The organism is Arthrobacter sp. Cr_A7 (genome assembly GCF_029222765.1).
Classification (GTDB): domain Bacteria; phylum Actinomycetota; class Actinomycetes; order Actinomycetales; family Micrococcaceae; genus Arthrobacter.
The window spans coordinates 1-48,391 of record NZ_JARHXQ010000300.1; the positions used below are offsets into that span (position 1 = coordinate 1).

Annotated in this window: 45 protein-coding genes and 1 pseudogene; 29 read left to right on the plus strand and 17 right to left on the minus strand. The window is 67.6% G+C overall.

The genetic code is table 11. The features are described from left to right. Together P2Q66_RS17555 and P2Q66_RS17560 are read left to right on the plus strand one after the other, a co-directional pair. Positions 1-876 (plus strand): annotated as a pseudogene (locus tag P2Q66_RS17555) (amino acid permease); the annotation flags it as partial. A 44-nt stretch (positions 877-920) separates the two neighbouring features. Continuing rightward, the gene (locus P2Q66_RS17560; RefSeq protein ID WP_275730222.1) at positions 921-2,660 is read left to right on the plus strand and encodes a thiamine pyrophosphate-dependent enzyme; all 1,740 of its coding nucleotides are present in this window, start codon (positions 921-923) and stop codon (positions 2,658-2,660) included. A 122-nt stretch (positions 2,661-2,782) separates the two neighbouring features. Here P2Q66_RS17560 and P2Q66_RS17565 read toward each other — a convergent pair whose 3' ends face one another. After that, positions 2,783-3,130: a hypothetical protein gene (locus P2Q66_RS17565; RefSeq protein WP_115526207.1), complete on the minus strand. Its 348-nt coding sequence runs from the start codon at positions 3,128-3,130 to the stop codon at positions 2,783-2,785. 210 nt (positions 3,131-3,340) lie between these two features. Between P2Q66_RS17565 and P2Q66_RS17570 the strand changes: the two genes are divergently transcribed. From P2Q66_RS17570 to P2Q66_RS17590, 5 genes are all read left to right on the plus strand, one after another. Beyond that, positions 3,341-3,550: a hypothetical protein gene (locus tag P2Q66_RS17570; RefSeq protein WP_079598092.1), complete on the plus strand. Its 210-nt coding sequence runs from the start codon at positions 3,341-3,343 to the stop codon at positions 3,548-3,550. A gap of 177 nt (positions 3,551-3,727) precedes the next feature. Further along, positions 3,728-4,813, plus strand: a complete 1,086-nt coding sequence (locus P2Q66_RS17575; RefSeq protein ID WP_275730223.1) for a nitronate monooxygenase — start codon at positions 3,728-3,730, stop codon at positions 4,811-4,813. 116 nt (positions 4,814-4,929) lie between these two features. Continuing rightward, on the plus strand, positions 4,930-5,565 hold the full coding sequence (locus P2Q66_RS17580; RefSeq protein WP_275730225.1) for a hypothetical protein: 636 nt from the start codon (positions 4,930-4,932) through the stop codon (positions 5,563-5,565). A 139-nt stretch (positions 5,566-5,704) separates the two neighbouring features. Further along, complete coding sequence (locus P2Q66_RS17585; RefSeq protein ID WP_275730289.1) at positions 5,705-6,454, plus strand: YcnI family protein; 750 nt, start codon at positions 5,705-5,707, stop codon at positions 6,452-6,454. A gap of 134 nt (positions 6,455-6,588) precedes the next feature. After that, the gene (locus P2Q66_RS17590) at positions 6,589-7,239 is read left to right on the plus strand and encodes a DUF4232 domain-containing protein (RefSeq protein WP_275730228.1); all 651 of its coding nucleotides are present in this window, start codon (positions 6,589-6,591) and stop codon (positions 7,237-7,239) included. A gap of 152 nt (positions 7,240-7,391) precedes the next feature. Here P2Q66_RS17590 and P2Q66_RS17595 read toward each other — a convergent pair whose 3' ends face one another. Further along, on the minus strand, positions 7,392-7,853 hold the full coding sequence (locus tag P2Q66_RS17595) for a DUF4383 domain-containing protein (RefSeq protein WP_079598175.1): 462 nt from the start codon (positions 7,851-7,853) through the stop codon (positions 7,392-7,394). Positions 7,854-8,048: 195 nt separating this feature from the next. Here P2Q66_RS17595 and P2Q66_RS17600 point away from each other — a divergent pair, with 195 nt between their 5' ends. From P2Q66_RS17600 to P2Q66_RS17610, 3 genes are read left to right on the plus strand one after another with little or no spacing between them, the layout of a single operon-like run. After that, positions 8,049-9,599 carry an FAD-dependent oxidoreductase gene (locus P2Q66_RS17600; RefSeq protein WP_275730230.1) on the plus strand — a complete coding sequence of 517 codons (1,551 nt, stop codon included), beginning with the start codon at positions 8,049-8,051 and terminating at the stop codon, positions 9,597-9,599. Positions 9,600-9,655: 56 nt separating this feature from the next. Then, entirely contained in the window at positions 9,656-14,695 is a 5,040-nt protein-coding gene (locus tag P2Q66_RS17605; protein ID WP_275730233.1) for an ATP-dependent helicase, read from the plus strand. Continuing rightward, positions 14,688-15,518: a DNA-formamidopyrimidine glycosylase family protein gene (locus P2Q66_RS17610; RefSeq protein ID WP_275730235.1), complete on the plus strand. Its 831-nt coding sequence runs from the start codon at positions 14,688-14,690 to the stop codon at positions 15,516-15,518. The genes P2Q66_RS17605 and P2Q66_RS17610 overlap by 8 nt, the downstream gene beginning before the upstream one ends. A gap of 121 nt (positions 15,519-15,639) precedes the next feature. Here P2Q66_RS17610 and P2Q66_RS17615 read toward each other — a convergent pair whose 3' ends face one another. Further along, entirely contained in the window at positions 15,640-16,260 is a 621-nt protein-coding gene (locus P2Q66_RS17615) for a hypothetical protein (protein WP_275730237.1), read from the minus strand. Between the two features lie 60 nt (positions 16,261-16,320). On the opposite strand from P2Q66_RS17615, the gene P2Q66_RS17620 reads away from it, so the two are divergent. Continuing rightward, entirely contained in the window at positions 16,321-17,805 is a 1,485-nt protein-coding gene (locus P2Q66_RS17620) for a PLP-dependent aminotransferase family protein (protein ID WP_275730239.1), read from the plus strand. Between the two features lie 15 nt (positions 17,806-17,820). Here P2Q66_RS17620 and P2Q66_RS17625 read toward each other — a convergent pair whose 3' ends face one another. Further along, positions 17,821-18,348: a DUF4188 domain-containing protein gene (locus P2Q66_RS17625; RefSeq protein ID WP_275730241.1), complete on the minus strand. Its 528-nt coding sequence runs from the start codon at positions 18,346-18,348 to the stop codon at positions 17,821-17,823. A gap of 76 nt (positions 18,349-18,424) precedes the next feature. Between P2Q66_RS17625 and P2Q66_RS17630 the strand changes: the two genes are divergently transcribed. Both P2Q66_RS17630 and P2Q66_RS17635 read left to right on the plus strand, forming a co-directional pair. Next, entirely contained in the window at positions 18,425-19,000 is a 576-nt protein-coding gene (locus P2Q66_RS17630; RefSeq protein WP_275730243.1) for a TetR-like C-terminal domain-containing protein, read from the plus strand. Positions 19,001-19,195: 195 nt separating this feature from the next. Then, positions 19,196-20,164, plus strand: a complete 969-nt coding sequence (locus P2Q66_RS17635; RefSeq protein ID WP_275730290.1) for an RluA family pseudouridine synthase — start codon at positions 19,196-19,198, stop codon at positions 20,162-20,164. A gap of 12 nt (positions 20,165-20,176) precedes the next feature. Here P2Q66_RS17635 and P2Q66_RS17640 read toward each other — a convergent pair whose 3' ends face one another. The 3 genes from P2Q66_RS17640 to P2Q66_RS17650 all read right to left on the minus strand — a co-directional run bounded on the left by P2Q66_RS17640 (position 20,177) and on the right by P2Q66_RS17650 (position 23,083). Beyond that, complete coding sequence (locus P2Q66_RS17640; protein WP_275730245.1) at positions 20,177-22,531, minus strand: hypothetical protein; 2,355 nt, start codon at positions 22,529-22,531, stop codon at positions 20,177-20,179. 89 nt (positions 22,532-22,620) lie between these two features. Further along, positions 22,621-22,821: a hypothetical protein gene (locus tag P2Q66_RS17645; protein WP_115526195.1), complete on the minus strand. Its 201-nt coding sequence runs from the start codon at positions 22,819-22,821 to the stop codon at positions 22,621-22,623. Between the two features lie 58 nt (positions 22,822-22,879). Continuing rightward, a complete protein-coding gene (locus P2Q66_RS17650; RefSeq protein ID WP_115526194.1) occupies positions 22,880-23,083 on the minus strand; it encodes a hypothetical protein in 204 nt (67 codons plus the stop codon). A gap of 294 nt (positions 23,084-23,377) precedes the next feature. Here P2Q66_RS17650 and P2Q66_RS17655 point away from each other — a divergent pair, with 294 nt between their 5' ends. The 3 genes from P2Q66_RS17655 (at position 23,378) to P2Q66_RS17665 (ending at position 25,090) form a co-directional block, all read left to right on the plus strand. Further along, positions 23,378-23,503, plus strand: a complete 126-nt coding sequence (locus P2Q66_RS17655; protein WP_275730249.1) for a hypothetical protein — start codon at positions 23,378-23,380, stop codon at positions 23,501-23,503. Between the two features lie 172 nt (positions 23,504-23,675). Next, positions 23,676-24,389, plus strand: coding sequence for a BTAD domain-containing putative transcriptional regulator (locus P2Q66_RS17660; RefSeq protein WP_275730251.1), 714 nt, complete (start codon positions 23,676-23,678; stop codon positions 24,387-24,389). An 83-nt stretch (positions 24,390-24,472) separates the two neighbouring features. Next, positions 24,473-25,090: a VTT domain-containing protein gene (locus tag P2Q66_RS17665; protein WP_079598102.1), complete on the plus strand. Its 618-nt coding sequence runs from the start codon at positions 24,473-24,475 to the stop codon at positions 25,088-25,090. Between the two features lie 6 nt (positions 25,091-25,096). Here the strand turns inward: P2Q66_RS17665 and P2Q66_RS17670 are convergent, their stop codons facing one another. From P2Q66_RS17670 to P2Q66_RS17685, 4 genes are all read right to left on the minus strand, one after another. Continuing rightward, on the minus strand, positions 25,097-25,402 hold the full coding sequence (locus P2Q66_RS17670) for a hypothetical protein (protein WP_115526230.1): 306 nt from the start codon (positions 25,400-25,402) through the stop codon (positions 25,097-25,099). A gap of 117 nt (positions 25,403-25,519) precedes the next feature. Continuing rightward, positions 25,520-28,330 (minus strand): phosphoenolpyruvate carboxylase, encoded by a 2,811-nt coding sequence (gene ppc / locus P2Q66_RS17675; protein WP_275730253.1) that lies wholly within the window; start codon positions 28,328-28,330, stop codon positions 25,520-25,522. A 113-nt stretch (positions 28,331-28,443) separates the two neighbouring features. Further along, positions 28,444-28,989, minus strand: coding sequence for a hypothetical protein (locus P2Q66_RS17680; RefSeq protein ID WP_275730254.1), 546 nt, complete (start codon positions 28,987-28,989; stop codon positions 28,444-28,446). 5 nt (positions 28,990-28,994) lie between these two features. Further along, entirely contained in the window at positions 28,995-29,684 is a 690-nt protein-coding gene (locus P2Q66_RS17685) for an NAD(P)-binding domain-containing protein (protein ID WP_275730255.1), read from the minus strand. A gap of 159 nt (positions 29,685-29,843) precedes the next feature. Between P2Q66_RS17685 and P2Q66_RS17690 the strand changes: the two genes are divergently transcribed. Further along, entirely contained in the window at positions 29,844-30,680 is an 837-nt protein-coding gene (locus P2Q66_RS17690; protein WP_275730258.1) for a DUF1684 domain-containing protein, read from the plus strand. A 12-nt stretch (positions 30,681-30,692) separates the two neighbouring features. On the opposite strand, the gene P2Q66_RS17695 is transcribed toward P2Q66_RS17690, so the two are convergent. Both P2Q66_RS17695 and P2Q66_RS17700 read right to left on the minus strand, forming a co-directional pair. Further along, the gene (locus P2Q66_RS17695; RefSeq protein WP_275730260.1) at positions 30,693-31,904 is read right to left on the minus strand and encodes an acyl-CoA dehydrogenase family protein; all 1,212 of its coding nucleotides are present in this window, start codon (positions 31,902-31,904) and stop codon (positions 30,693-30,695) included. Further along, positions 31,901-32,692, minus strand: coding sequence for an SDR family NAD(P)-dependent oxidoreductase (locus P2Q66_RS17700; RefSeq protein WP_275730261.1), 792 nt, complete (start codon positions 32,690-32,692; stop codon positions 31,901-31,903). Before P2Q66_RS17700 ends, P2Q66_RS17695 begins: the two co-directional genes overlap by 4 nt. 133 nt (positions 32,693-32,825) lie before the next feature. On the opposite strand from P2Q66_RS17700, the gene P2Q66_RS17705 reads away from it, so the two are divergent. Beyond that, positions 32,826-34,052, plus strand: coding sequence for a glycoside hydrolase family 76 protein (locus P2Q66_RS17705; protein WP_275730263.1), 1,227 nt, complete (start codon positions 32,826-32,828; stop codon positions 34,050-34,052). Here the strand turns inward: P2Q66_RS17705 and P2Q66_RS17710 are convergent. Then, the gene (locus P2Q66_RS17710) at positions 34,005-35,999 is read right to left on the minus strand and encodes a glycoside hydrolase family 32 protein (RefSeq protein WP_275730265.1); all 1,995 of its coding nucleotides are present in this window, start codon (positions 35,997-35,999) and stop codon (positions 34,005-34,007) included. The two genes, P2Q66_RS17705 and P2Q66_RS17710, sit on opposite strands and share 48 nt — an antisense overlap. A gap of 123 nt (positions 36,000-36,122) precedes the next feature. Further along, entirely contained in the window at positions 36,123-36,740 is a 618-nt protein-coding gene (locus P2Q66_RS17715; protein ID WP_275730267.1) for a YdeI/OmpD-associated family protein, read from the minus strand. A gap of 104 nt (positions 36,741-36,844) precedes the next feature. Here P2Q66_RS17715 and P2Q66_RS17720 point away from each other — a divergent pair, with 104 nt between their 5' ends. The 6 genes from P2Q66_RS17720 (at position 36,845) to P2Q66_RS17745 (ending at position 42,620) form a co-directional block, all read left to right on the plus strand. Continuing rightward, positions 36,845-37,597 (plus strand): VOC family protein, encoded by a 753-nt coding sequence (locus tag P2Q66_RS17720; protein ID WP_275730268.1) that lies wholly within the window; start codon positions 36,845-36,847, stop codon positions 37,595-37,597. Positions 37,598-37,606: 9 nt separating this feature from the next. Next, on the plus strand, positions 37,607-38,146 hold the full coding sequence (locus P2Q66_RS17725) for an NUDIX hydrolase family protein (RefSeq protein ID WP_079598113.1): 540 nt from the start codon (positions 37,607-37,609) through the stop codon (positions 38,144-38,146). A gap of 88 nt (positions 38,147-38,234) precedes the next feature. Further along, on the plus strand, positions 38,235-39,296 hold the full coding sequence (locus P2Q66_RS17730; protein ID WP_275730271.1) for a DUF6707 family protein: 1,062 nt from the start codon (positions 38,235-38,237) through the stop codon (positions 39,294-39,296). Positions 39,297-39,343: 47 nt separating this feature from the next. Continuing rightward, a complete protein-coding gene (locus tag P2Q66_RS17735; protein WP_275730273.1) occupies positions 39,344-40,072 on the plus strand; it encodes an SRPBCC domain-containing protein in 729 nt (242 codons plus the stop codon). Between the two features lie 69 nt (positions 40,073-40,141). Continuing rightward, positions 40,142-41,446: a tRNA guanosine(34) transglycosylase Tgt gene (gene tgt, locus P2Q66_RS17740; RefSeq protein ID WP_275730274.1), complete on the plus strand. Its 1,305-nt coding sequence runs from the start codon at positions 40,142-40,144 to the stop codon at positions 41,444-41,446. 181 nt (positions 41,447-41,627) lie between these two features. Beyond that, positions 41,628-42,620, plus strand: a complete 993-nt coding sequence (locus P2Q66_RS17745; RefSeq protein ID WP_275730277.1) for a type IV toxin-antitoxin system AbiEi family antitoxin domain-containing protein — start codon at positions 41,628-41,630, stop codon at positions 42,618-42,620. A gap of 76 nt (positions 42,621-42,696) precedes the next feature. Here P2Q66_RS17745 and P2Q66_RS17750 read toward each other — a convergent pair whose 3' ends face one another. Further along, on the minus strand, positions 42,697-43,431 hold the full coding sequence (locus tag P2Q66_RS17750) for a queuosine precursor transporter (protein ID WP_079598117.1): 735 nt from the start codon (positions 43,429-43,431) through the stop codon (positions 42,697-42,699). A 187-nt stretch (positions 43,432-43,618) separates the two neighbouring features. Between P2Q66_RS17750 and P2Q66_RS17755 the strand changes: the two genes are divergently transcribed. The 4 genes from P2Q66_RS17755 (at position 43,619) to P2Q66_RS17770 (ending at position 46,816) form a co-directional block, all read left to right on the plus strand. Beyond that, positions 43,619-44,275: a TetR family transcriptional regulator gene (locus tag P2Q66_RS17755; RefSeq protein WP_275730279.1), complete on the plus strand. Its 657-nt coding sequence runs from the start codon at positions 43,619-43,621 to the stop codon at positions 44,273-44,275. A 34-nt stretch (positions 44,276-44,309) separates the two neighbouring features. Further along, a complete protein-coding gene (locus tag P2Q66_RS17760) occupies positions 44,310-45,278 on the plus strand; it encodes a TIGR01777 family oxidoreductase (protein WP_275730280.1) in 969 nt (322 codons plus the stop codon). Next, on the plus strand, positions 45,275-45,871 hold the full coding sequence (locus P2Q66_RS17765) for a hypothetical protein (protein ID WP_275730282.1): 597 nt from the start codon (positions 45,275-45,277) through the stop codon (positions 45,869-45,871). The genes P2Q66_RS17760 and P2Q66_RS17765 overlap by 4 nt, the downstream gene beginning before the upstream one ends. 87 nt (positions 45,872-45,958) lie before the next feature. Further along, positions 45,959-46,816 carry a hydroxymethylpyrimidine/phosphomethylpyrimidine kinase gene (locus P2Q66_RS17770; protein WP_275730284.1) on the plus strand — a complete coding sequence of 286 codons (858 nt, stop codon included), beginning with the start codon at positions 45,959-45,961 and terminating at the stop codon, positions 46,814-46,816. Positions 46,817-46,852: 36 nt separating this feature from the next. Here P2Q66_RS17770 and P2Q66_RS17775 read toward each other — a convergent pair whose 3' ends face one another. Further along, on the minus strand, positions 46,853-48,184 hold the full coding sequence (locus tag P2Q66_RS17775; protein WP_275730285.1) for a serpin family protein: 1,332 nt from the start codon (positions 48,182-48,184) through the stop codon (positions 46,853-46,855). Between P2Q66_RS17775 and P2Q66_RS17780 the strand changes: the two genes are divergently transcribed. Beyond that, on the plus strand, positions 48,183-48,391 hold a 209-nt coding region (locus tag P2Q66_RS17780), incomplete at its 3' end, for a hypothetical protein (RefSeq protein WP_275730288.1). The genes P2Q66_RS17775 and P2Q66_RS17780 overlap by 2 nt on opposite strands.

The window sequence follows — 48,391 nt, forward strand, 5'->3', positions numbered from 1 at the left end:
GTCGGCTTCAGCCTCATCTCCGACAACGGCGGAATCTTCCCCAACGGCCTGCTGCCCATGATCATCCTCATGCAGGGCGTCCTGTTCGCCTACGCCTCCATCGAACTCGTCGGCACCGCCGCCGGCGAAACCGAAAACCCCGAAAAAATCATGCCCAAGGCCATCAACTCCGTGGTCTTCCGCATCGCCGTGTTCTACGTCGGCTCCGTCATCCTCCTGGCCCTGCTGCTCCCATACACCTCCTACGAAAAAGGCGTCAGCCCCTTCGTGACCTTCTTCGGCTCCATCGGCATCCAGGGCGTGGACGTCATCATGAACCTCGTCGTCCTCACCGCCGCCCTCTCCTCCCTCAACGCCGGGCTCTACTCCACCGGCCGGATCCTGCGCTCCATGTCCGTCAACGGCTCCGCCCCGCGCTTCGCCTCCCGGATGAACAAAGCAGGCGTCCCCTACGGCGGCATCGCCATCACCGCCGGCGTCTCCCTCCTCGGCGTCCCGCTGAACTACCTCGTCCCCGCCGACGCCTTCGAAATCGTCCTCAACGTCGCCTCCGTCGGCATCATCATGACCTGGGCCACCATCGTCCTGTGCCAAATCCAACTCCACCGCTGGGCCGACAAAGGCTGGCTCAAACGCCCCACCTTCCGCATGTTCGGCGCCCCCTACACCGGCTACCTCTCCCTCCTCTTCCTCCTCGGGGTCCTGGTCATGGTCTTCATCGAATCCCCCCTGACCATGCTCGTCACCGCCATCGCCTCCATCCTCATGGTCTTCGGCTGGTACGCCTGCCGCAAACGCATCCGCGACATCGCCGAAACCCGCGAAGGCTACACCGGCGCCGCACCCGTCATCGCCAACCGCACGCCCATCTCCTGAATCAACAGCATCGTCTTCAGCCCGCCCTCAACAAAAGAAAGACAATGACACCTGAGCCCCAGTCCACCGTGACCACCTCCCCCACCCCGCCCGCCGCCGTCGTCCTCCATCAGGACGGCGCGCTGCAGGCGCGGCCCAACGTTCCCACGGCAATACTCAAATCCGCCGGCCACGTGATCGTCGATTCGCTCACGGCCCACGGCGTGGAGCGCACGTACGTGGTTCCGGGCGAGAGCTTCCTGGACGTCCTGGACGGCCTGCACCATTCGGATATCGAGACCGTCGTGTGCCGGCACGAGGGCGGTGCGGCCTACATGGCCGAGGCCGACGGCAAGATGAACCAGCGGCCCGGCGTGGCCATGGTGACCCGTGGACCGGGCGCAGCTAACGCCCATGTGGGGCTGCACACGGCCTGGCAGGACTCCACGCCCATGCTGCTCTTCGTAGGCCTCATCCCCTTCGCGCACCGCGACCGCGAGGCATTCCAGGAGTTCGACATCAAGGCCTGGTTCGATACCGGCGCCAAGCGCGTGATGGTCCTGGACCATGCCGAGCGGGCCTCCGAAATCGTGGCCGAAGCGATGTTCGCTGCCATGAGCGGCCGGCCCGGTCCGGTGGTGGTTGGCCTGCCCGAGGACATCATCCGGCAGCAGATCGATCCGGCCCTGCACCCCGCCATTCCGGTGGCGGCAGGCGGCATGAGCAGGACGGACGCCGCGGCCTTGGAAGCTGCGCTGGCGGAGGCGAGGAAACCGCTCTTCGTCACGGGCGGCAACGACTGGACGCAGGAAGCTGCCGACGAGCTCACTTCATGGCTGGAACGGCACCACATCCCCGCAGCGGCGGAATGGCGCACCCAGGGAACAGTGTCATTCGATTCCCCCTCCTATGTGGGCCCGATTGGCTATGGCCGCCCGCGCCCCACCTATGACCTGCTGGAGGAAACGGACCTGCTCGTGTTCGTGGGCACGGTGCCGGGCGACGTTATTACGGACGGTTTTGTCTGCCGGCAGGACTGGAACAAGAAAAACTTCCTGGTCACCGTCGACCCGTCCCTTCGTGGCCGGTCCGGTCCGGTGTCGCGGCAGATCCTGGCCAAGCCGGAAGCGTTTGTGCGTGAACTGGCGGACATCAGCCTCCCGGTGAAGGAGGAGTGGAAGGCCTGGACCGTCCGGATGCGCGCCGAGCAGGAGCAGTTCGCCGCGCTTCCCCCGGCGGCGCCTGCACCGGGCCAGGCACGGATGGACACGCTGATGGCGAACCTGGTGCCGCGGCTGCCCGGGGATGCGATGGTGACGTTCGGGGCAGGCGAGCACACCAACTGGGCCCACCGGTACTTCCCCACCCGCCGCTACGCGTCCATGATCAGCGCCCGCAACGGCTCCATGGGCTACTCCGTCCCGTCGGCCATCGCGGCATCCCTGGCTGAACCACGACGGCGGGTGGTTACCATCGCCGGGGACGGCGAGTTCCTGATGAACGGGCAGGAGCTGGCCACGGCGGCGCAGTACGGCGCCACTCCGCTGGTGATTGTGATGGACAACCAGGAATACGGCACCATCCGCACCCACCAGGAGCGGCACTACCCGGAACGAGTGTCCGGCACCCAGCTGAAGAACCCCGACTTTGGCCTCATGGCCCGGGCCTTCGGCGGTTTCGGCATCACGGTTACCGAGGACGAGGATGTTCCAGCAGCACTGGATGCGGCGCTGGCAGCCATCGACAGGGACGGCGTGTTCGCGCTCATCCACTTGGTGGTGGCGCAGCGGGTCAAGGCGTACTAGCCAGTCAAGGCGTACTGGCCAGTCAATGCGTACTAAGGAAACCGCACGCTGAACGCGTGCCACAGGGAAAGCGGACGGCGCCAGGAGGTCCCGGCGTCGTCCGCTGCCCTGCCAGCCGCCGGCTAAAGCCGGTCCGTCCTGTCGTCGCCGCCCTTGTGGCCTGCCCCGCGGAGGTTTTCCTGGACCTTGCCAAACAGGTCCTTGATGGTGGATTCGGCGTTTGTCATGACATCCACCTGCAGGTAGACGTCGTGCGTGAGGGGAAGATCGTACTCATCCTTCAGGTGCGTGCCGCCCGCCACCCCGTCCAGCGACAGGTAGACCATTGCCTCGGTCCGGGCGATCCCGGCGATCCTGCCGAAGACAACGGTGAACTCGTTCGGCTGAAAGCTGACGGTGTGGCCAATATGGGAACGGTCCAGCTCACCTGCGGGAACGGCCTTCTCTGACTGGCTTCCGGTGTAGTCCATGAACTTCTCCTTCAATCGCCTGGCACTTACGCAGGCAGTCTAGCGCCCCGCTCCTTTTGGCTGGCCCGGATGCGTGCTGGAGGGCTGCACAAACAGGCAGCGGAGGCCGTGGTCAGTCCTCCATTGAAGCAGCGGGCCCGGCACCTGTTTGATGGCAGGAAGCGGTGGTAAGGCCGCTGCCGTAAACCGAAGGAAAAAACCGTGACTTCAATGGCGAACCGCGTCACAAGCCCTGCCCGCTGGGACGATGTCGAAATTGGCGACAACGTCGAACTTCGACGGAATGATGCCCCCGTCTTCGCCGGGCTGGTGGATGCCCGCACGGAAGACGGCGACGTGGTGTGGGTTGTTGCCCTTGGCGGAGGACGCCGGCTGTTCCACATCGCCGACGGCTACCACCTGGCAGCGGCACCGGCGTGACGGAGAGCTGCCCGGAGGACTGCCACTACTGCCGGGGCCCGGAGACGGACTGAGGCTCTGGTTGGCGGGTCCTGGCTGACTTGGGTGCCGAATGACGCGGGTCCTGGCTGACTTGGGTGGCGCGGCCGGTCCTGCAAGACTGGCACCAGCCCAGCAGCCAACCGTCAGGAGACCCCCATGGCCCCGCACAGCAGCCCCGTCGGCACCAACCGGTTCACCGATCTCCTGGGAATTGACGTTCCAGTGGTCCTGGGCCCCTTTGGCGGTGCTTCCTCCGTCCAGCTCACCGCAGCAGTGAGCGACGGCGGGGGGCTGGGTTCCTACGGCCTGTACGGTTACGACGGCGAGGCGATCCAGCGGACCGCGGCGGACCTGCGCGCTGCCACGGCCAAACCCTTCGCGCTCAATCTATGGGTGCCCACCGGCAGTGAGGCCACGTCCGTGCCGCAGGCTGACTTCGACCGCTACGTCGGTGGCCTCAAACCATACTTCGAGGAGCTCGGCATTCCGCTGCCGCAGATGCCGGCCCGGTACCTTGCCGACTACGGGGAGCAGGTGGAGGCCACGCTGGAAGCCCGGCCCGCCGTCGTCAGTTTTGTGTTCGGTGTCCCCGCTCCCGAGGTTGTGGAAGAAGCACACCGGCGCGGCATCAAGGTCCTCGGCACCGCCACCACCGTTGATGAGGCAGTTGCCCTTGAGGAAGGCGGCGTGGACGCCGTCGTCGCCAGCGGGATGGAGTCCGGAGGCCATCGCGTTTCCTTCCTGAAGCCTGCCGAAGAATCGCTGGTGGGAACCTTCGCCCTCATCCCCCAGGTGGCGGATGCCGTGGCAATTCCGGTTGTTGCGGCCGGTGGAATCGCCGACCGGCGCGGATATGCCGCCGCCCGTGCACTCGGCGCCGACGCCGTGCAGGTGGGCACAGCGTTCCTGGCAACGCGCGAATCGGCCGCCGTGCCCGCTTACCGCGCAGTACTCCGCAGTCCCGCCGCCGGCCACACTGTACTTACCCGAGCAATGAGCGGCAGGCTGGCCCGCGGCATCCCCAACCGCGTCATCACAGAACTGGCCGACTCCCCGTCCGTCGCACCGTTCCCGGTCCAAAACTGGCTCACGGGCCGCTTCCGGCCCGAGGCCGCTGCGCAGGGAAAAACTGAGCTGATGTCCCTCTGGGCTGGCCAATCCGCACGCCTGATCCGGCATGACAATGCCGCGGACGTCCTGGCCGAACTGCTGGCCGGCGTCCCCGGCCAGTTATCCACGTAGACCCCATCCCGGCGGGTTTGTTCGGCGAATCCCGATAGTATCTGGTGGACCGAAAACATGGCCTGGACCGCAGTTCTGCCCCCGGCAGTTCCGCATCTGCGCGGAGAGGAGTAGCCGTGCCAACGCACCGCCCGCGCACTCCCTTCCACGGCTTCCGTTCCTCGGCGCTGGCAACCGGCATCTTCGCTCTTGCGGCGGGGGCGCACCTTGCCGGCGGCGCCCGGCTGCCCGCCCCCGGGATCCTGCTGGCAGTCCTGGCACTGACTGCCCTCGTCAGCACCGCAGCCACACGGCTGCGGCTCGCCTTCCCCGCGATGGCAGCGCTCCTCGCTGCCGGCCAGCTTGTGCTGCACGAGCTGTTCACCGCGTTCGGCCGCCCGGGTTTGGCGGCAGCACCGGGGTTTCCGCTGGACGGCCACCAGCACGCCGGGAGCCACGCAGCTTCAGCGGAACTGGCCGCCCTGGCCGCGCACGTGGGCCCTGCAGACCCCGGCTCGGCGCCGCTGATGCTGGCCGCCCACGCAGTGGCAACACTCGGCTGCGCGCTTCTGCTCGCCAGGGGTGAGGCGGCCCTCTGGGCCCTCGCCGCCTGGCTTCGTCCGCTGGCCGCCCTCCCCCAGGCCGTAGCGCCCAGCGCTGATGGCCCCGTTGCCGAAACTTTTCCGCCCGACGCCGCGCCCCGGCGTCCCTGGCGCAATCTCCGGCAGGACAACCGGCGCGGCCCGCCTTCCGCCGTCGTTCTCCCGTCCTGAACCGCACCCGGAAACCTGCCGGCCGCGGCCCCCACTTCCTGCACGCCCGGTTCCGGGCATGCATCCGAAAGGCAACCCCATGAACACCCGATCCCTTCGCCGTGCCCAGATTCGCCGTTCCCTGAACCACCGCTTCCTGATGCACCGTTCCTTGATGCACCGTTCCCTGGCCGCCGCCGCTGCAACCGGCGGCGCCGCAGCCCTGCTGCTGGCAGCAGCGGGCGGAGCCGCGGCACACGTCGGCGTCACACCTGACAAGACCTCAGCCAACTCCTACGCCCTGTTGACCTTCGCGATTCCGCACGGCTGCGGGGAGTCCGGCACCACCAAGGTGGCCATCACCCTGCCATCGGAACTCAATGACGCCCAGCCCACAGTGAACCCCAACTGGACCGTCGAAAAAGTGGCGGAGCAGCTTCCCGAGCCTCAAAAGCTCGCGGACGGCACGTCCGTCACCAAGCGGACCAGCCAGATCATCTACACCGCCAAGGCGCCCCTCCCCCATGAACTCCGGGACGCCCTGGTCCTGTCCGTCAAACTCCCCGACTCAGCCGGGACAACCCTGCACTTCCCCACCCTCCAGACCTGCGAAGTGGGCCAGACGGACTGGTCGGAGATCGCGAAGGACGGCGCGGACCCGCACTCCCTCAAGTCCCCCGCCCCGACCATCACCATCACGGAGGCGGCTAACGCTGCCGGCCATGGCGAGGCCTCCGCCAGCCCGGCATCCCACTCCACCGAGCAGGCCGCGGCCGTCACGGACAGCGGAGCCGGGGCCCGCAGCTGGGCAGGACTCGCGGCCGGCATCGGCGGCCTGGCCCTGGGCGGGGCAGCCCTGCTGCGCAGCGGTGCCCGTAACAAGGCAACGGCCGGCGCCGCCGGAAAGTAAGCGGCCTGCGCCACGGAAACCGGCGCCACACTAATGGCCCGTTTGATGCCCGGATCATCACGATCCGGGCATCAAATGCCCGCCAGGCACACCGCATCGTTGACGCGGCCAGCGGCTGCCGCGAAGGTGGTGCCATGAGGTCTCAGAGAATTTTCCAGGGGATAGCCGTGTCGACGGCGGCCGCAGCTGCCGCCCTGATGCTTACAGCGTGCGGGCCTAGCAGCACGCCGCAAGCGCAAACCACCACGACGGCGCCGGGCACCGGCTCAGCCAGCCCGGAGGCGCCGTCCGCGTCACCGCCGTCGTCCGCAGCGCCGTCGTCCGCGCCGTCGAGCGCTGCACCGGCAACCTCCACCCCGGCGTCACCGGGCCTGTGCAAGGCGGCGGCACTGTCCGCCGCCACCGATGCCTCAGGCGGGGGCGCGGCCGGCAGCGTCTACATGAAGCTCAACCTGACCAACACCGGCCCTGAATCCTGCATCCTCAAGGGCTTCCCCGGTGTATCCCTGGCCGCGGACAACGCGGGCGCTCCCATCGGTGCGCCCGCCACCCGCGACGAATCTGCCCCCGTTGTGGACGTCCTCCTGGCCCCGGGCCAGACAGGCTCCGCGGTGCTGCGCTATACCCAGGCCGGAAACTACACAGACTGTGCCATGGTGGACGCCGCGGGCTACCGGATCTACCCGCCGGAGGACACCGCGTCGCTGTTCCTGCCGCAGCCCACCAAGGCATGCAGCAACGCCGGCATCACGCTGCTGAGCATCGGCGCGTTCCAGCCGGCCTAGCGCCATTTCCTGTCCATACCCGCAAACGACTGCAGGCGGTCCGGCATTCAGCCGGGCCGCCTGCAGTGCTATGTCCGCCACCAGGCTGGCTGCCTGGTCCGATGGTCCTGGTTCTTGATTCCTCGTTGGATGATTCCTGGTGCGGCGCTTTTCTAGTGCGCCGTGGTGGTGCGGCCGGCACGTGCCGTGCCCCGGGACAGGGCGAGGCCCAGGCCCAGCATGCCGACACCCAGGATGAAGTGCAGCCAGTTGTCCGCCATGTTGACAGGGACGAAGTTGGCCGGGGTGTCCAGGCCGATCAGCAGGCCGTAAAGCCACAGCACCAGGTAGATGGCACCGCCAATGACCAGGTAGTTCCTGGACTGGGCGGCACTGCGGGCCATGGCGATACCGGCTGCGCCGAAGAGCAGGTGGACGATGTTGTGCAGCACGGACACCTGGAAGATGCCCAGCAGCAGGGCCCCGGATCCATGCCCCGCGAAGCTCATGGTCTCGTAGTTGGTGGTGATTCCGGGGATGAATCCCAGGATGCCTACCAGGAGGAAGACCGCTCCTACGGCGAGGGCTGCTTTTTGAATATTTGTCCGGCCTACGGTTCGACCGTCGGAACTCATGCTTGTCATGGTTTCTCCTGCTATTTGTCGAAAACGTTCACATCATGGCTGCCGGGCTGTGCCTGACCATAGACTTAAACCCCGACAAGGTAAGTATACTTATCAAGTGCGCCACGGATAGGTCAGGGTATATAACAGACCCATCACAAACTGGCCCCCCACCAGCGGATTTATTACCGGAGGCAGGTTGAGCTCATGACGTCGATTTGGTTGGACCGCAGCGAAACGTTCACTTCTGATCCGTTTGAGCCCGACAGCAAGTACGACACCGTGGTGGCAGGGGCCGGGCTGACCGGCCTGGTCACCGCCTTGCTGTTGGCGCGCTCCGGACAGAAGGTACTGGTGATCGAGGCACGGTTCCCCGGAGCTGTGACCACCGGAAATACCACCGCCAAAGTGACCCTGCTGCAAGGCACCTTCCTGTCCCAGCTCGCCCGCCAGTACTCCGCCAAACAGGTCCAGGCGTATGTTGATGCGAACCGTGAAGGCCAGGCGTGGCTGCTGCGCTACCTGGACGAACACCAGGTGCCCTACCAGCGCCGGGACGCCTACACCTACGCCGCCACCCCGCAGGGCACCGAGAAACTGCGGGAGGAGGTCAGTGCCGGCACCACCGCCGGACTGGACATGGAGTACGTGCGCGACGCCGGCCTTCCCTTTGCCGTGCACGGCGCCGTACGGCTCCCCGACCAGGCCCAGATCAACCCGATGCAGGTCCTGGACACACTGATGGCGGACATCCGGAGCCGCGGCGGCACCATCGTCAGCGGGGTGCGCCTGCGGGACGTCACCGGCGACATTCCCTCAGCCGTGAAGACGGACCGCGGCAGCGTGCGGGCGGACCGGGTTGTGCTCGCCACCGGCATCCCCGTCCTCGACCGGGGCCTGTACTTCGCCAAGCTGAAGCCGAGCCGTTCCTATGCCGCAGCACTTCAGCTGCAGGAAGGGCAGGAGCCGCCTCCGGGCATGTACATCTCGGTGGAGCAGCCCACCCACTCGCTCCGGGATTTCGAGCACAACGGCCGCAGGCTCCTGCTGGTGGGCGGCCACGGACACCACGTGGGACGTGCACAATCGGAAAAAGCCCATCTTGCCGGGCTGCTCGACTGGTCCCGGCAGCACTACCCGGGTGCGGTCACCACGCATACGTGGTCCGCCCAGGATTACATGGCCACCAACCTGATGCCGTTCTTCGGCAAGCTCCCCCGGGGTAAAGGGCACGTCTATTTCGGCACGGGCTACAACAAATGGGGCATGACCAACGCCGTTGCGGCAGCGGTGGGAATCTCAGCGGATATCCTGGGCGGCCAGGTGCCGTGGGCGGATACCATCCATCACCGGGTCACGTCCCCCTCCGGCGCACTCTCCGCGGTAGCACTCAACGCCGGAGTTGCCGCCAAGCTTGCATCCGGCTGGGGGCAGCTGGCAGCGGAAGGGCTGAAAACCGAAGGCGCCAAGGCGCTGAAGAAGGGCAAGGAGCAGCCTGCCCCCGCGGCGGCGCCGGTGGTGCCTGCCGAAGGCCAGGGCGAGGTTTACCGGGAGGGAACGCGGCCCGTAGCTGCCTCGACTGTGGACGGGACCACGTGCAAGCTGTCTGCTGTCTGCACCCACCTTGGCGGCATCGTGCACTGGAACGACAGTGAACTGACGTGGGACTGCCCCCTGCACGGTTCCCGGTTCAGCAGTGAGGGCAAGCTCCTGGAGGGCCCGGCCACCCGGGACCTCCCCCAGGCCGGAAAGGCTTGAGCGGGCGTTCCGGAGGCACCGGCATCCCTGTCGGTGCCTTGGGGCATGATGGAGGCATGAACCAGGAACAGCCTTCCGGCAGCGGCACGGACGCCGGTGCGGCCGCGCCCATGGGCCAGTTCAGCAGGCCCACCCGCGACTGGTTCCTGGGCGCCTTTTCCGAGCCCACCCCCGCGCAGGCAGGGGCATGGAACGCCATCTCCTCGGGCTCCCACGCGCTCGTGGTCGCCCCTACGGGTTCGGGCAAAACGCTTGCTGCTTTCCTCTGGGCCCTGGACCGGCTCCTCTCCTCTGCAGCAGCAAGCCCCGAACCCGAAGCTGCCGGTCCCGCGGTTTCTGCCGCCGGGTCAAAGGGAGCAGCAAAGGGCCGGCGCCCGCGGGCTCCCAAGCGGAAAACCCGGGTCCTCTACATTTCGCCGCTGAAGGCGCTGGGCGTGGACGTGGAACGGAACCTCCGCTCCCCGCTCATCGGCATCACGCAGACCGCCAAGCGCCTGGGACTGCCCGCGCCGCTGATCACTGTGGGCCTCCGGTCCGGGGACACCACCACGTCGGACCGGCGGGCGCTGCTCAGCAACCCGCCGGACATCCTGATCACCACGCCCGAGTCCCTGTTCCTGATGCTGACGTCCCGGGCCCGCGAGACCCTCGCCGAGGTGGACACCATCATCGTTGACGAGGTCCACGCCGTGGCGGGAACCAAGCGCGGCGCGCATCTCGCCGTCTCCCTTGAACGGCTGGATGCCCTGCTGCCCAAACCCGCCCAGCGGATCGGGCTCTCCGCCACCGTGGAACCGCGCGAGCTCGTGGCCCAGTTCCTGGCGGGCACGGCGCCGGTGGAAATCGTTGCGCCGCCCGCGCAGAAGAACTGGGACCTCACGGTCTCCGTCCCTGTGGAGGACATGTCCGACCTCCAGGGCGCGGCCGGGGCCTTCGATTCGGGTCCTGCCTCCGGCCTCCAGCCCCAGGCGTCCATCTGGCCGCACGTGGAGGAGAAGATCGTTGACCTGGTGCTTGCCAACCAGTCCACCATCGTTTTCGCCAACTCCCGGCGGCTGTCCGAACGGCTGACTGCCCGCCTGAACGAGATCTACGCCGAACGCCAGCTGGTGGCCGTGGGCGGCGGCTGGGACGATCCCGGCGCGGAAGGGCTGGAAGCCGGCGGTGCCTCCGCGCCTGGCGCCCCGCCGTCGGGCGTTCCAGCCTCCACCGCCACGCCGGCGCACATGATGGCCCAGGCGGAAAGCTCGGCGGGAGCGGACCCGGTGCTCGCCCGGGCCCACCACGGCTCGGTGTCCAAGGACCAGCGGGCGCTCATCGAGGATGACCTCAAATCCGGCCGGCTGCGGTGTGTAGTGGCCACGTCCTCGCTGGAACTCGGCATCGACATGGGCGCCGTGGACCTGGTGGTGCAGGTGGAATCCCCGCCGTCGGTGGCCAGCGGCCTGCAGCGGGTGGGCCGCGCCGGCCACCAGGTGGGGGAAGTTTCCCAGGGTGTGCTGTTCCCCAAGCACCGCGCGGACCTGGTCCACACCGCCATTACGGTGGAACGGATGCTCGGGGGCAAGATCGAGCGGCTCAGCATCCCCGCGAACCCGCTGGATATCCTGGCCCAGCAGACCGTCGCCGCCACCGCACTGGGCAGCATCGATGTCGAGGAATGGTTCAGTACGGTGCGCCGCTCGGCCCCCTTCGCGTCGCTCCCCCGCTCGGCGTTCGAGGCCACCCTTGATCTGCTGGCGGGCCGTTACCCGTCGGACGAATTCGCCGAGCTCCGCCCCCGGATCGTCTGGGACCGCAATGCCGGCACAATCGAAGGGCGGCCGGGTGCCCAGCGCCTGGCCGTCACGTCGGGCGGCACCATCCCGGACCGCGGACTGTTCGGTGTCTACATCATCGGGACCGAGCTTGAGGGCTCGGCGTCGCCGTCCGCCGACGGCAAGCCGGCGCCTGCCCCCAAGGGAGGCCGGCGCGTCGGCGAACTGGACGAGGAGATGGTCTACGAATCCCGGGTGGGGGACGTCTTTGCCCTGGGCGCCACCAGCTGGAAAATCGAGGACATCACGCATGACCGCGTGCTGGTGTCGCCCGCCTTCGGCCAGCCCGGCAAACTGCCTTTCTGGAAGGGCGATTCTCTGGGCCGGCCCGTGGACCTGGGCCGCGCCCTCGGCGCGTTCGTCCGCGAACTCTCCGCGTCGGACACCGGCCCTGCCACCGAGCGCTGCAAAGCGAGCGGCCTGGACGATTTCGCCGCCAACAACCTGATCCAGTACCTGACGGAACAGAAGCAGGCCACCGAGGTGGTCCCCAGCGACACCACGCTGGTGGTGGAGCGGTTCCACGACGAACTGGGCGACTGGCGCGTCATCCTGCACAGCCCGTTCGGCATGCCCGTGCACGCCCCGTGGGCCCTCGCCGTCGGGCAGCGCCTGCACCAGCGGTACGGGCTGGACGGCTCGGCCATGGCGGCCGACGACGGCATCGTCCTGCGCGTTCCCATGATGGAGGACGAGCCGCCGGGCGCCGAGCTGTTCCTCTTTGACCCGGAGGAGCTGGAGCAGATTGTCACCGCGGAGGTAGGCGGCAGCGCACTCTTCGCCTCCCGGTTCCGGGAATGCGCCGCCCGGGCCCTGCTGCTCCCCCGCCAGACCCCGGGGAAGCGGCAGCCCCTCTGGCAGCAGCGGCAGCGCTCGGCGCAGTTGCTGGATGTGGCCCGGAAGTACCCCACGTTCCCCATCGTGCTGGAAACCGTCCGGGAATGCCTGCAGGATGTGTACGATCTCCCTGCGTTGAAGGACATCGCAGCCTCTGTGGAACGGCGGGAGCTGCGGATCGTGCAGACCACCACGTCGCAGCCGTCGCCGTTCGCCAAGTCCCTCCTGTTCGGCTACGTGGCCCAGTTCCTGTATGAGGGCGATTCCCCGCTGGCCGAGCGGCGGGCCGCAGCCCTGGCCCTGGATTCCACCCTCCTCAACGAACTGCTGGGACGCGTTGAACTGCGCGAACTCCTGGACGCCAAGGTCATCGAAGCCACTGAACGTGAGCTGCAGCGGCTGGTCCCGGACCGGCGGGCGCGGGGCCTCGAAGGCGTGGCCGACCTGCTGCGGCTGCTCGGTCCGCTTGCGCCGGAGGAGGCTGCGGCACGTCTCCAGGCGGAGGCAGACGCCGACGCGCCGGCCGACGCCGCGCTGGCCACTGCCCACCTGCTCGCGCTGCAGCGCGCCAACCGCGCCATCAAGGTCAATATCGGCGGGGTGGAGCGCTTCGCTGCCGTCGAGGACGCCGCCCGGCTCCGGGATGCCCTCGGCGTCCCGCTGCCCATGGGTGTGCCGCTGGCCTTTATCGAACCGGTGGCCGATCCTTTGGGAGACCTCGTTTCCCGGTACGCCCGGACCCACGGGCCCTTCACCTCAGGTGAAGCGGCAGCGCGGCTGGGACTGGGCGTGGCGGTAGTGGGCACGGCCCTGAAACGGCTCGCCGCGGACGGCCGGGTAGTGGAGGGTGAGTTCCGCCCGCACGCGACGGAGCCGGAAAACACCTCCAACCCTGTAGAAGCGGAGGCCCCGGAAGATCCTGAAACGGCGCTGGATGTCGAAGCGGGGCCGGAAGAAAGTCTCCTGTCGCCGGCACCACAGGCCGTTCCCCACACTGCTGTCAGCGAATGGTGTGATGCCGAGGTGCTGCGCAAGCTCCGGCGCCGTTCGCTGGCTGCCCTGCGTGCCGAAGTTGAGCCGGTGGACGCCGCCGCCTACGGGCGTTTCCTGCCTGCCTGGCAGCACGTAAGGGTTCCCGGAACCGGCCGGGGGCAGCCGTCGCTGCGCGGCCTGGACGGCATCGTCACCGCCATCGACCAGCTCTCCGGGGTACCGGTGCCGGCGTCCGCCTGGGAACCGCTCATCCTGGCCAGCCGGGTGTCCAACTACCAGCCGGCCATGCTGGATGAGCTGATGGCTGCCGGGGAAGTTTTGTGGTCCGGCGCCGGGGCTTTGCCGGGGAACGACGGCTGGGTCAGCCTGCACCTGGCGGATTCGGCAGAACTGACCCTGAACCCGGCGCCGGAGTACGAGCCGGGTGATGCCGGGCAGCGCCTCCTGGACCATCTGCGGAACAACGGCGGCGGCTACTTTTTCCGCCAGCTGACGGACGTCGCCGGCGGCATGGACACCGTACTCAGCGACCAGGAGGTGGTGACGGCGCTGTGGGAGCTGGCGTGGGCAGGGCGCATCACCGGGGACACCTTCGCTCCCGTCCGGGCCCTCATTGCGGGCGGCCACACGGCGCACCGCCAGGTGGCCCGTGCACCACGGGCCCGGGCACCGCGGCTGAGCAGGCTGGGCCGTTCACACGGCACCGGGCTCATGGGCTCTCCGGGCCTGGCCGGCGGCCGCTACGGCACCTCAGGTGCTGCCGCCACTCCGCCCATGGCCGCCGGCCGCTGGTCTGCGCTTCCTGAACCGGAACTGGACGCCACCATCCATGCCCGCGCCACCGCCGAACTCCTGCTGGACCGGTACGGGGTGGTCACCCGGGGTTCGGTCATGGCCGAGCAGATCCTGGGCGGCTTCGGCCTGATGTACAAGGTACTGGCCCGGCTTGAAGAAGCAGGGCGCTGCCGCCGCGGCTACTTCATCGAACACCTCGGGGCTGCCCAGTTCGCTGTTCCGGCCACGGTGGACCGGCTCCGCTCCTACGCGGAGGACACCCAGCTCGCCAAGCCCGATCCCGTAGCTCTGGCACTCGCGGCCACCGACCCCGCCAATCCCTACGGCGCCGCCCTGCCCTGGCCAGCCCTGCAGGACGAGGCAGGAACCGGGCACCGCCCGGGACGCAAGGCCGGGGCCCTTGTTGTCCTGGTGGACGGAGCGCTGGTCCTTTATGTGGAACGCGGCGGGAAGACGCTTTTGGCTTTCAATGACGACGAAGCCGTCCTGGCGGCCGCGGGCGCGGCACTGGTGGGCGTTGTGGCGCGGGGCGCGGTGGACAAGCTGATCATGGAGAAAGTGAACGGGCACGGCATTCTGGACACCCCCGTGGCGGCCGCCCTCAGCTCCGCAGGGGCCTACTCCACGCCGAAGGGATTGCGGATCCGTGCCTGAGGGTGATTCCGTCTGGCGTGCCGCCAACCAGCTGCACCAGGCCCTGGCCGGGCAGACCCTGCTGGCCTCCGATTTCCGCGTCCCACGCTTCGCCACCCTTAACCTGGCCGGTTGGACGGTGGCCGAGGTGGTGCCCCGCGGAAAACACCTCCTGATGCGGGTGGTAAGCCCTGATGACAAAAAGCTCACCATCCATTCGCACCTGAAGATGGAGGGAACCTGGCAGGTCTATCCACCCGGCGGCAGGTGGCGCAAACCCGGCTTCACCGCACGGTGCGTCCTGCGCACCAAAGCCGCGGACGCCGTCGGATTTTCCCTGGGCCTGCTGGAAGTTGTGGCCACCGACAAAGAAGACTCCGTTGTGGGGTTCCTCGGCCCGGACCTCCTGGGCCCCGACTGGGACCTGGATGAGGCCGAACGCCGGGTCCGCGCCGCGCCGGACGTTCCTGTGGGAGTGGCCCTCCTGGACCAGCGGAACCTTGCCGGAATCGGCAACATCTACCGGTGCGAGGCCTGCTTCCTCTCGGGCGTGCATCCCGCCACTCCTGTCTCCGGGGTCGAAGATGTGCGGACCATGATGACGGACGCCAAACAGCTGCTGGAGGTCAACCTCGGCCCCGGGCGCCGCGTCACCATCCTGAATGCCCGCGGGTTGCCGGTAGGCAGGATGGCGGGACGTCCCGGGTACTGGGTCTACCGGCGCGAGCACCAGCCGTGCCTGAAATGCGGGACGCCCATCCGCCGCGGCCTGCTGGGCAAACCCAGCGGCGATGAAGAGCGCGACATCTACTTCTGCCCCCGGTGCCAGCCGGCTCCGGTGTAGGCCTGTCCTCGTACGCCGGTCCGCGGACGCCGGGTCCTGGGCTGGGGCGTTCTGTGGACACCGTTCAATGGTTGGCGCTCAGTGAGCCGCCTTCAGTGGCCGGCCCTCAGCGGACGGGCCATCAGCGGACCGGCGCGGGAGCCTCGCCGGCAGTCTCCGGCACGGCGGCGGGAACCATGAACAGCGGCAGCAGCAGCTGGACCAGTGGTCCGATGGCGAGCGCGTAGACCACCGTTCCCACGCCCACGGAACCTCCCAGCAGCCAGCCGATGGCCAGGACCGTAATCTCGATGAGGGTGCGGGAAAGGCGGACCGACCATCCGGTACGGCGCGCGAGTCCGGTCATCAGGCCGTCGCGCGCTCCGGGGCCGAAACGGGCACCGATGTAGCAGGCTGAGGCCACGCCGTTCAGCAGGACCGCCCCCGCCATCATCCCGATCTGGCCGCCCAGGTGGGACAGGGCGGGGATCACGGCCAGGCCGATATCCGCGAACACACCTACCAGGACGGCGTTGCACAGCGTGCCGAAACCGGGCCGTTGCCGCAGCGGGATCCACAGAAGCAGGACCAGGAAGCTCACGATGATCACCACCAGGCCGATGCTCAGGCCGGTCCGGTTGGCCGTGCCCTGATGGAAGACATCCCACGGATCCAGTCCCAGGCCGGCCCTGATGAACATGGCAAGGGAAATGCCGTACATGGCAAGGCCGGTGAAGAGCTGGATCAGTCTGCGGGTCATCATGCACATACCTTCCCATGCAACTGGCATTGAATTGCATAACCAGTTTGAGATACTGGCCCTATGGCGCCTTCCGTTACCGCAGCATCACTGTCCCGCCTCCTCGGGACGTGGAACAACGGGACAGCTCCTGCCTACCGCAGTTTGGCGGACGTGGTGCGCCTCCTCATCCTGGATGGCAGGCTGCCGCTGGACACGGCATTGCCCAGCGAGCGCGCGCTCTCGGTAGCCCTGGGCGTCAGCCGGACCACCGTGACCGCCGCTTATGCCAGCCTTCGCGACCAGGGTTTCCTGAGCAGCGGGCAGGGCAGCCGGGGCAGGACGCGCATCCCCCAACTCACCCCGTTCGGGCCGGCGCTTGTGGGCCCGCCACAGTCCCGCTCCCACCCGGCCCTGGCCGCTCCCGGGCTCGCTGCTCCGGACGGCCTGATCGACCTCGCATACTCGGCCCTGCCGGCCAGCGGCGAGGTGGTGCACCGCGCCTTCGCCGCGGCACTGACGGAGCTTCCGGCGCTGCTGCCGGGCTTCGGGTACGACGCCATCGGCCTGCTGCCCCTGCGCCAGGCGATCGCGGACCGGTACACGGCAGCAGGAGTACCAACCCACGCCGGCCAGATCATGGTTACCTCCGGCGCCCAACATGCGCTGACCATCGTTATCCGTACCCTGGCGGACCGGCAGGACCGGGTTCTCGTGGAGCACCCCAGCTACCCCAACGCGCTGGACGCCATCCGGGCAGCCAGGTGCCGCCCGGTTCCGGTGGCCTTCGCGCCAGGCGGCTGGGACCTGCCGGCCCTGGAATCAACCCTCTCCCGGCAACGCCCTAAAGTCGCCTACGTTGTGCCGGACTTCCACAATCCCACAGGCCTCGTCATGCCTGACTCCCAGCGCCGCAGGCTGGCCCGGGCCGCGTCCGCGGCCGGAACCGTCCTGGTGGTGGATGAGACCCTTCGTGAACTGAACCTCGACGGCGTCTCCACCACTCCGGTGGCAGGCTTCAGTTCCTCCGTTGTCACCATCGGCTCGCTCAGCAAATCGCACTGGGCCGGCCTCCGGACCGGCTGGATCCGGGCGTCCGAACCCATGATCCAGCGGTTCGCCGCTGCCCGCACCACCCTTGACCTGGGCGGTCCGGCTATGGAACAGCTTGCAGCCGCCCATCTGGTCCGGGCACTTGATGAGCCGCTGCCAGCCCGGCTGCGGGCACTTCGCGACAACCGGGAAGCACTGCTTGAGCTGCTCGGGGAACACCTCCCGGAGTGGCAAACGATGCAACCTGCCGGCGGCCTGTCCGTCTGGTGCCGCCTGCCCGAGCCGTCCAGCACGGCCCTGGCAGTCATTGCGCCGGACTTCGGCATCCGGCTGGCGGCCGGACCGCGGTTCGGAATCGGTGGTGCGTTCGAACGGAACCTGCGGGTGCCGTTCACGCTGCCGCCCGACCGGCTCGAGACTGCGGTACTGGCACTTCGCGCCGCGCAGGACAGGCTCGACGCCGCCCCCCAGCTCCGGCAGACCCTCAAGAAAGCGCCGGCAGCTGCCATCGCCTGAGGAGTTTGCGCTCCCCTAGGAAGCCTGGCCCGCCCCGGCCGTTTTCGCACCGTCACCCCGTGCACGGGAATGTCCCATACGCTGCTTTGCGGTATTGGTGCCGCGTCCGATGGGTATCTGCACTGTGGCTTTCGCCAGCCCGAACAACGGCATTCCGCTGTACACGGTCTCGATTCCCGCCGCGGGAACCTGGTATGTCTCGTGCCAGATGCCGACGTCCCCCGTTCCGGAAAGCTCCTTCATGAAACGCCGCCATGGTTCCAGGTGGGGCGCCTCCCGGTCGGCCGCGAACTTCCGCAGGTGCTCGGGACTCTCCCAGTAGCTCACCAGCATGGTGGTTCGCCCGAACCACTGTTCGAAGCCCAGCATTCCGGAGGCAGGGTCGGTGGCAAGATGCCGGAGGATCCGCGGCATGGCGGCGGCCACCTGTGCCACCTTGCCCACTTTCCACCACCGGTTGGCCCGCATTCCGATCAGGAACACCGTCACGGACTCCCGCCCGGGATCCGCGGTGTAGCGGCCCGGAAATACCTGTTGCTCCATGAGAACTCCTCGACGAAAGGTCATAACCTTGTTTCATAACAACGTTACGAAACAAGGTTATGAAACAATGGGACCCATGGCAAGACCTGTGGTGCACACCAGTTCCCTGCGTGAAGAGCTCCTGGCCGTCACGGCAGACCTCGTGGACCGCCACGGGCCGGCACGGGTAACCCTCAGGGATGTTGCCGCAGCAGCCGGAACCTCCACGTCGGCGGTCTACTCGCTCTTCGGCGGAAAATCCCAGCTCCTCACCGCGGTGGTCGACAGCGGATTTCAGTCCTTCCATGAGTCGCAGGCCGCCGCAGCCCCGGGCGGCCTTCAGGGACTGGGCGTGGCCTACCGGACCTGGGCACTGGAACACCAGGCGCTGTACCGGCTGATGTTCGGCGGCGCACTGGCCGCGTACGTCGACTGCCAGCCCAGCCCGGAGGTCGCCGCCGAGGCCATGGTGCCCCTGATCAACGCGGTTGCCGCAGCCCAAAAGGCCGGCAGGCTGTTAGAGGCCCCGGTGGAGATCGTGGCGGTTGCCATCTGGGGCCAGGTCCACGGCCTGGTCAGCCTGGAACTGGCGCAGGTGGGTCCGCCGGACGCCGACTGGGCCGCGGCGTACGACTCCGCGCTGGACGCCATTGCACGCGGCTGGGCCGCCTGACTCCCCTGACATCACAGGCGTCCGGGCACGTTCCCGCGGCGCCAATTCCGTCCCGATGCTCACATTGGCCGGCGCGGACCGTATGTCACGCGCGCCAGGCAATGTGCGGGTCGGCAGCTCAAGTGTGCGCCGCCGTCGGCACAGGTCCGCGACGCGGCAAGGCTCCCACAGCGCCCCCGGTAGAATAGGCCGGTGATGCAATCCCCCCTTCCCGTGCGCGACGGCGTCAACGCCACGCGCCTGCGCCTCCCCGGGGAGGGCCCGTGGGACACCGCGATGGACTACATGATGCACCGCTGGGGGCACATCGACCCGCAGGGCATCGAGGACAGGTTCGACGCCGGCGAGATCGTCGGCGAGGGCGGCATTCCGCTGGACCGCGGCACTCCCCTCCAGGACCACACCTTCATCTGGTACTACCGCACACTGCCGCCGGAGGAGCGGATTCCCGTGGAGATCAGCATCCTCCACAAGGACGAGCACCTGCTGGTGGTGGACAAGCCCCACTTCCTGCCCACCACTCCAGGCGGCACGTACATCCAGGAGTCCGCCCTGGTCCGGCTGCGGAACCAGCTTGGCCTGCCGGACCTCATTCCCATGCACCGGCTGGACCGCATGACCGCCGGGGTGCTCCTGTTCTCCACCAATCCGCAGACGCGCGGCAAGTACCAGGTGCTCTTCGAAAAGCGGCAGGTCCAGAAGGAATACGAGTGCGTGTCCGCCGCAGAGCCGGCCCCGGGGCATCCCGCCGTCGAGTTCCCGGTGGTGGTGCGCAACCGGATGACCAAGTCCCGCAGCTACCTGCTCGCCGAAGTGATTGACGGCGAGCCCAACGCCGAAACCAGGATTGAGCGGCTGGAAACGTTCGACGGCGGCACTGCACCAGGTGCCTCAGACAGCGCCGCCGGTGGCCGGCTCGCCCGGTACCGCCTTGAGCCGCACAGTGGCAAGACGCACCAGCTCCGGGTGCACATGGCATCACTGGGGCTCGGAATCCTCCATGACGCCTTCTACCCTGAGCTGCTGGACAAAGCACCGGACGATTACGCCAAGCCCCTGCAGCTCCTGGCCCGCGGCATCCGGTTCGTGGATCCCATCTCCGGGCAGCCGGTGGAGTACCGCAGCGGCCTGGAACTCAGCGAGTCCGCGCGGGCCCGTCCCTGAAGACGGGGCTCCTCACAGTCCCCGCATCACCGCGGCAGAGGCACGCAGCCAGGCCTCCCGGGTAGCAGGCTGCAGCGCCTGGTAGTTCAACCGTGCACCCGAGACGAGGGACCGGTCGTAGGGAACGTCCAGCACCTCCCTCGTCAGGCTCGCGAAATGCCTGCGCGCCCGGGCATGGAGCTGCACGTCGGTTTGCCGGGACGGTGCGGCGAGCAAGGTGACTGCGTTGCTGACCTTGGCCTGGAAGCCGCGCTCGCGCAGTCCGTCGATGAGCCAGACGGCGCTGGCCACAGTGTCTTCCCGCAGCGTGGAGATGATCACCAGTTCGTCGGCAGCAGCCACGGCCCCCTGCCAGTTCGAGGACCGCATGTTGTTCCCGGTGTCCACCACGATGATCCGGTAGAAACGGCGCAGGGCGGTGTGCAGCCGGTCGAACTCGCGGCTGCCGATGGTGGCAGCGCCCGCAGCGTCCTCGTCCGACGCCAGCACGTCGAACTGCGTTGAACCCTGGTAGCGCACGTAGCGGTCCAGGTCCCCGATCCGCCCCAGGACCGGGCTTTCGAAGCGGTCCACCTCCTGCAGCAGGTCCACGGCCGTGCGCGGGTGTACCGCCAGCGGCGCCCGCCACCCCAACGTGCCGCGGGTTTCGTTGTTGTCCCAGGCGAGCGTGTAGCCGCCGCGCTCGATGCCCATCGTGGCTGCGAGGAGCAGGGTTGCGGTGGTCTTGTGGGCGCCACCCTTGGGGTTGACGACGACGACCGTCCTGGGTCCGTCCAAACGGCGCTGCACGTCTTCCCTCGCATCCAGATGGGCGCGTTCGCGGCGGCCGGGGGCAGGGTTGACGGCGTTGCCGCTGAGCCGGCGGACGGCACCCTGCCAGCCCGCTTCTGCCAGTATCGCCGGCGGTGTGGGCCGTTCGGCGAGGAAATCCTGGAGGGTGGGGACGGCGTCGCGCGTGGCCGCGGACGGGACTTCGATAGCCATGGCCAGCCTTCCTTTCTGTAGCGGCTTCCCTGCCGGGGCCAGCCGTGGTGCTGTCTTATGCCCGGTCAGCATGCTCCATGTGCCCCTGGCCAGCTGGCGAAGCAGGGTGAGGAGGACCAGCAGCAGCCGGTACAGCAGGATGGCGAGGCCGATCACCGGCAGGGACAGCATGAGGATGGACAAGATGGAGAGCGAGGCAGCCGCAGGGTCGCCCGCCCCGATGGCGCCGACGGCGGTGCCTGCGTGCTGCCGGATGGCGCCGGCAGTCTGCGCCAGGATGGCGGGCAGGCTCAGCAGCATCCAGCCGAGCGCCAGGAACAGGAGCGGCACTACCGTGACAACCCAGGCGGTGACGATGCGGCGGGCGAAGGGGCGGAGCTCCATGACCCGCGGATCCATTGGCCGCCCTGGCAGGAGACTGAGCAGAACCGGGCGGATCCGGGTGAACAGGTCGGGGACACCGGCAATGTCAGCAAGGACGAAGTAGCCGTCGAAGCGCAGGGTGGGCACCAACTGCTGGAGCATCTCGAGATGCATCAAAGCGGCCGCGAGCAGGAAGAACCCCTGTCCGGTCAGCAGGTACGCGCCGCCCAGCCCAATGAGGCACAGGCAGTTGAAGTACAGGCCCCCCAGGTCTGTACGGATCCTGCCCGCCCGGCCCAGCCGGTAGGAATCGGTGACGTCGGTGAAGAAGGCGGGAAAGACCAGGTAGACGCCGGCTCCGATGACCCCGGGCCGGGCTCCGCCGTACCGGCAGGCCGTGGCGTGCCCCAGTTCGTGGATCACGGCTCCCGCCGTCAGCAGGGCAACGATGCCAAGAAGCAGCGCCGGGGTGAGCAGCACCTGCTGCAGCGACGCCATCAGATCCCCCCGGGTGATGACCAGGACGTCGACGGCGGCCAGCGCCAGCAGGACGGCAGCCACCACCGGCGGCCAATACAGCGGGGCCAGGACAGTGGCCAGCGCATTCACTGCCTTTTCGGGCAGGAGGGTTCCCCGCAGGCGCAGGGCCAACAGCGGGTTGGCCTTCGGCAACGGTTGGGGCTTTGACGCGGCGGGCTGATCGGAGCCGCGGCCAGCGGTGCTGTGGACCAGGCCCATCGGTGCCAGCCTGGTGTCAATCAGGTGGAGCAGCCCGCTTACACCGAGTTCCCGCCCGTAGGCCTCGCTGACTTCCCGTGCCACTTCATCGGGGGACTTCGCCGGCGAAAGGGAAGCGAGCACCAGGTGGAGCAGCTCGGAGAGCTGGACGATCTGACCGTCGCTGCGGCGGAGCAGGTAACTGCGGTCCTTGAGGCCTGATCCCTCAACCGGGCCGAGGAACACCAGCCCGGGTGCAGGGGACCAGCGCTGGTCGAACGCGGCATCCGGTGCTGTTGTCACTGTTCCCCGCCCATAGGTTGAGCCACACTAAGCGCGGTGGGCATGCCCCGGCATTGGAGCACGCCCACCGGATAAGGGTTACTGCAGGCCTACTGTTGCAGGACCAGCAGCTCCTGCACGGCAGCCGAGTTCGCCACTGAACCGATCGTTGCCGCGTTGATGGCGAACGACATGTTCACAGCGATGACGGGGGCGACGTTGACGTTGAAGCACAGCGTTTCCCTCGCAGGAAGCAGTTCCAGGACTTCGGCGTCGAGTTCCCCGGGTAATAGCTCGGTTGAAGTGGTCATTGCATGTCATCCCTCTCCCCCGGGTATTACCCGGGTCCAGGTATTCGGACGGTAAGGACTACTGCTGGACAACAGTGATGCCCTGCAGTGCGGTGCTGTGTGCATTCGACCACAGCGAAGCTGCGTTCAGCGCTACAGACGTATTGGTCGCGTCAATAGCGGCCAAATTAAAGCTGTAGTCGGTTCCGAAGTACAGGGTCTCCCGCGAAGGCAACAGCTCCGCCTGCTGGCCTTCCAGTTCCTGGAAAGTGAGTTCCTTCATGTCAATCACCCCCTTTCGAAGTCTCCCGATCAGTCAACGCGGCGGCCCGTGGCGGTTACATTACTGCGCTGTTATTTTTACGTTGTTTTTGCAATTGGGACGTGACAGCAAAGGGCGCAGAAGCAAAATTGCGCGCATTTAGGAGGTAATACCCGGCGGTTATATATTTGTGGAAGATTACAAAGCAAAGCGCACACAAGGGAAAGCAGGCGCCCGCTTATGGCGGACAACGAAGGCACGATGGTAATACGCGCTTGGGTAGAGCCGGCCCAAAAGCATGCACTCCGGGCCCGCTTGATTTCCAGCCAGCCGGGCCAGGACAAGGAAGTGATCGAGGCGGCCGGCGACAAGGAAGAAATCCTCCTGGCCGTGCGGCGGTGGCTTGACCTGCTGCAGAGGGACCCAAACCTTACCGGCTGACATGGGATGAATGCCTGCCCGGCCCACGAAAGAATGTGCGCCGGCGGTACCTGACAGTCGACTATCCCTTGCAAAACCCCCTGCCCCCTCTGTTACTAAAGCGTCTTGACATGGCTGGTCCAAGTGTCACGATGGTGAGGGGGTCAAGTGTTGCCGCGTAAAGGGGAATGGCATGACGGGGGCTCTCGTGCAGGAATGGCACTTGAGCCTGCTGGGCGCCTGGCGGTTGCAACGGGGCAACACCACCATGGCGGTAGCCAGCAGGGAGCAGCGGCTGATTGCCTGCGTGGGGCTCCTGGGCTGCCGCCACCGCAGTTTCCTTGCCGGCCTGCTCTGGCCAAAAAGCAGCGAAACACAGGCTGCCGGGAACCTGCGCACCACTGTTTGGTGCATCACCCACGCGTTTCCGCAGCTGCTCCGGGCAGGCGCCGCCACCCTTGAGCTTGACGAGTCGGTCCAGGTGGATGTGGCCGCCCTGCAGCGGCATGTGGCAACGCTGCAGGAACAGCCAGGGATCCAGGCCCCCGAGAGCTACCTGGACCACCTGACCCGGGCCGAGCTGCTGCCCGGCTGGTACGACGATTGGGTGGTCTTTGAACAGGAACGCCTGCGGCAGCTGCGCCTCAGCGCCCTGGAGCACATGGCGCGGCAGTACCTGGCGGGAAACGAGCCGGGCAAGGCTGTCATCGCCGCGTTATCCGCGGTGAGCATCGAGCCGCTTCGGGAATCAGCGCATTTCCTCCTGGTCCAGGCCCACTTGGCGGGCGGAAACAGGGCCGCCGCAGTCCGGGCCTACACCATGTTCGCCAGCCGCTTGCAGGGCGAGCTCGGCGTCCTGCCCTCGAACCAACTGACCGATCTGGTGTCCGAGTTCCATCCCCGCTGACGCTGCCGCCTTGCACGTCCACCCTTCGGGGGTGCGGAAAAACCCGCCCGTCCGGGAGCTAAAAAGTGCGGTACCTTGTGGCAATGGACTTCGGCAGCGCTGACAGCTGGGGGGCGGCCATCTACTTCTGGATCATCCCCGTGGTCCTCGGCGATGCCATCTTCCCGCCCATCCCGTCCGAGATGGTGGTGATCACCAGCGGCGCATTGTCCGCCGATGGCAGGACCAATGTGTTCCTGGTGGTGGCCCTGTCTGCGGTGGCGTCCTGGGTGGGCGACATGGTGGTCTTCCAGCTCTTCCGGAAACGGCTGAGCCATGTCCTGGACCGCTGGAGGTGGGGACGGCGGGTCCACCAAGGCATTCATGATGCGATCGCCAAAGCGGGCCGGTCATCCACGTACGGCACTATCATCGGCGCCAGGTTCATACCCGGCGGCCGGCTTGCCACGTCAGCGGCAGCCGGCATCGCCAACGTGTCCGTCCGGGGCTTCAGCCTGTGCGCCGGCCTGGGCGCCTTGCTCTGGGCCTGCTGGCTGGTGGGCCTGGGCTACTTCACGGGTTCAGCCACCGGGCTGCCGTTCTGGGCCAGCTCGCTCATCGGGGTGGGGCTCGGGCTGGTGGTCGGCGCCGTCGTCGGAATCATTGTCACCCGGCGCCGCGGCAACCGGTCTCCCGTGGAGGAGCCAGGGCCGCTCGCCTGACGTGCCCTAGACAGGTGCCCAGCGGCCGCGGCTGCGCCGGAGCACGCTGAGGGAACCGGTCAGGGCAACGCGTTCGACGGCGTCGCGCATCATCGCTGCCGATTCCCGCGCCTGGCGGTTCTCGCCGCTGTATTCTGTTGCCTCCACGAGGAAGCGCAGGTTAAGCTGCGGCACCCCGCCGGAGAGCTGCAGCTGGTGCGACTCAACGTGATGGCGCGTCCCCAGCGCCTCGACGGCGGCATCCATGACCGACTCCGGCGGGTTGCCCGGCCGGAGCCCGGTGATCTTCAGGCGGGTCTGGAACGAAGGCATGCCCTCCACCCTATCCAAACCCTCTCTCACCTTTTGCCGCGAAACCCCAAACCCTCTCTCACGCAGTGCCAGAGGGTTTGGGAAAAGGCTGCAGAAGGTGAGAGAGGGTCCAGGTGGTTAGCCGGTGTTGCGCAGGCCCGCTGCCACGCCGTTGACGGTGATCAGCATGGCCCGCTGGAGCCGTTCGTCGATCTCGGCCCCGCTGATGGTTCCGCTTTCGCCCCGGACGCGGCGCAGGAGTTCCACCTGCAGGTAGCTGATGGGGTCCAGGTACTGGTCGCGGACTTCCAGGGAGCGCTTGAGGGTGGGCTGGGCGTCCAGGAGCACGTGCTCGCCGGTGAGGTTCTGGATCTCGGTGACGGTGAGCTCGTATTCCTCGCGGATGGTCCGGAAGATGTGGTGCAGGTCCTTCGGCACCAGGGTGTCCACGTAGTATCCGGCGATGTCCAGGTCCGTTTTGGCGAGGGTCATCTCCACGTTGGACAGCACCGAGCGGAAGAAGTGCCAGTGCTCCATCATTTCCACGAGCTGCGCCGAGTTGCCGGCCTCGCGGGCAGCCTTGAGGCCGGATCCGACGCCGAACCATCCGGGCACGATCTGGCGGGACTGGGTCCAGCCGAATACCCACGGAATAGCGCGGAGGCCTTCCAGCCCTGCACCCGAGTCTGGGCGCTTGGACGGGCGGGAACCGATGTTCAGGGACCCGAGCTGCTCCACCGGGGTGGACGCCATGAAGTAGGCCGGCAGGTCGGGGTGGTCCACCAGTTTCCGGTAGCGGTCAAAGGCGGCGTCGGAGATGGTCTCCATGACGTGCCCGTACCGTTCCCGCTGGTCTTCGGAGGTGCGGGGATCGCGGTGCAGGGCGGAACCCTGCAGCACGGCGGCAAGGGACAGCTCGAGGTTTTCCCGCGCCAGCTCCGGCAGGGAGTACTTGTCCGAGATGACCTCGCCCTGCTCGGTGAACTTGATTTCACCTTCCAGGACGCCGTTGGGCTGGGCCAGGATGGCATCGTACGTGGGTCCGCCGCCGCGGCCCACGGACCCGCCTCGGCCGTGGAACAGGCGGACCCGCACGCCGTGCTTTGCTGCCACGTCGCGGAGCTTGCGCTGGGTCTTGTGGATCTCCCACTGGCTGGTCATCACCCCGGATTCCTTGTTGGAGTCCGAGTAACCCAGCATCACTTCCTGGACGTCCCCGCGCAGCCGCACCAGCTCCCGGTAGGACGGATTGGAGAGCAGCTGGTCGATGATCTCGGCCGAGGCGCGCAGCTCCTCCACGGTTTCCAGCAGCGGGGCAAACCCGAGCTTGGCGTAGGGCTTCTCGCCGAAGAGGTTCACCAGGCCGGCCTCGCGGGCCAGGACGGCGGCAGCCAGGACATCGTCCGCGCCGCGCGTCATGGAGATGATGTAGGTCTCGATGACGTCCGGGCCATATGTGCGCAGGGCACGCCGGATCTCGCGGAAGACGTCATACGTGCCGTCAGCAGCGCCGTCGAGCTTGATGGGGTGGCCGGACAGCGGGCGGCGTGAAGCGAGCTCGGAGCCCAGCACCTCGAAGCGTTCCTCGCGGCTCAGCTCGGCGTACCGCAGGCCCGGTCCGCCGATGCGGTCCATCAGCTGGCCCACGGCGTCGTGGTGGTGGTCGGCGTGCTCGCGGATGTCCAGGGTGGCCAGGTGCAGGCCGAAGGATGCCACGGCGCGGCGGACACGGGCCAGGGCACCGTCCGCGGCGAGCGACGCCGAGTGGTTGCGGAGCGAGAGCTCCAGCAGCTCGAGGTCCGCCAGCAGTTCGTCGGTGCCGCTGTAGTCCCGGCCGTGCTCGTGGTTGGAGTTGGCAGCCACCCGCTTGCCGGTGTTGATGAGCTTGGCCTTGATGCAGGTCAGTTTCAGCCGGTAGGGCTCCTGCGCGTTCAGTTCCAGGACCCGCTTGTCCAGGCCCGGCAGCTTCTTCAGGTCCTCGTCGATGGATTCCAGCAGCTCCCGGTCCGCACCGGCGAGCGCGGTGGAGTTGGACAGGATGGAGATGAGTTCGTCGATCATGCCGATGCTGATGCGCACGGCGTGCTGGTTCTGGATCTGCAGGATTTCGCGGGTGACGGCCGCGGTGACGTTGGGGTTGCCGTCGCGGTCCCCGCCGATCCAGGAACCGAACCGGATGGGGGCGTCCTGGGAGGCGAGGCTGACGCCGTGCTCACCCAGCAGCTCGGACAGTTCCGTCAGCATCTCCGGCATGGCGTCGGTGAGGATGCCGCCCAGGTAGTAGATGGCGTTGCGGGCTTCATCCACGGGGGTGGGCCGGACCTGGCGCAGTTCATCGGTCTGCCACATCTGGTCGATGATCTCGGCGAGCTGCCGGTCCTGGCGGCGGCGGGCTGTGGTGCCCTCGGCGGTGGGCTGGGCGAGCACGTCGGAGAGCTTGCGGATCTTGTCGAGAACCGAACGGCGGGAGGCTTCGGTGGGGTGGGCGGTGAAGATGGGCCGCACGTCCAGGCCGTTCACCACGTCCTGCAGTACCGCGGGCCCGGCCTGGCTTGCAATGTCGGCCACGGTCTTGGCCAGCCAGCCGTCCTTTTCCGCCCGGGTCCGCAGCCCGCGGACGCGGTGGACCTGTTCGGCGGCGTTGGCGAGGTGGAAGTAGAACGCGAAGGCACGCACCAGGTCCGTGGCCTGCTCGATGGGCAGGGAGCCGAGGAGCTCGCGGACCTGGGCGACGACGTCGTGCGCGCTCCAGGGACCTGTGGCGTCGGCGCCGCCGCGGGCGGCCTCCTTGGACTCCTTGGTGAGGAGGCGGACCTGTTCCACGAGGTCCAGGAGTTCCGGCCCGTGCTGGCGGACCAGGGATTCGCCCAGCAGGGTGGAAACGCGCCGGACGTCTGCCCTCAGTTCGGAGGCAAGGTCTGTTTCGGGGTGTGCTGCAGTGTGAGCCATGGAAGCAATCTTTCGAGGGTTTCGGACTTGGCTCGTACACTGCGCTGGATACTGTGAGCCACGTTACTAGCTAAAGATGCTACCCGCAGGGCGGGGGCAAGGGTCAATCCGTCTCAGATAATGTCGTGCTCCGGGTACCCGACATGGCGCTTCACCAGCTCGAGCTCCGCCCGGAGACGCGCCACCTCCGTCACCTGCGCCGCCGACTCCGCAGCACGCCGGCGGTCCCGCACCGTGTTGGTGGCGAATGCCGCCACCCCCAGCGGCACCATCAGGGCCAGCGCCCAACCGGCCGCCGCAAAGTAGTCCAGCGCCACGGGCAGGGCCGCACGGAAGTCGACGAAGTCGTTGACGCCGTCGGCCATCCCGTTCATCACCCCGTCCAGGGGCCGCAGGGCCTCCCCCACCAGGGGCGTTTCAGCGAACGACGGCGGGTCCAGCCTTGCTTCCTTGTCGCCGCCCCAGCGCCCATCGCCCAGGTGGTTCAGGACGTAGATGCCGGCGCCGAGGCTCGCGGCCATGAAGGCGAGGACGGCGGCGAGCGCGGCGAGGTCCGGACGGCGGGGCCGCCACAAGAGCAGAGCCGCGGCACAGGCCAGCGCCGCGATCCATGTCAACGCTTTGAGCCACTCGCTGCTGATTCCTGCCAGGATGTCCACGCCACCTATTCAACCGCGCGGACCACCTTGATGTTAAAGTCCAGAGTGCCCAGTGCACCGTAAAGCCGCAGCCACAGGGGAAGCACCATCTCCGCTCCCCTGGCCGTGGTGATGTCACCCAGGTCGATGATGTCCCGGTGCCCCAGCGATTCCAGCAACTCCTTGACGACGGCTTTGGCCGACGCGTCATCGCCGGAAACAAACACCGAGTGGTCCCCACCGGCAAGCCGCTGCGGGTCCACCATCAACCCCGCGTTCATCGTGTTGAGGGTTTTCACCACCCGGGCGTCCGGGAACGCCCGCTGGATCCTCTCCCCCAGGCTGTCTGTATTGACCGGGTTCAGGACCGGCGGCATCCCCTGCGAAAAGTCCAGCGCATTCGCAACGTCCATGATGACTTTTCCGTGCAGCCGGGCCGCCCCTGCCGCGCCCAGCGCCGCAAGGGTACCGGCGCCGGTGGTGGCGTTCACCACCACTTCGCCGTTGCCGGCGGCTTCCGCGAAGGTGCCCAGGGCGACGTCCCGGTGGCCCGCATGCCACTCGCTGAAAGTCGGACCGCCCATCCGGCCGGGTACGCTCCGGGCGGCGGTACTTTCGGGGTCCCGCGTGCCCAGGGTTACCTCGTGTCCCAGTTTGACCAGCGCAGCGCTGAGTGTGCGTCCCACTGTTCCGGTTCCCAGGACGGCAATCTTCATGGCATCTCCCGTTGACGGGCAGCGGGTCGACTGAAGGTTTCGACCCGGACCTGCTGGTTCCGAGGGTACTCCGCGGTCCGTGGCAGGCAAGGTTCGGGATAAGGAATGAAGACGCCGTGGCGGCAGTTGTAGCGTGGGCACAGCCAACCGGAAGGAATCATGTCCATCACCCCAGACGCCAAGGTGGAGCGCTGGCAGCGCTTCCGCGCCAACCGGGACAAAGCGCTCGCCGCTCCCCACGGCTGGCTCACCCTCACCTCGTTCCAGTGGCTGGACGCCTCCCCCGCCGCCGTCGACCTGGCTCCCGGCCTGTGGTCCACGGACGGTACGACGGCGGTGCTCACCGCGGTCCCGGAGGACGGGCTGACGCTGGTGGAGACAGGGGAAGCAGTGGACGGCACCATCACGGCCGTGCTCGCCGACGAGGAGTCGCTGATGTGGGTGCAGTTCGGCGGGGCGGACGGCGCCGGGGTGGTTGTCGAGCTCGCCATGCGGGGCGGGCGTTACGCGATCCGCACCAGGGACTCCGGCTCGCCCGTGTTCACGGAGTTCGACGGCGTGCCCACCTACGGCTACAACCCGGACTGGGAAGTCACTGCACGCTTCGAGCCGTACCCCGAGCCGGTGGAGGTGCCCATCGCAACGGCCAACCCGCTGGTGGACGGCGTCCACCGGACCGTGGGCGAGGTGGTGTTCCGCCTCCCCGGCAGCCCGCACGAATTCCGGCTCCAGGCGGAGGAGGAAAAGCTCGGCGCCCTCACGGTCACCTTCCACGATGAGACCAACGGGGACACCACGGACGACTGGCGGAAGCTCTCGGCGCCCCGGCCCCGGCCCGGCGTGGACGGAAGTGCCACGGTGATGCTCGACTTCAACCGGGCCATCAACTACCCCAGCGCCTTCACGCCGTACGGCACCTGCCCCATGCCTGTGAAGAACAACAGCCTGGACATCCGGGTGGAAGCCGGTGAAAAGCTGCCGTTCCCGAACCAGTGAGCCCACCGGCAGTCAGGCGATGGCCGACACCCCCGTGACCGCGCGGCCAACGATCAGGGTGTTGATCTCGAAAGACCCCTCGTAGGTGTAGATGGCCTCGGCGTCGGAGAAGATCCTGGCCATCCGGTAGTCGGTGAGGATGCCGTTGCCGCCCAGGATGGAACGGCCCAGCGCCACGCTCTCGCGCATTCGGGCGCTGAGGTAGGACTTGGCCAGGGCCACCTGGGGCATGTCCGCCGCGCCTTCGTCCTGCAGCCGGGCCAGCCCCGCCATCATCGCCATGCTTGCCACCGCGTTGCCGAGCATGGTCACGAGCTGCTGCTGGATCAGCTGGAAGTGCGCCAGGGGACGGCCGAACTGATGGCGTTCGACGGCGTACTGCCGGGCGACGTCGAACGCCGCCAGCTGCTGGCCCACGGTCTGCCACGCCACCATGATCCGGGAGCCGCGCAGGAGTTCCTTGGTGTCCTCGAAGCTGCTGATTGCGGCGAAGCGGTCGGCTTCCGCCACCCGGACATCCTCGAACACGATGTCCGCGTTCTGCACTGTCCGCAGGGCGATCTTGTTCTCGATCCGGGTCCGGCTGACGCCCGGCAGGGTGGCGTCCACGATGAAGCCGCGGACCGCCCCATCAGCCTCGTCCCGCGCCCATACCAGCACGTAGTCGCAGAACGTCCCGTTGCCGATCCAGCGCTTGGCGCCGTTCAGCACCCAGGTGTCCCCTCCGCCGTCAGGCCGGCCTGTGGAGGAGGAGATCCGCCTGGCGCGGGTTTCCATTCCGCCGGCCACGTCCGAGCCGTGGTTCGGCTCGGTGAGGGCGAACGCGCCGGTGATCCGCAGGCTGGAGGCGTCCGACAGCAGCCGCTGCTGCTGTTCGGGGGTGCCGAAGGCGTAGAGGGACTCCACGAAAAGGTCGTGGTGGACCAGGAAGAACGTGGCAATGGACGTGTCCACGCGGGTCATTTCGGCAATGACCAGGCCGGCGAACAAGTGGCTGTAGCCGCGCTGCGCCGGGGTGCTCAGTTCCAGGGCGGCCAGCTTCGGCAGGATGTGGGCGGGGAACTCGGCCTTGTTCCACCACTCCCCCGCGTAGGGTGCGATCTCGGTGGCCAGGAAGGCCCTGAGTTCGGCCAGTTTGTCGCGTTCCGGCTGGCTCAGCAGGGATTCGTAGGCGAAGAAGTCCGCGGTGGGCAGGTCCACGAGGTTGCTGGCGGCGGAGCTCATTTAGGCCCCATCCGGATTGCGCCGTCCAGTCTGATGACTTCCCCGTTCAGCATGGCGTTCTCCACAATGTGTGCCACCAGCCTGGCGTATTCCTGCGGTTTCCCCAGCCGCGACGGGTGCGGAACCTGGGCACCCAGCGAGTCCTGTGCCTCCTGGGGCAGGCCCGCCATCATGGGAGTTTCGAAGATTCCCGGCGCGATGGTCACCACCCGCACCAGCGAGCGCGCCAGTTCCCGGGCGATAGGCAGGGTCATGGCTGCCACGGCGCCCTTGGAGGCAGCGTAGGCAGGTTGCCCGACCTGGCCTTCGAATGCCGCCACGGAAGCGGTATTGATGATGACGCCGCGTTCCGGGCCGCCCAGTTCGGTGACGGCCGGCTCGGTGGCCACCATTGCCGCTGCCGCCAGGCGCAGCACGTTGAACGTTCCGAGGAGGTTGACCTGGACCACCCGGTTGAAGGCCTCCAGGGGCAGCACACCCTCGCGCCCCAGCACCTTTCCGGGTGTGGCGATGCCCGCGCAGTTCACCACGATCCGCAGTGGTCCCAGCCCAACAGCGGTGTCGACGGCGGCCTGCACCTGCGCCTCGCTGGTCACGTCAGCGGGGGCAAAGACGGCCGTCCTTCCGTCCGCTGAACGGTTGAGCTCGTCGGCGAGGTTCGCCCCGCCGGACGTGGGGAGGTCCAGGAGCACCACGGAGGCTCCGGCGTCGAACAGGGTCCGGGCGGTGGCGGCACCCAGGCCGGACGCACCTCCGGTGATGAGAGCGACGCTGCCTGTGATGTCCATCCATCCTCCTTGATGTGGCCCCGCACCGCGGCAGGCCGCGGAGTAACAGTTAGTGAATGTTAACTGAAATGCCCGCCGCCTGCACCATCCGCCGTTCCGGGCGGGCGGCGGGATGCCCGTTATGGTGGAAACCATGACCTCCAGTTCCGCCACTGATCCGGCCTGGCAGGGCCGGGCAGACCATGCCGCACACTCCGTTACCGCGCTGTTTGGCCGGAAACTGCTGTTCCTGCCGGGCACGCACCTGGCCGCCGTGACATGGAACTCCGGGCAGCCTGCGGGGACGTGGCAGGCAGCCCTGCAGCGGCTGGGCTCACTCGCAGGCCTGCAGTTTCCCTGGCACTACTGGTGGCAGGCCCACTACGTTGACTGCCTGGTGGATGCGGGCAGGCGCGCTACCGGCAGCCCCCTCACGGGCAGTTTGGCGTCCCGGCTGCTCACGGGGATGTGGGTGCGCAACGCGTTCACGTTCGTCAACAACTACTACGACGACATGGCCTGGCTCGCCCTGGCCACCCTCCGCCTGGATGCTTTGGCCGGAGAGACGGGGGGATCTGGACGCCGTCGCAACGCAGCCGTCCGCGAAAGGCTGAAGCTCGAGTTCGATGCAGCCAGCACTGACCATATGGGCGGCGGTGTGTTTTGGAGCAAGAAGCGGGATTTCAAGAACACGCCCGCCACCGCTCCGGTTGCGCTCTTCTACGCCCGGACAGGTCAGCAGGCGAAAGCCCAGGCCCTGGTTGACTGGCTGGACAGGACCCTCTTCGATCCAGCCCAGGGCCTGTACCTGGACGGCGCACGGCTGAACGCCGCCGGTGAAGTCCAGGTGGACCGGGCCGTCTACACCTACAACCAGGGTCCGGTCCTGGGTGCCCTCCTGGAGCTGGGCGGGGAGGCCAACCTCGCCCGCGTCGCCGAGGTGGTGGAGGCGGTGAACCGGCAACTGACCGTTCCCGGCGGCGGTACGGTTCTGCGCTGCGACGGAACGGGCGACGGCGGCCTGTTCACGGGCATCCTGTGCCGCTACCTGGCGCTCGCCGCTACGGATATCCGGCTTCCGGAACGGATCCGCGCCACTGCCGCGCGGCTGGTGACCGGTACCGCGGAGGCGTTCTGGAGCGGAAAGCGCAGCCTGGGCGCCGCCGAGCCTGGGGGAAATCACCCTGGCGGGAGCATCTTTTCGGTGCATGCCGCACGGCCGGCGGAGGAGACGTATCCCCGGGGAGCCGCCGTCGAACTTTCCACCCAGCTGCAGGCATGGATGGTGCTGGAGGCCGCGGCGGCCGTCAGCTCCGGCAACCCCCGGGGACGTTCACTGGCGGATGGCGGCGAGAGGAGTGACGACAGCACCCTTGAGTGACACCGGCCCGCCCTCCGCCGCCAGCCGGGCTTCCTTCTTGCCTGCCGGCGGAAACACCACCGATGTCAGCGTCTGGCGGCCGCCGTCCACGAACACTTCGAGGGAGGACCGGTCCACGTAGACCGTGAGATTCACCGTGCCGCCGCCGGACTTCGCCTCCACGGCACGCGCCTGCCGGTACTCGTCCGCGGCGGTCCGGGCTCCCGTACCGGCCGCCCGGTCCGGTGCTGCTGCAACAACATCGTCGTCCCGGACCACGAAGGCCTTGCCGGTTTCAAAGTCATAGCCCACCGTGGCGTACGTCCTGCCTCCGCTCTGCAGCAGCAGCCGGGCCTCCCCTCCTGCTGAAGCCGGCTTTTCCAGCTCGATGTCAGCCTTGAACGCACCACTCTCCGGCAACCCCGGCAGGGGGATGTCACCCAAGGCGGCGCCCGGTACCTGGACGGGCTCGCCCTCCAGTGACTGCAGCGCGGGCGTCGGCGTGGAGACCAAGGCCGGGCGGCCGCCGTCGGACTCCAGCCGAAGGTCCCGCACCACGGAAGCCGCGCCAAACCAACCGTCGGTGGGGAGCTCGCGGGCGTAGGCCCAGTTGTTCATCCAGCCGATGGCGTGGCGGGACGCCTTGCGCTGGCCGTCCGTCAGGCGGGGGTCATCCCAGGTGGCGGCGGCGTAAAAGTCCGATCCGCCGTCGAGCCACTGGTGGCCACCCACCGGAGTGAAGCCCTTGCCGTCCCAGCTGCCGGTCCAGTACGCCAGGCCGGTGGTGCGGCCCTCCTCCGCACCGTTGGCGCTGGCCGCCAGCACCCAGGTGCGCTTGGCGGGATCGCCGTCCACGTCCATCTGGAAGAAGTCGGGGCACTCCAGGATGCCCAGCCCGTCCCGCTCGAAAGAGGAAGCGTAGGTCCAGTGCTTGAGGTCCGGGGAGGTGTAGAAACCGATCTTGTGGCCCTCGGCCAGCAGCATCAGCCACTGGTTGTTGGCCTCGTCCCGCACGATCCGCGGGTCGCGCCAGTGCTCCGCGCCGGGGTTGTCCATCACCGGGTTCTGGTCGTAGTTCCGGAAGCTGTACCCGTTGTCCGTGGAGTAGAACAGGGACTGGCGCTGGACGCCGTCGTGCTGCTGGGTGAGGACGGCGATCACGGCCCCCTTGCCGAAGCCGGCGGTCCCTTCCGTGTCCACCACCGCGGAGCCGGTTTCGATGTCGCCCAGGCCGTTGCGGAACTTTTCGATGGCGACGCCCTCGTTTTTCCAGTGCACCAGGTCCGGGCTGGTGGCGTGGAACCACTCGGTGCCGTTCCCCTCCGGGTAGTGGGCGTTGTAGAGGTAGTAGTAGTGCCACAACCCGTCCAGGAAGAACGGCCGCTGCGGATCATTCATCCAGCGCTGCTCCGGCGTGAGGTGGTAGGCCGGGCGGTAGCCGGGGTCCTCTTCCGGTGCAGCCAGACGTGCCGCGTCCGGCGCGGGCCATGACTGCTGAACGCCCAAGTCAGTGAGCAGGGCGTCCCGGGCTTCGGGGCTGACGCAGTCCGGAAGCTCCACTTTTGCAGGGTCTTCTTCCACCGTGCCGGCCATGCTGCTGCGAAGATAGACCTTCCCGTCCGTCCGCACACCGGCCAGCCAGCCCGTGCCGCACTCGATGCTGCGGACGTCTTCCGTCCCTTCCGCTGGGACGTCGCCGCCGCGTTCAACCAAGGTGGAATCGTTGCCCTTGAGCCAGAGGGAGGCGTAGCCGCCGCTCCGGTCCTTTGCTGCAGCCTGGGCAGCGGCTACCTCTCCCAGCACGCGTTCGGCGGCAGCTGCTGCGCCCGGCCGGGCATTTCCGGCGAGCACCAGGGAGACTGCCAGGACCAGGACAGCCCCCGCGGCCACCGCCCACAGGAGGGGGCGCCGGCTGAGGGCGAAGCGTTTGAGTGCGGGGAGTACGGTTCCGAGGATATTTCGGGGCATGGTTTCAATCCGTCGCTGAACGCACAAGTGCCGTCCCCCGGGTCGGGGAACGGCACCAGCGCAAGTGAACCGTCAATTTTACCGGCCCGGGGCACGGAACCTAATTACGTCCGGCGCGGGCGGTCACAAACCCGACGGTGACGGCGCGTCACCCGGACGCTTTTTCTGCGGATAAGGAGCCTCACCGCGGGCCAGCATCTCCACGAATCCGGCGATCCTGCGCTCCCGGGTGGCGGCCTGCTTTGCCGAATTGGTCCGGACGATGAGGGCGAAACGGTTGGACCTGGTGAGGACATCGAACATCGCCTGGGCCGCCGGTACCGCCGCGATGGCGGCCGCCAGGTCGGGCGGCATTTCCGCCGTCGCCTGGCCGGCATAAGCGGCATCCCAGCGGCCGTCAGCCTTTGCGGCCTCCACCGCGGCCCGCCCGGCGTCGGCCATCTTTCCTTCCTCCTCCAGCCGCGCCACATAGGTGACGTTCCTGGCCGACCACACGCTGCGGCGCCCCCGGGGCGTCATCCGTTGGAAGGAGCTTTCGTCATCCCGGCGCCTGGCCTGGCCGTCGATCCAGCCGAAGCACAGCGCCTCGTCCAGTGCGGCGGCGTAGTCCAGTTCCGTGATATGCCCGCCTTTTTTGTGCAGGACCAGCCACACACCGGGACTGCTCTGGTGGTTCGCCTCCAGCCAGGTCCGCCAGGCGGCAGCGTCCGGCACCAGCAGTTCCTCGAGTTCAAGTGCCATGCGCCTATTCTGCTCCTGAAGTGCTGCGGAACAAGCGGGTGCCCTTGCGGCGGCGCCCGTGGCATTATGGCCGTAAACGTCACCGCCGACACGAAGGACAGCCCATGCTCCGCGTCCGTCCCCTGCATTTCACGTCCGCCATCGATTCCTGGGAGCGGCTTCTCACGGCCCTGGGCCTGGTCCTCACCGAGGGCGACGGCGGGTTCCGTATCTTTGACGCCGGCGGGGGCCGCCTTGCCCTGCACGACGTCCCGGAAGGGGACGCGAGTGACGGAACCACGGCGTTCGCTGTCGAAGTGGGCGACCTCGCGGAATTCGCCCGCCGCACCAACCTCGCTGCCCAGGACGACGACGCCACGCCCGCGGAGCCGGCCACCGCCGAACTGGTCACCGCCGACCACGGCGAGGCGTGCAGGATTACTGCACCTGACGGGTTCAGCTTCCTGGCGGACCAGGCCGGCACCGATGTGCCCTCACCGGACGCGGACCCGGCCCTGGCCGTCGTCGGGGTCTGGTTCACACCGGACACGGACGCCGCTGCCCGCACCCTGCGGCACGTCGGTGCCCGGCCCCGCCCGGTGCCGGACAACGACGAGACAGCGGACTTCACCGCAAAGAACGGCGGAATCCTCATCGTGCGGCCGGCGTCGGGGCCGCCGCGGGCCGGCCTGGGCTTTGAGTACGACGGCGCACTGGAACCTTTGCGGGACCGCCTCGCCTCCGCCGGGTTCGACGTCAGCCTCACCGAGGAGGCGTTCGGAAGCACCCTTCACGTCGCCAACCCGGACGCGGCCCGGGACGGCGCGCCCTCCGTGCCCGCAACGGTCTGGATCTCGCAGCACCGTCCCATGGGGTAGAACTTAACCATGAACGTGCGCACACCTGACCCGAACCCCGGCTGGCTTTCCGAAGAAGACCTCTTTGAGGCGCGCGGGCGGCTGCCCATGGTCTACGTGGAGGCGGTACCGGTCAGGCTGGACCCGTTGGGTTACGTGAACGAAGTGGGCACCCTGCTGCAGGCCGACGAGGACGGGACAATGGTCCGGTCCCTGGTGTCCGGCCGCGTTATCTACCGTGAAACCATCCGCGCCGCCCTGCTCCGGCACATGGAAAAGGACCTGGGACCGCTGGCGTTCCCGCAGCTGCCCATCAGCCCGGTTCCCTTCACGGTGGCCGAATACTTCCCGGCGCCATCCCAGACCGGCTTCACCGACGAGCGGCAACACGCCGTGTCCCTGGCCTATGTCATCCCGGTGACGGGTGAGTGCGAGCCCCGCCAGGACGCCCTGGAACTGACGTGGATGACCCCTGAGGAAGTCCTCAGCCCCGGCGTCCAGATGGAGTTTTCCGGCGGCCGCGGCGGGCTGATCCGGCAGGCGCTGGCCTTCGCAGGCGTCGGCTCCTGACGCCCTCGCCGGAACCTGGGGGTCCCCGATATTAGGTGCCCGCCTTTGTAGACTGTAGGGCGGACCGCAAGAGAACTTAAGGACTCCCATGACCGAAACACCAGCCGCCCGGCACCTCCGTGAACAGCAGGCTGGATCCCTGACCACCGGCAACCTCATCCTCCTGCCGGACGGTGAACGGACGGCCGAGATCCACCAGGTGGAGCTTGAGCGGGACGATTTCGGCGCGCCGGCACTGGTGCTCGCCAGCCTGACGGGCGGCGGGACGCTGCGCATCGCCGTCGGCTCCTCGGTAACGGTTGTTGAGGAGCAGTCCGACGACGTCACGCACCTTGCGCTGGCAACCTCCCCTTCCCAGGACATAGGGCAGTCCCTTGAACCAGGGCACCCGGAGGAACCTGCCGAGGCCGGGCAGCCTGCCGAATCACCCCAGGAGCAGCCCGGCGAAAAGCCGGCGCCCGTCGCGGCGGTGCCCGCCGTCGTCGTACCTCCCCTTCCTCCTGTCCCGCCGGCCGCGAACGGTCCCAGCGAGGAGGAACTGGCCCTGATCCCGGCTCCTGCCGGCACCCCGGAATCCGTGGTGGAGGCCGCAGCGGAGGCGCATCCGGACGCGATGGGGGTCCTGCTGCTGACCGACCGGCTGGCCAAGGGCGTCAACTTCAAGTCCGGAAGCTGCCTCAAGGACCTCAGCGACCTCGCCCACGAACTGTTCATCACCCTCAAGGACGCCGAAAGCTCCCTGGCTGTGGCCGACCTCCTCACGGTCCTCCCCTACGACGGAAACCCCGGGCGCTGGGCGTCGGTGGAGGCCTCCCTGGCCCTGGCAAGCTACATCTGCCGGCAGGACGGCCAGAATGAACGGGCAGCCGTTTACGAGAAACTGATCCGGACCCCCGAGAACCAGGAAACAGACCCGTTCAAGGCACGGATGGCTGCCAAGGTCCGGCAGCGCTCGCTCAACGAGCCCAACCTGTACGACAAGGAAATCTTCCGCTCCATCGATAATTCCAACCACGACGCCGAGCGCGAATGGCGGCTGCTGCGGCTGGAATCCCTGCTGTTCCTGCGCGCGCACGGCGGGTCGGAAACCATCGGCATGGGCGAACTGGAGCGCCGCATCAGCAACGAGCTTGAGGCCGTCCGCGCATAAGAAATAGCCCCTACCCGGGGCCGGGCCTTAGTTGTACATTCGGGGCTATGACGAACAATCTCAGCGTAGTGATCAACGCCGATGCTCCGCAGGTCTGGACCATGCTGCGTGAACCTTCCAAGGTGGCCCAATGGCATGGCTGGCAGGCCGAGGACCTGGACGCCGAAATCAAGGAGATCTACTTCTCCGGCGATGTGGAGGAGGCTCCGGACCACACCAGCCTCACCGTCCATGGCGGGGACACCTTCGAACTTAAGCCCGTGACGGACGGAACGCGCGTGAGCGTGACACGCGGGGCCCTGGACCACAACTCGGAGTGGGCCGCCTGGGACGAGGACATCACCCAGGGCTGGCTGACCTTCCTCCAGCAGCTCCGCTTCGCGCTGGAACGCCACCCGCACGGCAAACGCCACACCCTCTTCCTGCACCTCACCGAGGGGCAGGGCTCGGCGATCGAGAAGCTCGGACTGGACTCGGTTCCGGCTCCCGGAGAGCCCTATCAGCTGACGCTGGGCACCGGTGAGGAAATCTCCGGCAAGGTCTGGTACCGGACCAGCCATCAGGTAGGGCTCACGGTCCACGGCTACGCGGAGCACGGCGAGGGGCTCCTGGTGGTGGCCGACCACCCTGCCATCAAGGATGTGCGCGAGGAGGGTGAGGGCTCCCTGGTCATCGCCTCCACGTACGACCTCGGCGCTGCCAAACTCGACGCCATCCGTTCGTCCTGGGACTCCTGGCGGTCTGAGAACTACCCCTCATCGGAACCGGTGAGCTGACGGTCCTGGCCGGTTTGCCGGCGCCCCACTGATTGCCGGGGGTGTGCTGATTGCTGGCACACTGGTACGGTGCCAGCCAACCCTGCCTCCGTTCCATCACCTGCATCCGCACTCCCCGCACGCCAGTCAGAGTTTTCCTTCACCGTGGGCACCCGCCTGGCGGAATCGTGTCCGCCGTCGGCTGCGCTGGTGGACGGGAACGGCGGGGAGTTCCTGGGCCGCACCGGCACCATCACCACGCCGCACGGTGAGATCCAGACGCCGGCCTTCATCGCCGTCGGGACGAAAGCGACGGTTAAGTCGGTGCTGCCGGAGTCCATGGCTGAGCTGGGAGCGCAGGCACTCCTGGCCAACGCGTACCACCTGTACCTGCAGCCGGGCGCGGACATCCTGGATGAGGCCGGCGGGCTGGGGGCCTTCATGAACTGGCCCGGGCCCACGTTCACGGATTCCGGCGGATTCCAGGTGATGAGCCTGGGCTCGGGGTTCAAGAAGGTCATCGACATGAAATCCGTGGACGCATCCGGGCCGGATGACGCCGTGGCGCCCGGCAAGGAGCGGCTGGCCCACATCGACGACGACGGTGTTTGGTTCAAATCGCACCTCAACGGTGACCGCCACCGGTTCTCCCCGGAGATCTCCATGCAGGTCCAGCACCAAATTGGCGCGGACATTATGTTCGCCTTTGATGAGCTGACCACCCTGCAGAACTCCCGCGGCTACCAGGAGGAATCGCTGGAGCGGACACGGCTGTGGGCGCTGCGCTGCCTCGAGGAACATTTCCGGCTGACCGATTCGCGGGTGGGGAAGCCGTACCAGGCCCTGTTCGGCGTGATCCAGGGTGCGCAGTATGAAGACCTGCGCCGCAAGGCCTGCCGGGACCTGGGCGCCATGCCCTTTGACGGGTTCGGCATTGGCGGGGCTTTGGAGAAGGAGAATCTCGGCACGATTGTCCGCTGGTGCAACGAGGAGCTGCCGGAAAACAAGCCCCGCCACCTGCTGGGCATCTCGGAGCCGGACGACATCTTCACCGCCATCGAAAACGGGGCCGACACGTTCGACTGCGTCTCGCCCACCCGCGTTGCCCGGAACTCCGCGTTCTACACGCCGTCCGGGCGCTTCAACCTGTCCGGCGCAAAGTACAAGCGCGACTTCGGGCCGCTGCAGGAGGGGTGCGACTGCTACGCGTGCACCCACTACTCCCGGGCCTACATCCACCACCTGTTCAAGGCCAAGGAGATGCTGTCCGCCACGCTGATCTCCATCCACAACGAGCGGTTCGTGGTGAAGATGGTGGACGACGCCCGGCTGGCCATCGAGTCCGGCACGTTCTTCGACTTCAAGGCCGAAACCCTGGGGCAGTACTACTCCTGACCCTGGCCGCTGCTAGGGCTCACCCCCACACCCTTCACTGCCTGCCGCCGTCGAAATCGCCGAAACGGTGCAGGTTCGCCGGAACGTTCCAGCGTCCCCGCACCGTTCCGGCGTTTTGGCGTTGTGCACATAACGACGGCGGAGCGTGGCGGGGCTGTGGGGCGTGCCGGAAGGTGGGTGGATGACACAGCCTCAAGTACAAAGTTCCCGGCTTCCGGAGACAGGAAACGTGTGGCGAACGGACCAACTTCGCGCCAAGGGACTGCAGGCGCGGGACATCCGCCGGCTCATAAAGCATGGTGAGCTGGTCCGCCTGCGGTGGGGCTGCTACATCCGCGCTGCGTTGTGGGAGAAACAGCCGGCCACTGTCCGCAGCGTGCAGCTGATCCACGCGCACGCCCACGGGACATTGACGACGTCGACGGGAGGCTACGTCTACAGCCACACCTCGGCGGCACGTCTTCACGGCCTCTTCCTCTGGAACGTGGATGACCTGATCCATATCCTGCTCCGGGTATCGCCGTCAGGCGAACGCCTCGGGAAAGACGTACGCGGTCACACCCGGCCCTACACGGATCAGGACGTGACAACGATTGGCAGGCTGAGGGTCACAGCGCTTGAACGGACGGTAGTGGACTGCGTCACGGCGCTTGATTACCGCCAGGGGCTGATCCTCACGGACCATGCACTGCGGCTCGGCGCTGACTTGGGCCAGATGCAGGCCATGGCCGCGGGGCCTTCGGGACACCGCGGTGTACGGAACCTGCGGATGGCGTTGGCCAATGCAGATGCCCGAGCCGAATCGGCCGGAGAAACACTGACCAGGGAACTCCTGGCCCGGCTGAGGCTTCCCATGCCGGACGCACAGGTTGACGTCCGGACCCGGTTGGGATGGCACAGGCTGGACTTCGCCTGGCGGGACAAGAAGGTTGCCCTTGAATTCGACGGCAAGGTCAAGTACTTCGACTACAAGCCAACCTCCGAAGTCCTGTTCCAGGAGCGGCGCCGGGAAAAGGCGCTCACCGAGGCCGGCTGGTTCTTCCTCCGGGTGGAATGGCGGGACCTCTTCCGGGAGCAGGAGTTCAAGAACCGGGTCCTGGACGCGCTCAGGCGCCAGCCCGCGCCCGAGGCGGCCGCCGCCGTCGAAATCGCCGGAATGGATCCAGGACGCTGAAACGTTCCGGCGAAACCGCACCGTTCCGGCGTCCTCGGCGTGGGCGGGGATCCTGGGGTTGCGGGCGGCTCAGGGGTCAGGCGGCCGCGGCGGGCACGGTGCCGTAGCTTGGTTCCCGCTTCTTGATCCAGCCGATCACCAGGGACGTCACGGGGACCAGGATGAACTCCACCAAGGTCTTGTATACGAAGCCGACCACCACGTAGTTCACGAACGTCCCGAAATCAGTGATCCCGATGACGGACGCCGCAATGCTGCAGAAGATCAGCGTGTCCACGAACTCGCCGGCGCCGGAGGACCCCATCAGCCGGGCCCACAGGGACTTTTCTCCGGAACGGGCCTTCATCCGGACCAGGATCCAGGAGTTGATGGTTTGCCCCGCCAGGAACGCCAGCAGCGAGGCCAGCACGATCTGCGGCACCGGGCCCAGGGCGCCCTCGAGGGCCGCCTGCTTGGACGTTCCGAATTCGTCGTCGAATCCCGGCAGGGCAATGATCACCCAGTAGCAGAGCGAGGCGAAGACGGACAGCGCGAAGGTGGTGAGGATGGCCTTGCGCGCCACCTTGAAGCCGTACACCTCGCTGATGACGTCACCCAGGATGTACGCCAGCGGGAAGAGGAAGAAGCCGCCGTCGGTGACGATGGGCCCGATGGCAACGCCCTTGGACGCCCCGATGTTGGACAGGATCAGCACCACCGCCATGAAGGCCAGCATGATCCCGAAGTACGGGGACCCGATGGATGCGAACCTGGCCGCGGGTCCGGAGGGAGTTGTTTCAGGCAGGGCGTCCTGGCCGGAGGGAGAAGACATGAGGGAGTCCGTTCAAAGTGGTTCGCTCGGCACCCGGATTGCTGCGAGGAGGCCGGCTGTATTAGCACTGTCGGCCTATTCTCCCACCCGTGCCGCTGAAGGCAGTATCAGTGAAGGCCGGCATAAAACTGAACATGTTCAAACACATGTCATAATATTCTTGAACACGTTCAAAATGGGGGCAAGGATGACGGCCAAAAGCGGGCAGACCAGGCAGTTGGTGGCCGATGTGGCGCTGCGGATGTTCCGCGAGGTTGGTTTCGCCAAGACCACCATGCGCGCCATCGCGGCAGAGGCGGGCGTCTCCGTGGGCAACGCCTACTACTACTTCGCTTCAAAGGACGACCTGGTCCAGGAGCTGTACCTGCAGGTGCAGCAGGAGCATGCGGCACGGGCGGCGTCCGCCATGGAAAACGCCACCGACCTCAGCAGCCGGCTCCGCGCCACCCTTCATGCAGGCCTCGATTCCATGGCCCCGTACCACCGCTTCGGTGCCGACTTCCTCACCACCGCCATCCGGCCCACGTCGCCAGTGAACCCCTTCGCGGCAGGTTCCGCCGCAGCCCGGGAAGCCTCCCTGTCGATCTTCCGGTCGGCGGTGGAGGGCGCGCGGCCGGCAGTTCCCAAGAAGCTTCGCGCTGATCTTCCGGAACTCCTGTGGCTCGGCTACATGGGCGTCACACTGTTCTGGGTCTACGACACCTCGGAGGGGCAGCAGCGCACAAGGAAGCTGGTGGACGGCGGCGTCCCGCTGATCGCCAGGGTGCTCTCACTGGCGCGCGTCCCGGGCGTCAGCAAGCTCCTGGACGATATCCTCAGCCTCAGCCGGAGCATCCGTGCATAGCCGCAAGCCAGCAAAACAATATCGGGGGAAAAGCATGACCAGGACCAAGACCGTGGTGCTCGCCGGCGCCTCGGGCTTCATTGGAAAGTACCTGCGCGCCCGCTTCGAGCAGGACGGCTGGACGGTGAAAACGGTAGGAAGGGCGCGGACCGGAGGGCGGCGGCACACTCCCGCGCGGCCGGGCGCTAACGGCGGCACCACCGGCCGGAAAATAACGCACGCATCCTGGGACGACGACGGCGCCATCACCGAGGTGATTAACGGCGCCGACCTGGTCATCAACCTCGCCGGACGGTCCGTGTCGTGCCGCTACAACGCGCGGAACAAGGCGGCGATCCTGGGTTCCCGGATCTCCACCACCGCGGCACTTGGCCGTGCCATCGCCCAATGCCGGCGCCCGCCGTCGACCTGGCTGAATGCCAGCACCGGCACCATCTACCGCGACGCCCGCGACCGCCCGCAGACGGAATCCGACGGCGAACTGGGGACGGGCTTTTCGGTGGAGGTGGCCCGGGCCTGGGAGGCGGAGCTCGAGGCCGCCGTCACGCCGGTGACCCGGAAGATTCCGCTCCGCATTGCCATCGTGCTGGGTGCCGGAGGCGGTGCCCTGCGTCCGTTCGCCAACCTCGCGCGGCTGGGACTGGGCGGGCACATGGGCAACGGGACGCAGAAGTTCAGCTGGGTGCACGTGGAGGACCTCTACCGGTGCGCCCGTTTCCTGCACGCCCGGACGGACATCACCGGCCCCGTCAACGTGGCCTCGCCGGATGTGGTGAGCAACCGGGAGCTGATGCAGCTGGTGCGCCGCGCGTATGGAGCACAATTCGGCGTTCCCACCCCGGCCTGGCTGCTCCGCGCGGGCGCCGTCCTGATCCGCACGGAAACAGAGCTGGTGCTCAAGAGCCGCTGGGTCCAGCCCCAGAAGCTGTTGGATTCGGGGTTCGTCTACAGCCAGCCGGAGCTGGGCAGGGCGCTGCTTCAGATCGCCAAGGGAACAGCGTGAGCCGGCCGCGGCGCGTCGTGGTGGGCACGGGCGCGCTGGCGCTGGCGACGTTCGTCAGCCTGGTGTGCTGCGCCACGGTGCTCGCCTTTCTGGTCGGCAGTTGGATTCCATGGTGGCAGGCCCTCATGATGACGGTGATCTGGGGAGTGCTGCCGTCCATCGCCCTGGCCTTCTGCTTGGGCGTACCCCTGGCCATGCTGCTCCAGCCGGTCCGGAACCAGTGGCTGCACGTTGCCGCCTTTGCAGGACTGGGAGTGGTGTTGGGGATCGTCTTCGCGCTGCTGGCCTCCGGCCCCGCGCCCCGGACGGACTACGTGCTGACCTTCGCCGCTACCGCCGCGCTCACGTGCGGCGGCGCCCTCGCCGTCGGCCGGCTGTCCATCTGGCGGCTGGTGCGCCTCGACCAGGATGGCACAGCCCGGGATGGCACAGTCCGGGACGCCACCGCCCATGATGGTGCACCGGATGGCGCGGACCAGGACAGCGCCAGCCAGGACGCCGGCAACCAGCAGGGCAAGGTACCCCAGGACGCCACAAGCCAGGACGAGCCCAGCATTGATCTGCACTCCAACCAGGACCGCGGGCAGAACTAAACCCTTGTGGCCCTGAACACCCCTCGCCGGCACCGGCTGTACGGCCACACAAGGAAATTGTCCGACGGCGGATGGCAGGATGGGGGCATGACTTCCGTTTCCGCTGATGCAACGCAGACCGTCACCAGCCCGGCCGTGGTCCTCACCATCGCCGGCTCCGAAGCCACCGGCGGCGCCGGCGCCCAGGCCGACCTGAAGACGTTCCAGGAGCTCGGCGTCTTCGGCATCGCCAACCTGACCTGCATCGTCTCGTTCAACCCGAACGACAGCTGGAACCACCGCTTCGTGCCGGTGGACCAGCAGGTCATTGCCCATCAACTGGAGGCAACGACGGCGGCCTATGGTCCGTCGTCGGGCGCTCCGTCGGTGCTGGACAACGTGAAGATCGGCATGCTGGGCAGCCCTGCCACCATCGCCACGGTTGCCGGCGCCCTGAGGGACAACCGGTTTTCCAACGTGGTCCTGGACCCGGTGCTGATCTGCAAAGGCCAGGAGCCCGGCCACGCGCTCGACACGGACGAGGCCCTCAAGGCGCAGATCCTGCCGCTGGCCACCTTCGTGACGCCCAACCACTTCGAGGCGGAGTCGCTGTCCGGGCTCGAGATCACCGACGTCGAATCCCTCAAGGCAGCCGCCGTCCGCATCCACGAACTCAGCGGCGCAGCAGTCCTGGCGAAGGGCGGGGTCCGGCTGGAAGGCCCCGACGCCGTCGACGTCTTTTACGACGGCCAGACGCTGGAGGTCCTGAGCGCCCCGAAGGTGGGCGAGGTGGCCGTGTCCGGAGCAGGTTGCTCGCTGGCCGCCGCCGTCACCGCGGAGCTGGCCAAGGGGGCCTCCCCTCTGGAAGCGGCCCGGACGGCCAAGGATTTCGTCACCGCGGGGATCCGCAACCGGGTAGCGTCAGGCGCGCCCTTCGATGCCCTGTGGCAGGGCGGGGCCCGCTAGACGCACCGCCGGCCGCAGCACAACGGCCGGCCGGCATCAGGAGCGCGGGTCCGCCACCTTGCCCATAAAGAGCGGCAGCCCCGTCTCTGTGTGGATGATCTGGTAGTGGAAGGGCCGGTCAAAGGCGATCGACACGTCCGGCTGAAGCGTGCCACTGACGGCCTGCGCATTGATCTGGGTGACCGCAGCGGCCACGGTCCCCTTCTCGGCAACCGTGATGTTGGCCGCCTGGGCGGCCTGCGTGATCTTCATCCCGGACTGGATCGCGTCAAAGTCTTCGGCGGTGTTGAGGGTGTTGTGCAGGCCCATGGCTCCCAGGACTTCCCGCAGGTCGAAGCTGGTTTTATGGTCCCAGCGGGGCAGGGTGATGTGCACGGGCTGGATGGCCGTCGCATCCAGCGCGGCCGACAGCCGGGAGAGCTGTTCCGCCGTCACCGCACTGCCGGCGGGGGGACCGGCGGCAGTGTCCGCTGGCAGGACAAGGCGCATCACGGCCCCTTCCGCATAGGGAAGGTCAACCGCCTGCCACCCCTCCCCCTCGGCGTATTTCATGTCCACGGTCTGCCCCATGGTGGGAACGTTGACCACTTCCCCGGTTCCCGTCGTGAAGGGCCGGTCAAGCGTCCGGGAGGGGTCGAAGGGGGTGTTCCAGGCGGCGGCGAAGTAGATGGCGTTGAGGATGCTGAAGGTGTTCTTCGGATCAAAAGCAGCAGGCGCCTTCTTGATGCGGCCACCGGTATTCCGGTCCACCCAGGCGTCGATGGCGGGTTCCGTTGTGTCCCGGTCGCGGAAATCCACTTTGTGGACGCCCGTGCCGTAATGACGGGCCAAGGTGTCCAGGTAGTCCGGTCCCGTGGGGGTGTTGATGTCCACGAAGAGTCCGTTCGCCGAGTGGATGACGGGCTTCCGCGGCGGGTTGTCCTCATCAACGGCACCGGGATCGCCGTCGTAGCGTTCGACGGCGGCCAGCATGGCATTGGCGGCTTCGTCCCGGTTGGTGAGCGGCAGGGCCAGGATGCGGTCCAGTTCCGCGGCGGTTTCACCGGCCGCTCCGGCCCGTAGCATCACCAGGGCGGTGAGCAGGCTGCCGGGTGAGGCGACCACGTTCCCGGCGGTGCCGTCCCCGCCGTCGGACAGGAGGGCCTCCCCCAGCGCGTAGGCCGAGGAGCGCAGGGAATCAAGCTCCCGCGGGTAGGCGGCAGTGTCCACGGAGGCCCGCTCGACCCCCGGCGCGGTCACCATCTCGGGCGGGGATGCCGAACACGCGGTAAGCGCAACCACAACGCCGAGCGCCGCGAAGCCGGCCCGCCGCGGCACCTTCGCGTGTTTCGTGTGAGCAGACTTCGTCAGGACTTCCAGCCGCTGCATGACTCCAGTGAAGCAGCCGGACCGGAAGGTAGCGATGCCAGCCGGGTCACGGTTTGCCGTCGTTTCGGTCACGCCCAGCCAGGCTGAACAGGACGCGGAGACCCTGGCCGCGGAACCGCACGACGGCGGGACGGCACGACGGCGAAAAGCGGCGCCCGCCCGGCCTTGCCGGCCAGGGGGCGCCGCCGCCGGACTAAGTCAGCGCCT

What these genes read in the sequence shown, in the direction of transcription:
- P2Q66_RS17560 (WP_275730222.1), top strand. Translation starts at nt 921, where the DNA reads ATGACACCTGAGCCCCAGTCCACCGTGACCACCTCCCCCACCCCGCCC.
- P2Q66_RS17565 (WP_115526207.1), bottom strand. Translation starts at nt 3,130, where the DNA reads ATGGACTACACCGGAAGCCAGTCAGAGAAGGCCGTTCCCGCAGGTGAG.
- P2Q66_RS17570 (WP_079598092.1), top strand. Translation starts at nt 3,341, where the DNA reads ATGGCGAACCGCGTCACAAGCCCTGCCCGCTGGGACGATGTCGAAATT.
- P2Q66_RS17575 (WP_275730223.1), top strand. Translation starts at nt 3,728, where the DNA reads ATGGCCCCGCACAGCAGCCCCGTCGGCACCAACCGGTTCACCGATCTC.
- P2Q66_RS17585 (WP_275730289.1), top strand. Translation starts at nt 5,705, where the DNA reads ATGCACCGTTCCTTGATGCACCGTTCCCTGGCCGCCGCCGCTGCAACC.
- P2Q66_RS17590 (WP_275730228.1), top strand. Translation starts at nt 6,589, where the DNA reads ATGAGGTCTCAGAGAATTTTCCAGGGGATAGCCGTGTCGACGGCGGCC.
- P2Q66_RS17595 (WP_079598175.1), bottom strand. Translation starts at nt 7,853, where the DNA reads ATGAGTTCCGACGGTCGAACCGTAGGCCGGACAAATATTCAAAAAGCA.
- P2Q66_RS17600 (WP_275730230.1), top strand. Translation starts at nt 8,049, where the DNA reads ATGACGTCGATTTGGTTGGACCGCAGCGAAACGTTCACTTCTGATCCG.
- P2Q66_RS17605 (WP_275730233.1), top strand. Translation starts at nt 9,656, where the DNA reads ATGAACCAGGAACAGCCTTCCGGCAGCGGCACGGACGCCGGTGCGGCC.
- P2Q66_RS17615 (WP_275730237.1), bottom strand. Translation starts at nt 16,260, where the DNA reads ATGATGACCCGCAGACTGATCCAGCTCTTCACCGGCCTTGCCATGTAC.
- P2Q66_RS17620 (WP_275730239.1), top strand. Translation starts at nt 16,321, where the DNA reads ATGGCGCCTTCCGTTACCGCAGCATCACTGTCCCGCCTCCTCGGGACG.
- P2Q66_RS17625 (WP_275730241.1), bottom strand. Translation starts at nt 18,348, where the DNA reads ATGGAGCAACAGGTATTTCCGGGCCGCTACACCGCGGATCCCGGGCGG.
- P2Q66_RS17630 (WP_275730243.1), top strand. Translation starts at nt 18,425, where the DNA reads ATGGCAAGACCTGTGGTGCACACCAGTTCCCTGCGTGAAGAGCTCCTG.
- P2Q66_RS17635 (WP_275730290.1), top strand. Translation starts at nt 19,196, where the DNA reads ATGCAATCCCCCCTTCCCGTGCGCGACGGCGTCAACGCCACGCGCCTG.
- P2Q66_RS17645 (WP_115526195.1), bottom strand. Translation starts at nt 22,821, where the DNA reads ATGACCACTTCAACCGAGCTATTACCCGGGGAACTCGACGCCGAAGTC.
- P2Q66_RS17650 (WP_115526194.1), bottom strand. Translation starts at nt 23,083, where the DNA reads ATGAAGGAACTCACTTTCCAGGAACTGGAAGGCCAGCAGGCGGAGCTG.
- P2Q66_RS17660 (WP_275730251.1), top strand. Translation starts at nt 23,676, where the DNA reads ATGACGGGGGCTCTCGTGCAGGAATGGCACTTGAGCCTGCTGGGCGCC.
- P2Q66_RS17665 (WP_079598102.1), top strand. Translation starts at nt 24,473, where the DNA reads ATGGACTTCGGCAGCGCTGACAGCTGGGGGGCGGCCATCTACTTCTGG.
- P2Q66_RS17670 (WP_115526230.1), bottom strand. Translation starts at nt 25,402, where the DNA reads ATGCCTTCGTTCCAGACCCGCCTGAAGATCACCGGGCTCCGGCCGGGC.
- ppc (WP_275730253.1), bottom strand. Translation starts at nt 28,330, where the DNA reads ATGGCTCACACTGCAGCACACCCCGAAACAGACCTTGCCTCCGAACTG.
- P2Q66_RS17685 (WP_275730255.1), bottom strand. Translation starts at nt 29,684, where the DNA reads ATGAAGATTGCCGTCCTGGGAACCGGAACAGTGGGACGCACACTCAGC.
- P2Q66_RS17690 (WP_275730258.1), top strand. Translation starts at nt 29,844, where the DNA reads ATGTCCATCACCCCAGACGCCAAGGTGGAGCGCTGGCAGCGCTTCCGC.
- P2Q66_RS17695 (WP_275730260.1), bottom strand. Translation starts at nt 31,904, where the DNA reads ATGAGCTCCGCCGCCAGCAACCTCGTGGACCTGCCCACCGCGGACTTC.
- P2Q66_RS17700 (WP_275730261.1), bottom strand. Translation starts at nt 32,692, where the DNA reads ATGGACATCACAGGCAGCGTCGCTCTCATCACCGGAGGTGCGTCCGGC.
- P2Q66_RS17705 (WP_275730263.1), top strand. Translation starts at nt 32,826, where the DNA reads ATGACCTCCAGTTCCGCCACTGATCCGGCCTGGCAGGGCCGGGCAGAC.
- P2Q66_RS17710 (WP_275730265.1), bottom strand. Translation starts at nt 35,999, where the DNA reads ATGCCCCGAAATATCCTCGGAACCGTACTCCCCGCACTCAAACGCTTC.
- P2Q66_RS17715 (WP_275730267.1), bottom strand. Translation starts at nt 36,740, where the DNA reads ATGGCACTTGAACTCGAGGAACTGCTGGTGCCGGACGCTGCCGCCTGG.
- P2Q66_RS17720 (WP_275730268.1), top strand. Translation starts at nt 36,845, where the DNA reads ATGCTCCGCGTCCGTCCCCTGCATTTCACGTCCGCCATCGATTCCTGG.
- P2Q66_RS17725 (WP_079598113.1), top strand. Translation starts at nt 37,607, where the DNA reads ATGAACGTGCGCACACCTGACCCGAACCCCGGCTGGCTTTCCGAAGAA.
- P2Q66_RS17730 (WP_275730271.1), top strand. Translation starts at nt 38,235, where the DNA reads ATGACCGAAACACCAGCCGCCCGGCACCTCCGTGAACAGCAGGCTGGA.
- P2Q66_RS17735 (WP_275730273.1), top strand. Translation starts at nt 39,344, where the DNA reads ATGACGAACAATCTCAGCGTAGTGATCAACGCCGATGCTCCGCAGGTC.
- P2Q66_RS17745 (WP_275730277.1), top strand. Translation starts at nt 41,628, where the DNA reads ATGACACAGCCTCAAGTACAAAGTTCCCGGCTTCCGGAGACAGGAAAC.
- P2Q66_RS17750 (WP_079598117.1), bottom strand. Translation starts at nt 43,431, where the DNA reads ATGTCTTCTCCCTCCGGCCAGGACGCCCTGCCTGAAACAACTCCCTCC.
- P2Q66_RS17755 (WP_275730279.1), top strand. Translation starts at nt 43,619, where the DNA reads ATGACGGCCAAAAGCGGGCAGACCAGGCAGTTGGTGGCCGATGTGGCG.
- P2Q66_RS17760 (WP_275730280.1), top strand. Translation starts at nt 44,310, where the DNA reads ATGACCAGGACCAAGACCGTGGTGCTCGCCGGCGCCTCGGGCTTCATT.
- P2Q66_RS17770 (WP_275730284.1), top strand. Translation starts at nt 45,959, where the DNA reads ATGACTTCCGTTTCCGCTGATGCAACGCAGACCGTCACCAGCCCGGCC.
- P2Q66_RS17775 (WP_275730285.1), bottom strand. Translation starts at nt 48,184, where the DNA reads ATGCAGCGGCTGGAAGTCCTGACGAAGTCTGCTCACACGAAACACGCG.